This is a genomic window from Psychroflexus tropicus DSM 15496, from assembly GCF_000378765.1.
GTDB lineage: Bacteria > Bacteroidota > Bacteroidia > Flavobacteriales > Flavobacteriaceae > Psychroflexus > Psychroflexus tropicus.
This window is the reverse complement of record NZ_KB905345.1, coordinates 1-57671: the sequence shown is the minus strand read 5'-3', so window position 1 is coordinate 57671 and position 57671 is coordinate 1. Positions and strand designations below refer to the sequence as shown.

The window sequence follows — 57671 nt, the reverse complement described above, 5'->3', positions numbered from 1 at the left end:
TTAGCTTCTCCTGAAATAAGTTCTAAATCTTGCCAGTCTTCCAATTCTGCCATCAAAAACACTGACTCTGATATTTCAGGGGCTACGTAATACTGGTACGAAGTCTTTAACTCATGTTGATCGAGTTGAAACTGTTTTGGGTCACGCGAAGAGCTCAGGCTGATAGATTTCGGTAAGATAAATTCAACTGAGTTTTGCTGTTCTACGATTTCAGTCACTTCTTCCTCTGCTATTTCATTTACAGCATTGGAGCCTTTTGAAGAGCTATAAGCTACAACAACAACTTCATCTAAGCTAGCATTATCCGGTTCTAAGGTCAAATTGATATTACTGCTGTATATAGGTAATGATTGACTTTTAAAACCGATGTAGCTAAATCTAATATTTCTACCACCATTAACTTTTAGAGCATAATTTCCATCAAAATCCGTTTGAGTACCACTATTTCCAATACTTACATTTACACCAGGTAATGGTAATCCCTCATTATCTAATATTTTCCCTCTTACCTCTCTTACATTAGGATTATATTTAAAATTTGATGATCTTAATTTTGAAATGGGTTTAAGAGTTCTGTCAAAATCCAAATAATAAGGTTCTAATTCGGGTTTGGTCTTGTTGGATACAGGATTTGCTGTGGAAAGTTTAAGAGTAATATTTTCCCAATCTTGGCCGCTGGTTTGATACACTTTAGCTTTATAGCTTAAGGACATGTCCTGATCTATTCCCTTCGATTTGAGATCATAAGAAGCGTACCAACCAGCATCATAGATAAAATAACTGAGGCTTAAATTGGTGGAAACTGATTTAGTGACCTCTAATTCTAAGCTGATTTTCCCTCTATTGACGCGGTTTTCACTTTCCAGTTTATTGATTTCCTGAACCAATTTTTTTCGGGATTTTTCCAATTCTTCTATGGCTATACCAAGACTATAGATAGAGTTATTTAGCGATTCTATCTCACTGGCATAATACTCTTTATATGCTTTGATTTTCGCCACATTAAGTTCACTCTCCTTGCTTTTCAACTCTTGATTTTTTTCCAACAGAAGAATCGATTTTTCTAAGGACAGTTTTTTGTTCCCCGCAAAGGCCTTTTCTTTTTCTATTTCCTTTAGACTTGACTTTAGTTCTTCCAGAGCTTTGGAGGTTTTCATTTCATTTAAATAGTCGGTTTCATAAGTTATAGAACTAAGACTGATGCCTTCGAGACCATTCACTATAATGCTTGATTCATCAATATTTGGCGTCAAATCTTCAAAGATCAACGTAAGAGTCCCTTTACTAAGCTGAATTTTTTTTTGTGAAGTGACCTGAGCTCCTGAGTTGTAAACTACAGCAGAAACCACCTTTGAAGTTACGGATTGGGTTTTGTGCTGAGCTTGAACTTGGTTTATTGTGAATATGAATAGAATAAGACTAGCAAATAGAGTTTTCATTGGATTGATTTTATGCTGAAAAATACTTAAAATAGTTTTGAACTCGTCTAATCTTTTATACATTTCAAATAAAAAAAATTGAAGCACATCGATATCAATTGTGATCTAGGGGAAGGAGGGGAGTTTGATAAAGACCTGATGCCTCTAATTTCTTCTTGTAATATTGCCTGTGGTGGTCACTATGGTGATAAGGCCTCAGTACATAAAGCTGTGAGCTTAGCTAAAAAGCATAACGTGCATATTGGAGCACATCCTTCTTATCCAGATCCAACTAATTTTGGAAGAACTTCGGTATCACTCCCGAGAGAAGACTTAAAAACTTCACTTCATCAACAAATTGATCTGGTAGAAATGGCTTGTCAAGAATTTGAAGTCGACTTACATCATATTAAACCTCACGGGGCTTTGTATAACGATATGCGAAAGGATAAAGCAATAGCTGATCTAGTGTTGGAAGTCATTACAGAACGAAATCAAGATATTATTCTCTTTGTTCCACCTAAGCTTGAGTTTAGCTCTGAAATACCCATTTCAATTAGGTTATGGACAGAAGGTTTTGCAGATCGAGGCTACAATTCAGATTTAAGCTTAGTGTCTAGGGGTGAAAAAGACTCTGTTTTGAGTGATCCCATCCAGATTTCAAATCGAGTTTTAAAAATGGTTGAGGATCTAAAGGTAAGCACGATTTCAGGAGAAAGTATTCCTCAGAAATTCGATACCATTTGCGTGCACAGTGATACACAAAATTCAGTTCAAATTTTAATGTCTTTAAAAAATCATCTTGACCAACATGGGATCAAAATCAAATAAAACAATGTCAATTCAACCTCATGTTTTTCAGATGAACGAACGGTCTATTTTGATTCAGTTGGAGTCTAATATCGATCCTCAAACTTTAAATATATTGCTAAGTTTAAAGACGCAAGTACAACAGAAATATAGTGATCTAATACTTGAAGTAATCAATACATACAACTCATTACTAATTACTTATAAATCAACTATAAATAATTTCTATGATGTGAAAGAACAGCTTTTAGAGGATTGTCATGCTATTGATGAAGCTTTTAAACCGCAAACTAAGCTAATAAAAATTCCGGTATGTTACGATGAAGAATTCGCTTTAGATGCTGAACAATTATCTGATGCAACTGGATTAGATTTTGATGAAATTATTAACCGACATACCAAGCCTGAGTACCGTGTTTATTTTATAGGATTTTTGCCTGGTTTTCCTTACTTAGGAGGTCTGGATTCGTCTCTATATTGTCGAAGAAAACAACACCCAAGATCAAGAATTGAAATGGGGTCGGTAGGCATTGCTGGAAATCAAACCGGAATCTATCCTTCTGCCTCTCCTGGAGGCTGGCAGATCATCGGCAAAACTCCTTTAAAGCTATTTGATAAAGAGAATTCCACTTCACCTAGTTTATTGTCTCCTGGAGATCGATTGACTTTCGAATCGATTTCTAAAGATGAATTTGACTACCTCAACTCTAATCCCAAGGATCTCAAAATGTAATACTATGAGCTTAAAAATACTTCAGCCAGGTTTGTTTTCTTCTCTACAGGATGATGGGAGATACACTGGAATGTCTCATGGAGTTCCAGTTTCTGGAGCCATGGATTTAAATGTATACCATTTTGTAAATCGTATTTTGGATAACCTTCCTAATGCCTCCTGTATAGAGTTCTTTCATCAAGGCTTAGAAATTCAGTTTCTCAAACCTACGTTTATTTGTGTAGGAGGGCTTGAAATTAATTTACAACTCAATGGTGAACCCATAAGTACATTTCAAATAATTAATATCAAGCCCGATGATATTTTGAAAATTAGAGAAATGAAAAAAGGGAACTGGGGCTATATAGCTATTAAAAATGGTTTTGATTCTTCTGAGTTTTTTAAAAGCCAAAGTTTCTATGAAGCCTTTACAAAAAAACGGTTCCAGAGCGGAGATGAATATAATTATGAGGAGTATGATGGAACAAGTGGAGGTAACGTACCTGACTTTGATTTTAATTATTACAAATCAGATTTACAGGTCTTTAAAGGTCCGGAATTTTCAAAATTGAGTCTAACCCTGCAATATCAATTAATCAATGCTGATTTTTCATTATCTGCGAATCTAAATCGAATGGCTTATCAGATTCAAGAGACTTTAGAAAATGAGCTAAAAGAGATCATCACTGGCCCAGTTTTACCAGGTACCATTCAGTATACTCCAGCGGGCAAGATGATTGTTTTAATGAGAGATGCTCAGGTTACTGGTGGCTACCCACGTATCTTACAATTATCTGAAAAAGCTATAAATCAGCTGTCCCAGTTCAGAGCAAAATCAAAGGTGCATTTTAAGCTTAGCGAAATAAATTCAGAAAAGATTTAAAAGAACTCACCTTGGTGTATGGTGGGTATTTTATGGGGATATCCAACCAGTTTTTACGATGGACTAGGGGTTTTTGCCTGGTAAAGGTGTAAAAGGAAGCCTTACCGTGGTAATTACCCACGCCGCTAGCACCAACTCCGCCAAAAGGAAGCTTGTCGTTTACAAAGTGAACAATAGTGTCGTTTATAACTCCGCCGCCAAAATCAAAGTTTTGATTCACTTTTTTAATAAATTGATCTTGTTCACTAAACACATAAAGTGAAAGGGGTTTATCGAAAGCCTTAATTGTTGACTTTAATTCATCGAAAGTTGAATAGCCATAAATAGGTAGAATGGGTCCAAAAATTTCTTCTTTCATCAAATCGGAAGAAAACTCCGGAGAATCTACCAGTGTTGGTGCTAGAAAATTAGTTTTAGCGTTATGCTCGCCTCCATAAATTACAGCCTGATCGTCTAAAAAGCCGACTAGCTTTTCGAAATGATCGGCATGAATCATCCTTGCATAATCGCCGTAAGCTTCATCCTTGTAAAACTCTTTAAGAGTGGAGATCAGTTTTTCGACAAATTTGGTTTTTATATTTTCATCGATCATTAAATAATCTGGGGCGATACAGGTTTGTCCTGCGTTTAAAAACTTTCCCCAGCAAATACGCTTGGCAGCAATATCTAGGTTTGCAGAGGAATCAATAATACATGGGTTTTTACCACCCAACTCGAGGGTGTGGGGTGTCATATGCTTGGCGATTTGTTGAGAGACAATTCTGCCAACAGGAACGCTGCCTGTAAAAAACACATAATCCCACTTTTGATTTAGTAAATTTTTAGCGGTGTCAACCGCTCCCTGAATTACTTTTGCTTGCTTCTGTTCAAAAACATCGCTTATTATTTTCTCTAAGATATCAGCCGTGTGGGGAGCATGCTCGGAGGGTTTCAAAACTACTGTATTTCCACAGGCAATGGCGCCAATCAAAGGAGTAATCGCCAATTGAAACGGATAATTCCAGGGAGCAATGACAAGAACTTTGCCCCAGGGGACGTAATAGATTTTATCGCTAGAAGGAAAATTGAGCCAGGCCGAAGACACGGATTTTGGTTTTGACCATTTTTTTAAATTTTTTATAAAAATATTCAGCTCTTTATAAACAACAAACAGTTCGGTGGTGAGAACTTCAAATTCTGGTTTTTGAAAATCTTTATATATAGCATCTACAATCTCCTGTTCATGAGATTTGATCGTAGATTTAAGTGTCTTTAATATTGAAATACGTTTTTCAATTGTATGTTCAGTAGAGTGTTCGAGAAAGTTATCCTGTGATTTAATTAAATCTTTGATATCTCTTTCCTTCATAATATACTTTTTTAAATTTGATTCATCATGAAATAAATATCATGACCAATCAGTTATTAATGTTCTAAAGATACCGTTATTTGTAGTGATTAATTTGAAATTTAAAATGAAATTATACTTAAATCTTTTTTCTTCGATCTTCATAGGATTATTGTTTGTTGACTCAGCTTATAGTCAGAGGGACACGATAAGTACCGATAAATTAATCATCGTAAAACAGTACTCCCCAACGGTAAACGATGCATTTAAAATAAAGCAAAAGCCAAGTGAAAAGGATACGATTAAGCAACAACGGAAAACCATAAATTATTCGTTTATCGATGTTCCTGTTGCCTCTACCTTTACTCCTGCCAAAGGGACTGCTTCTGGAGTAAGAATACCCGCTCCAGATAAATTATTTGAAAATTATGCTCGTTTTGGTGCAGGTAATTTTTCGACTATTCTAGCTGATTTTTATAGTAATTTCGATTTAAACAGAGATAGAAGTTTAGATATCAAGTTTTCTCACTTGTCTTCACAAGGTGGTATTGACGATGTAGTTCTTGATGATGATTATTCCAATACAGCTTTGGGATTAAATCTTACATCTCAAGATCGGTACTTCGATTGGAATAGTGGAGTAGAGCTTCAGCATAGAGAAATAAATTACTACGGTTTATCTCCTGAATTAAAAACTGTATTATCTCAAGATCAAATTAATTTTATTGATCCAAAACAAACGTACACCACTTTAGAAGCTTTTGGAGGGATCCAATTTGATAATGGTATTTTGAGAGAGGCTCAAATAAAACTTCAAAATTTTTCAGATGACTACAGCAATTCAGAACAATTACTTAGCGTTGAACCATCTGTAGTGATTCCTCTTAGGACTCAAGATTTACAAATCGATGCTGATTTTAAATTCTTAAATGGAGGCTTTGAAACTACCACTTTTAGAGAGTTTGAATCGAATTATCAACAACTTCAGGCTGGACTAAATCCATTCATAAATTTGAATTATGATAATGTAAAAGTTAAGCTCGGTGCAAAAGCAGTTTTTTTAAGTGATTTTGAACAAAGCTCTAGTGATGTATTCTTTTATCCAGATCTCAGGGCAGAGTTTTTACTCAATCAACAAACCATTGAATTTAATGTTGGAGTAAATGGAGACCTGCAACAAAACACTTATGAGAATTTTAGTTTGCAAAATCCTTTTATTGCGCCTTTTCAATTTATATTTCCTACTGATCTGCAATACAATGCTTTTGCAGGATTTTCTACCAAATTGTTAACCAATCTTGTCCTTTCTGCAAAGGTTAATTATTCCAGTGCTTCCAACTATGCTTTTTTTGTGGCTAATCCAAGTAATACTTTTGTATCCAGAACACCAGCCCGCAGGGATTTTGACTATCAAAACTCATTTAGGGTAATTTATGACGATTTAGATCAACTTTCTATTTCTGCTGACTTGGCTTATCAAATTGAAACCGATTTCAATATTGGATTTTTTGGCAAGTTTTCAGACTTTTCAACGTCTCAACTCCAAGAAGCCTATAACATGCCAGAATTAGAATTGAAAGCCTATGCAGATTATAATTTTACCAAAAATTGGAATTTCTCTGCTTCCTTATTTTATATTGGAGATCGTAAAGATTTTAGTGAAGATTTTACCACTTTCCCTGCTGGTAACATAAATATTAATCGAAGCGAAATCAGAACGATAGACGGTTACTTAGATTTAAATGCATCCATAGAATATAAAATTAATTCCAGACTTTCTGCGTTTGCCAACGCCAATAATCTTTTAAATGCAGATTATAATCGCTGGCAGAATTTTGATGTTCAGGGTTTTCAAATTCTTGGAGGTTTAATTTATCAATTTGATTGGTAAGGTTTCCTTAATTTTCTTAACGAAAAGGAAACATTAGAACGCTTAATTTAAGTAGATTTGCGAAAAAAGATTTTAGAATTGAACAAATCTAATGGCAAATAAATTTAAGCGCAACGACCGAGATCGTCCCTACTTAAATCTAGTTGATTTTTTCTCCGAAGAGAAGACATTTCTTATTATAGTTGTAGTTGGACTCATATTAGCTGCAACGGCTACTACCAACGCCAATCTCGCCATGTGGATTGGCTTCTTTTTTGCCGCCTATGCGGCAGTTGCCAACGACAGCATACAGTCTTTGGGAACTTTTATTGAAAGTAATAAAGCCAATAAATGGTGGATTTTATGGCTGTTTATTGGGGGAATATTTTTGGCAACCGTCACTTTTAGTTTTATTTATTTTGATGGCGATGTCACCTACCAGAGATTAACGAATCCCGATGGTTCAACAGATTATCCACACCCAGATAAATTTACATTCTTCCAGGTTATTGCTCCACTGGTGCTTTTAATCCTGACCAGATTAAGAATGCCGGTGTCTACCACTTTCTTACTATTAAGTGTATTTAGTGCCAATACATCAGGGATTACCTCCGTAGTATTAAAAAGCTGGTCTGGTTACATCCTGGCTTTCATCATTTCTTTTCTAGTTTGGTATTTATCTTACAATACGATTAGAAAGTACTTTAAAAGCCGAAAGTTTAGCAATTACTGGATAGTTGTTCAATGGCTTGTAAGTGGTTCCCTTTGGGCTACCTGGGTAATGCAGGATGGAGCTAATATTGCGGTTTATTTACCCAGAGAACAAAGTATGAGTCAGTTTCTGGTATTTGCGCTTACCATTTTCTTCGGGCTTGGTTTACTTTTTTACTTGAGAGGTGATAAAATACAAGGCGTCGTTAGTGAAAAAACAAGAGTGTCTGACATACGTGCAGCTACACTTATTGATTTATCCTACGTAATTCTACTTATCTACAAACTTTTTATATCGACTGTACCAATGAGTACAACATGGGTGTTTCTTGGTATCATTGGAGGTAGGGAAATTGCTATAAGTTTATCCAGAAAGAAAAAAGGTAATAAACATAAAAAAAAGGCTGCCAAAATGATTGGGAAAGACTTTTTATATGCCATGATCGGTCTATTAGTTTCAGTTATCCTTGCTGCAAGTGGAAATGCTTCCATAAGAGAAGAAATTTATAATTCAATATTAAACCTGTTTTAATGAAAAAGAACTTTATTTTATTGTTGGTTTTTGCAGCTATTTTAGTATCCTGCAACGAAAAGACAAAGGTTGACCTATTAGTCACTAACGCCAATATCTATACGGTTGACGAAGCTTTTTCCACAGTTGAAGCTTTTGCAGTAACTGACGGTAAAATCGTAGAAACAGGATCTACCTCAGATCTTAACTCAAAATTTACTGCAGCAGAAGTTATAGATGCTGAAGGAAAAACCATATTGCCAGGCCTTATCGATGCTCACGCGCATTTGTATAACCTAGGATTGAAATTAAGTCGAGTGGACTTAGATGGGACAACTAGTTACGCTGATGTCATTTCTAGATTACAAGAGTTTCAAACTAAGAATCCAGAGGCGGACTACATCATAGGTAGAGGATGGGATCAAAACGATTGGGCGGAAAAAGAATTTCCTACTAAAGACACTTTAGATATCCTTTTTCCAGATACGCCTGTTGCGCTTACCAGAATAGATGGTCATGCCATGCTAGTGAATCAAAAAGCTCTAGATAAGGCTGGTATTGATGAAACTACCGAAATCTTTGGCGGAGAAATACAAAAGAAAAATGGAGAGCTCACAGGAATTTTGATAGATAATCCTATGGAAACTGTTGAAGCTACCTTTCCTGTTGTAGATCGAGAGGCACAAATAAAAGCTTTAAAATCTGCAGAAGAAATTGCTATCTCACTTGGACTAACGAGTTTGGTTGATGCTGGCTTAAACTCCGATGTGATTCACCTCATTGATGATTTACATAAACAAGGAGAATTGAAATTGAGAATATACGCAATGCTCAGTAACAATGAAGCAAATATTAGCGAGTTCCTAGAGTCTGGAATCCTCAAAACAGATCGACTAAATGTACGATCTGTTAAAGTATATGCTGATGGAGCCTTAGGTTCCAGAGGAGCAGCTTTGAAAGCACCTTACTCAGATCAGGAGCATCACTTTGGGAGTATGATTATCGATTTGGACGATTTTCAAACTCTAGCTAAGCGTCTAAAAGATACTGAATTTCAAATGAATACACACGCTATCGGAGATTCTGCTAATTATGTAGTTTTAAAAACATACAACGAATTGCTTAAAGATGAATCTGATAAACGTTGGAGAGTTGAACATGCTCAAGTGATGGATAATGATGATTTCAATTATTTTGATGGAGAAAACATCATACCTTCGGTACAGCCCACACATGCTACAAGTGACATGTACTGGGCAGAAGATAGATTAGGAGAAGAAAGAGTGCAGCATGCTTACGCTTACAAAACTATTTTAGAAAATGCTGATCTGGTTGCCCTGGGAACCGATTTTCCTATTGAAAATGTCAATCCCTTTTTAACTTTTTATGCGGCAGTCGCTAGAAAAGATCTACAAAATTATCCTGATAAGGGATTTATACCAGAGCAAAAGCTTTCCAGAGAAGAAACTTTAAGAGGCATGACGATTTGGGCAGCTTATTCCAATTTTGAAGACCAAGAAAAAGGAAGTATTGAGGCTGGAAAATTTGCTGATTTCATCATCGTAGATCAAGATCCTATGACTGTTGAGGAAGGCGCTATTCCAGACACTAAAGTACTATCGACCTACATCAATGGAGAACAGGTTTTTGAACTTAAGTAAAGTTCAATTTTGCTAAATATCCGTAATGTTCATCTTCGAAAATGAGTGAACACTCTAGGCTGGCCTTTTCTGCCTCTTTTTTAAGGGTGTTAAAATCCAGGTACAGCCAAGGAAATGGATCTGATAGTTGATTTTTATAACTCGTTCTGTATATCATTTCACCATAATAAGATGATTTGTCGTTTTCAATAACTTCATCTTCGAACAAAAATATAAGATCAGAAGAATCAATTAGTACTTGACTATTTTTGTGCATCAAGCTTTTCAGTTGATCAAAAAACGCCTCTAATTCATTTAAAGTTCGAGCAATACCTGTACCATTCATCAGTAAAAGTAGTGTATCGAACGACTGAGATTTTAAATCGAAAAAGTTTAATCGTTTTGCCTCTTCCAGTCCTCTTTTTTTGCAGGTTTCAATACATTTTTTTGAGAGATCTATAGGTAACACCTGGTGTCCTTTCGATTTCAGTATTAAACTATGACTACCAGCACAGCAGCCAATATCGAGTACGCTACCCTGACACAGATCTAACGCTTTCTGTTCTAGCTTAGGCATATCATCGTAGCTTCTAAAAAGATATTCTACAGGAATTTCATCATCAAAAAAATCTTCATGATGCACTAGGATGGGAGTTTGGTCTTTTGTTAAATAATAATTTTCAACAGCCAGGCCAAAGATATCCTTTGAGGGAGAGTGTAGATTCAAGTTGTAGATTTTATATTTGTATTATGGAAGAGTTTCTTAAGGAATTACCTCAGCTAGCCAAAGATAAACATAAATCGCATAAAGATTATTTTAAGCGACTAAAAAAGAAGCCACCTAAGCATCTAGATCAGGCTATGCAAAGCTTACATGATGAAACTTTTGAAGAGGTAGATTGTCTAACTTGTGCTAATTGCTGTAAAACCACCGGACCCCTCTTTACCAATAAAGATATAGAGCGAATATCTAAACACTTTAGAATGAAACCTTCTGTGTTTATTGACACCTATCTAAAAATTGATGAAGACAAGGATTATGTTTTACAAAGCGCCCCCTGCCCATTTCTAGGGGATGACAATTATTGCCTCATTTACAAGGTGAGACCTAAAGCATGTGCGGAGTTTCCACATACAGATCGTAAGAAGTTTCAACAGATTAGCCATTTAACTCTCAAAAATGTCGAGATTTGTCCGGCTGCTTTCAAAATAGTTGAAAAAATGATGCTTTCAATTAAATAGTAATTAGCTCTTCTTTAGCCTCTTCAACATAAGTTTCAAGTACCTGGAAGAAATTCAAGATATCTGTCTCTTGATTGTTACTATTGATAGTTACTAGTCTTACAAATGTTGTCCCTCTAAACTCTCCATACCCAACCATGAGTTTGCCTTCTTCATAAAGTGAATTGCATAGATCTTTTGGATCTATATTCTTGTAATTAAAACAAACTGAAATTGAGTCTTCATATGAATAAAGCTCATAATCTGGATGATTCCTAACATAATTTCTAGCGACTTCAGAAAGGTGAAACTGCTGGTCAACCATTTGATTTAGCCCTTTGGTTCCAACCGACTTCCATAAGGTCCAAAATTTAAGTGCATCATTTCTTCTTCCGCATTGTAAAGATGTCTTTCCTAAATTATAATCATCACTGTCTGTTTGATAAAGATAATCTGCTTCACATGCAAAACTATGTCTAAGGTTGTGTCTTTCCTTGGTGATTAAGATGGAGCAGCTAAGTGGTACATTCAGCATTTTATGTGCGTTAAAGCTGAAAGAATCTGCTTTTTCAACTCCACTCACCAGGTGCTTGTACTTTTCACTAAAAATGACAGAGCCACAATAAGCACCATCTACATGCAACCAAAGTTTATCATAAAGTTTAGTAACTTCATGTATTTCATGGATATCATCAAAGGCTCCCATAACTGTAGTTCCTGCTGTAGCATTCACAAAGAAAGGTTTTAAACCTTCTTTGAGATCTTCTTCAATTTGCTCTTGCAAAGCCTTAGGGATCATTTTTCCGTATTTATCACTTTCTATAAATCGGATTTGCTGTATACCAATTCCACCGAACATGGCATTTTTAGTAATTGAATAATGAGAAGTGGAAGACGTATAAATTATCATTTTTTCTGAAACTCCTTCAAACTTGATATCACGATTGTAGGCATCTCGAGCCATGAGCATAGCCATAAAATTACTCATTGAGCCACCAGGTGGAAAGGTACCATCTGCGTTTTCGCCAAAATTCAACATATCACAGACTTTGGCTATGATCATTTTTTCAATTCCTACCTGTGGTCCTCCAACCTTATAAGTATACATGCTATTATTAAGCATGACTGCCAGTAATTCTCCCAGAGTCCCTTTTGAATTTCGTCCTCCAAAAAGTTGATTGAAAAAAAGCTTTGTAGAGGTTCTCGGAGTACTTAATACAATATCCTCCAGTAGTGCTTCAAATCTTTCTTCGTCAAGCCCCTGATCTTCTAAATTTAGATCCATGACCTTCAAAAGGTTCTCCGCTTTTATGGGTTTTACGACTCCATTTTGCTTTTCGTGGTGTACTAGTTTATATGAAAGTTTTTGAAATAGTTCAAGGTCTGCTTGCATAAGCCTGAATTGAAATTTATATTTACTCCATATCGATTTACTCGAATTTCATAAAAATAATTAAAAAGCATGTACTCAGGAGAAAACATCGAATCTTTAAACAAACTTTTAGAAGTTTTACCTCAATGTGAGGGAGAGGACTACTATAAATTGGCAAAGCATCTTTCTATCCCTGTCGAAGACTTAAAACCTTATGCGTTCTGGTCTGATGAAACTTATACCCGAAACTGTGTTGTACGAACAGATAAATATGAGCTTTTGCTTCTATGTTGGCAAGAAGGGCAGGAGACTCCAATCCATTGTCATAATGGTGAAGAATGTTGGGTGTATTTAGCAAAAGGTCAACTTCGCGAAAAACGATATGTTGAGAAGCAAGGAGATTTAAAATTAACTGCTGATGTGAAAATGACCCAAGATCGATTATCTTATATGAACGATGAGTTAGGTTACCATTCTTTACATAATCTAAACAAAGGCACCTCATTAAGCCTGCATCTTTATGTGGGACCAATTGATGAGTGTTCTGTTTACAAAGAGGAAAAAGACAAATTTGTATTTAAGGATTTAGACTACTACTCAAAAAATAAAAAAATAGTATCCAATTAAATTTAAAAACCATGAACTGGAAAACAGTTAAAGAATACACCGATATTACCTATAAAAAATGTGATGGCGTCGCCAGAATAGCTTTCAACAGGCCAGAAGTGAGAAATGCTTTTCGTCCAAAAACTGTTAGTGAACTTTTTGAGGCGTTTCTAGATGCTAGAGAAGACCCCAAAATTGGGGTCGTTCTTTTCTCTGGAGAAGGCCCATCACCAAAGGATGGTAAATATGCCTTTTGTAGTGGAGGAGACCAGAACGCCAGAGGGCATCAGGGTTATGTAGATGATGATGGTACTCCAAGACTAAATATTTTGGAAGTTCAACGTTTAATTCGTTTTATGCCTAAGGTAGTCATCGCTGTAGTTCCTGGTTGGGCTGTTGGTGGCGGTCATTCTCTGCATGTGGTTTGCGACCTTACCCTAGCCAGTAAAGAACATGCTATTTTTAAACAAACCGATGCTGATGTTACCAGCTTTGACGGAGGTTATGGTTCTGCCTATTTGGCTAAAATGGTCGGTCAAAAAAAGGCGAGAGAAATTTTCTTCTTAGGCAGAAATTACTCTGCACAAGAGGCTTTTGAAATGGGAATGGTTAATGCTGTTATTCCTCATGATGAACTCGAAGCCACAGCTTATGAATGGGCTCAGGAAATCTTAGAAAAATCACCAACTTCTATCAAAATGTTGAAATTTGCTTTTAATGCTACCGATGATGGAATGGTAGGACAGCAGGTATTTGCAGGTGAAGCAACACGTTTGGCGTACATGACAGAAGAGGCTAAGGAAGGAAGAAACGCCTTTTTGGAAAAAAGAAAACCAAACTTTAAAAATATCAAATGGATTTCCTAAATTAGTTGTTAATAACTGAAAATCAATAACTCATAAGCTATGCCAATCCTAACTGAACAAGAACTTCAAGACATTGTCAATAAAGAGACAGAAGCTAAAGCCAAAATCGAAGAAAAGAACCAGCAAATCGATGAATTATACGAAGAAAAAAAAGCTATTCGAAATCAGCGAAGAGGCTTTTTAACCTCCACTGTGATATTGGCAATTTTATTTTTAGCTCTGTTATTTACTGTTTTATTTCAGCCTAATTTACTTGAGTTGAACAAGGGCGTTCAAATTGCAGAAGATGAAGAAGTTGTAAAAAAATCCAGATTAGAGAATTATCAAAAGCGAGTTATGGAATTAGAAAATCAAACTTCTCCCTATACCAATCCTCTGGAGTTAAATGAATTTTATGCGGTTCAACTAGGGGCATTTAAAAAATTCAACACTAAGTTATCTTCAGATAGCTATAGTGTAGTCCATAATGCGAGTTATAAAGATTTTAATTTATTTACTCTAGGTGTTTTTGAAACTGAAGAAGAAGCAGAAAAATTGAGAAAGGTAATAAGACAACTAAATTTCCGTGATGCTTTTGTAGGGTTTTATAAGGACGGTGAACGCGTAAAATCAAATTATTAATAGTTATGAGTTTTCAGAATCTAGCTTTAGATCTTAAAGATTTACCAGATTTTAAGACTGTGAAGTTAGAAGCAGTTCAAAAGCGGTACAAAAAATTGCTTTGGCTTAATGTCATTGCCTTATTTGTACCTTTATTTACTTTACCCATTTTTGGTTTTCTTTTCGATGAGATTCCTTCTTGGATTTCAGTATTATTTCTGTGTTTACTGAGCGTAATATTTATACTTAGAGTAATAGAGGTCGAAAAAGGATTTCCTATTCGTAAATTCGGAATTCGTCAGTACGATATGATTTATCAATCTGGTTTTTTTCATTATACTGAAACTGTGGTTCCCTATAATCGTATTCAGCATGTAGAAATCAAACAAGGACCACTTTCGAGATTATTTACTTTATACTCATTACGACTATATACTGCAGGAGCTTCCTCAGGAGATTTAATCATAGATGGGCTCGATAAGTCCACTGCTCAAAAATTGAAGGCCAAAGTGCTTGACAAAACCACAGAGGTAAATGTCACAGATTGATTTTTCAGTACCAAGGCTTCAGTCCTTTAACGGTATCTTTTTAATTTTCTTCACCGATCTAGCCAAGCGAATACGTCAAAATATATATATTCTAGCCGTTCCATTTTTTAAAAATAATGTGTTCAGGGATTATGGAACTTATATTTATATAGGACTAGGCTTACTTGTTATTCTTCAATTTGTTTTTTCTTATTTATCCTACAAGAAATTTAAGTTTTCTATTCAGGAAGATGCTTTTCATCTAGATCATGGCGTAATCAAACTCAGTCATGTTGAAATCCCTTTCGAAAGAATTCAAAATATTAATCTACAACAAAATATTTTACAGCAAGTTTTGAATGTGGTAGGTTTTGAAATTGAAACTGCTGGGGAAGGAACAGCTGAAATAAAAATAAAAGCTTTAGATAAAGAGTTTGCTACTGCCCTTAAAAGCAAATTAATAGAGGAAAAGAAAAAACTTGAGGTAAGTGAAGATTCACAAACAAAAACACACGAATTAGATGAAGCCAAAAATGAAGTAGGGACCCCTGCTGAAGAAGAATCACTTTTATTTAAGTTGGACTTCAAGACATTGATCAAGGTTGGAATAAGTTCTAATTTGTTTAGAGGGGTAGGTTTGCTTATGGCTTTTTTCGCTTATCTCTATAATTTTTTGAGAGACTTTGTGACGCAATTTTATGATTTTAATCTTGAGGAAGATGTAAAAGATCGTATTCCTGAGACCATAACATTTATAAGTTTTTTAATTCTTGGCGTTTTAGTGATTGGGTTTTTAATCACCATCATGACTACAGTTTTAAAGTATTTTGATCTTAGAATACTTAAAAATCAGCAAAACTATGAAGTAGAGTATGGCTTGTTTAAGCGAGTGAATAAAGTGATCAAAAAGACAAAAACACAAATCTTCGAAATTCGTACTAACCCCGTAAAAAACGTATTCAAAATTAGAAGTGTATATGTGAGTCAGGCGTCATCTCATCAACTCACTGAAAAACAAAAAATCGGATTGGTAGGTTTGTCTTTAAAAAATGTAAACCTCCTTTTTAGTTCTTTATTCCAAATCGACTTTGAAGATTTGAAATACGATTATTTTAAATCTCAGAACCGTCTTTTCTTCAGATACTTTTATCGCAGTTTGTTTTTGATGCTTGGACTTTTTGTAGCGGCCTATTTTCTTTTTTTCAATTGGATTAGCATAAGTGTTTTAATCTTAATTTTCTTATTACTGATCTACGTTTCAGTTTTAAAAGTTAGGAAAAGTAATATTGGATTTAATGATGATCTGGTTTCTATCAGAAAGGGGTCTATCGATACAAAATTTAAGATGATAGAAATCTACAAACTCCAATCGGTAAGATTAAGTAGGAATATTTTTCAACAATTTAACGACCATGCCGATGTTGTCTTAGAAACTGCATCCGGAAGTGTTACTGTAGAATACCTCAAGCTAAATGAAGCTCGAGATTTGTTGAATTATTTAATCTATAAAATAGAATCTGTAGATAAAGACTGGATTTAATTTAATTCAGTTGAGACTCATTTTCTAAAGCCAGGTAATGTTCTACTTTCTTATTTTTGTTATGAATCGGGTAGATTTTAATGTCGCACATGTATTCACTTCCATCCTTTCTGTAGTTGACCATTGAAGTTTCACAGATGGATTCTTTAGATAACTCTTCTTTCAATTTTTTTAAAGCTTCCTTAGAAGTTTTTTCCCCCTGCAATATTTTTGGATTCTTGTTTTTAACGTAAGATAAACTATAACCAGTCATGTCTTTAAAACCATCATTAACCCAAATTATATTTTGATTTTTATCAGTTACAACAATGGCTTTATATTCATTTTTGAATAGTGTTTCTTCTATTTGAAAATCCCAATTGAACTTATGCTGAAATTTATTTAAACGTTCAGCCTCTTTCTTCTTTTTCAAAGATTTTAAGAAATTAAATATATATTCAGAATAAACATCCCACGACATTAAAGGTCCTCTTTTCATAACTATCTCAAAATTAAGTAAATATAAAAATCCAAATTTAAGTTTTTTATTTATTCAATGTGTTGTATAATCGTTATTTAAAACATAAAAAACCTTAATACGTTTTGTATTAAGGTTTTTATACTAATAAATTTTAATTGATTTACATCAATTTTGGATACGCTTCCGGTTTAAACTCGTGTAGAATAGAATATACTTTTTCGAACACATCCTCAGATGAAGGTTTAGAAAAATAATCACCATCAGTACCATAAGCTGGTCTGTGCGCTTTAGCGGTAAGCGTTTGGGGTTTACTATCTAAATACCTGTATCCATCCTGAACATCTAAAATTTGTTGTAAAATAAATGCAGAAGCACCTCCTGGTACATCCTCATCGACTATAAGCAATCGATTCGTTTTTTCTAGACTTTTAACGATATCATGATCTAAATCAAATGGCAATAGAGATTGACAATCTATTATTTCTACATCAATACCTACCTCTAAAAGCTCTTGGGCTGCTTTTTCAATAATTCTTAAGGTAGAGCCATAGGACACAATGGTAAGATCAGACCCTTCTCTAATGGTCTCAACTTGACCTACGGGAGTTTTAAACTCTCCAAGATTACTAGGTTTCTTTTCTTTTAATCGGTATCCATTAAGACATTCTACGATTAAAGCTGGCTCGTCACTTTCAAGCATCGTATTATAAAATCCTGCGGCTTTTGTCATATTTCGTGGAACTAGAACATTAACGCCACGTATGAGATTTAATATCCCACCCATAGGTGACCCCGAATGCCAAATACCTTCCAATCGATGGCCTCGCGTTCTAACGATTAATGGTGATTTCTGTTTGCCTTTAGTTCTGTATGCTGTTGTAGCTAAATCATCACTCATAATTTGTAAGGCATAAAGCACATAATCTAGATATTGTATCTCAGCTATAGGTCTTAGTCCTCTCAATGACATACCTATACCTTGTCCTAATATGGTAGCCTCTCTAATTCCTGTATCAGCGACTCTTAGTTTGCCATATTTTTCTTGAAGTCCTTCGAGTCCTTGGTTAACGTCACCAATTTCACCAGCATCTTCACCAAAAATTAAAGTCTCAGGATGCGTTTCAAAAATCTTATCGAAGTTATCTCTTAAGATAATTCTGGCATCGACTTCTTCGGCTTCATTATCATAAGTGGGTTCAACAGGAGAAATATTGCTAGCCTTACCTTCGTATTCGCTCCATAAATGACTGCTGTAGTCTGGCTGTGTTCTGGCGCTAAAGTCTTTAATCCATTGCAACAAGTTTGCTTTAGCCTCAGACTGCTCACCTCTTACATAACGCATGGCTTTTCTTGCAGTAGCTAATATCACCGACTTTAAAGGTTCATCATTTTCTTTCAGTTCGTTGACTAAGTTGTTGATAAAGTTTTTGTTTTCAGATGAATTGGCTAATTCTGTCAGCAACTTAATGACAACTTTATTTTCGTTTTTGGCAGTTTTTCCAAAAGCAGTCCAGGCTGCTTTCTTACCATCACGAACTTGTTTTTTGATCGACTTTTCAAGTTCGCTTAATTCTTCGTCAGTAGAAAATCCATTAGAAATCATCCACTCTCGCATCTTAGCATTGCAATCATGCTCTTTTTCCCATTGCAACCTATCTTCACTTTTGTAGCGCTCATGAGAGCCAGATGTTGAGTGGCCTTGTGGTTGAGTTACTTCTACAACGTGAATTAAAACAGGAATATGCTGTTCCCTAGCAATTTTCTCGGCCTTTTCGTATGCCTCGATTAGTGCAGGATAATCCCAAGCTTTTACCACTATAATTTCGTAACCGTTGGTATCATTCTCTTTTTGAAACCCTTTTAAAATTTCAGAAATATTTTCTTTTGTTGTTTGGTGTCTTGCGTGCACAGAAATGCCGTAGTCATCATCCCACACGTTGATGACCATAGGAACTTGCATCACACCAGCAGCATTAAAAGTCTCCCAGAAATGACCTTCACTAGTACTAGCATTACCAATAGTACCCCAGGCAATTTCATTTCCATTTTTAGAAAAATTAGTAGCATCAATCCCTTCGACATTTCTATAGATCTTAGAAGCCTGTGCAAGACCAAGCAATCTCGGCATTTGTCCAGCAGTAGGAGAGATGTCAGCACTTGAATTTTTCTGCTCAGTTAAATTTTTCCAGCTTCCATCTTCATTCAAACTATGAGTCATAAAGTGGCCTCCCATTTGGCGTCCACCAGACATAGGTTCATCATCTAGATTGGTGTTGGCATAAAGTCCAGCAAAAAATTGTTCAATACTGAGTTCTCCAATAGCCATCATAAAGGTTTGATCTCTGTAGTAACCTGAACGAAAATCACCATTCTTAAATGACTTGGCCCAGGCCAGTTGAGGAACTTCTTTACCATCTCCAAAGATGCCAAACTTTGCTTTTCCTGTTAATACCTCACGTCTGCCCAACAAGCTACATTCTCTACTGGTAACGGCTATCTTGTAATCTTCTATTACTTGTGTTTTGAACTCATCAAAAGAAAGATCTTCTTTTTTTTGAACGTTATCTTGCATTTTCTCAATTTTTAGACTCTCGCGAATATACTAAATTTCATCGAGTTTTTTCTCTTGATGATGCGATATGAATTGAACTTTTATCAATAAAAATCAATATTTAGTCAAAAAATTGAGAATTTAATAATGTCATCGGTTTTATGCTGCATATTCTTTAGCATTTCTGTAGTTGATGCCTATATATCTTAGCTAACGTATAGCGTTAAATTTTAGCCAACAACTTGCAAGCTGCTGTAGCCCTGGGCATTTCTATCCAAAACGATTTGAGTAGAAATTCGTTCCTTGAGAGCTCCAACGTGGCTTATGATCCCAATGGTTTTGTTGCTCTCTGCCTGCAAACGCTCGAGTGTATCTAAAGTTAAATCCAGGGTTTCCGGATCTAGCGTTCCAAAACCCTCGTCAATAAACAGACTATTAATCTCAACGTTTTTAGAGGCTAAATCTGATAGACCTAAGGCTAAAGCAAGACTCATTAAGAAAGTTTCCCCACCCGATAAAGTCTTTACAGATCGACGCATGCCCCCCATATGGTGATCTATGACATAGAGTTGGTCTTTGTCCTCGTTTGGTAAATACCTGTCCAGCTCATAACGTTCATTTAAATGTTTTAAGCGCTTGTTTCCCAGAAAGATGAGGCGTTGTAAACTCAAATCTTGCGCAAATTTGTTAAACTCAGTTCCTGTAGCATCACCAATAAGCTTATTCAAGATTTCCCACTTCCGGTTCGCTTTTTGTTCTTCAGCTATACTTTCTCCGATCTTTTGGAGTTCAAGGATTAAATCCTTGTTGTTTTTCAACTGCCTATTGACTTCTTCCAGCTCAAGTTTTTTGTTTTCTAAGCTTTCAGACAGTTCCCTGATAGCCAGCTCTGCCTCGTGAATGTTAGAGAAAAATTTATAGTTCAACTCTTCAATTTGCAATTGAATGCCTTTCACTTTTTCCTTCTGAATTTGAATCCGTTCTCTTAATTCATTGAGCTGTTGGCTTAATACCTGGAAGTCTGCCGCTTTCATGCGGGATGAATTGGCTTCAGAAATGCTTGAAAATGCACTGGCTTTTATTTTCGGTTCTAAGTTCGCCTGAAGTGATTCTAGCCTTAAATTTATACTTTTCAATTGCTCTTTTTCACTGCCTAAAGCTTTCTCAGTAGAGGATAAGTTGGAGTGTAAAGCAATCCAGTTTTTCTTCAATCTAGAAATTAAAGCATTCAAATCTTCTCCAGTGTACAAGGCTTGCATTTCAGTTTTTAATCGACTTCCTTGTATTTTGATTTGATCAAGCTCATCTAAAACATCCATAGCATTTTCCAAAGCTTGTATTTCATCCTGAAGCTGTTGTGTGGTTTCGAGGTTTTCAATCTCCTGTGCTGTAGAACGTTCCAAATCTAAAAGGCTTTTTTCTTTGAGCTCTAAAAGTATCTGCTCATAGGTTTGAGCGAAAGCAGCCTTCTTTTGGTTAAACTTTTGCTTCAAGGATTCAAGATCTGTGTCTTGTTCTTTAACTCGTTCTGCTTTAGACTTTTGTTGAGCTTTTAAGGCTTCAATCGCTTTAGATACGATCTGTAGCTCATCTTTCTTAGTTTTTAGCTTTTTGTCCAATTCAGAATCCAGGGCGGGTTCATGTGCTGAGTAGGGATGATTTTTGGAGCCACAAACCGGGCAAGGCTCATGTTCCTGTAGCTTCCTTCTAAGATCTTTGACTTCTAACTTTAGGTTTTGGTTTTCTTTTTCGGTCTCCAGGTAGATAGCCTCTTTTTCAAGACTTTTTTCTGCTTTTTCTTTTTCTGAAATCAAACGAGGAAACCTGGAGAGTTCTTCTTTACTCGACTTGATTTGTTGGCTTAGCTTTACCAATTGCTCATCTAATTCGTTTAAAGAATTTTCCTCGTGTTTTGCTTCCTTAATTTGATTTAGTAATTGATATTTGGCCTTTATGGTTTCACCTAAAGAGGAATCGCTTTCAAGTTGAATAGCCAAGCCTTTAATTTTCTGCTTGGACTTCCTTAGTCTTTCCTGTAACTCATTTTTGAAATCTGATATGGGCTGATTTTTAAATTTCAGATTTAAACCTTCCAATGCTTTATTCAGAAGTTCAACTTTAGATTTATAATCGTTGAGCTTTATTTGTCTTCTATTTTCAAGCTTTTGATAGGCTTCAAGCAGAACATCAAGCTTATGGTCTAGTTCAGAGGTCTCTACTTCAGTCTTAAGAAGTTCCTGAGCCTCAGTTTTTAGCTCAGAAATATGATTTTGAAGCTGAGTTCGCTCATAATCTAAGCCTTTAATTTTTTCTACCAGATTTTGGTTTTTTTCTGCCAGGATATTATAGTCCAGCAATTCCTCCTCAAAGGCTAGGGTTTTAGAGTGTTTGCTTAATCTTTCAGCGTTTTCAGCCTGAAAAGTTTCTAATTTGTCCTGGTATTGCTCAAGCTTTTTAGACTCAATCTTAAATTCTTGATCTCGCTTTTCTTTAGTTTGGAGTTGATTAAGATCCTTTTCATAGCTAGACTTTTTCAACTCTTGATCTTTCACAAGTTTTTCTAGTTGATTTTTTTTATCCTGCTTTGTGCTCAGATCATCCTCACTTAACAGCTTAAGCCTTAGATCGTCCATCAATGTTTTTTGACTGGAGATTTTAGACTTGAGTGCATTATATTTTTCGTAGACTTTACGTCCTATCTGTCTGTAAATGCTCGTATTGGTGATTTTCTCTAAAAGCTCACTTCGCTCTTTTTCATTGGACTTTAATAAGGTTGCAAACTCTCCTTGAGAAAGTAATACAGACTTAACAAATTGATCATAAGATAAGCTGATAAGGCGCTGAATTTCAGACAAAACTTCTGTCTTCTTTTCGCTAAAAGACTCTTCAGTCTCTAGATTCCAGAGGTCCATCTCGTATTCCCTCAAGTTATCGTTCCTGTTGGTAGAAATAGACCATGTAGAGACAAACTGTCCTCCCTTACAGGAAAACTGAACTTTGGCGTAAGCTTCTTTCTGATACTTAGTCAAGATGCTACCGTCCTGTTCAATTTTACTTTTAGTAACGCTCGAGATTCGTGGAGTTCTAGCATATAAGGCCAAGCAAATGGCGTCCAAAAGCGTGCTTTTTCCACTACCAGTTGGGCCAATAATGGCAAACAATCCACCAGAATTGATTGGGGATTCTTCAAAATTGACCTCATGCTCACCCTTTAGGGAGTTGATATTTTTAAAATGTAGACGTTCTATTTTCATTCTTCAGACCTATTCAGTTCGTCCAGAATTTCTTCAAATGCAGACATGAGCTCTAGCTTGGTATCCTCTGTCTCATCAATTCCTTCTAGTTTCTTTTGAAAGACTTCTTTTGGTGTGAAATCTGAAATCTGACTTTCCACAGAAGAAATGCCCCGTTCAATTTCAGACTTGTTTTTAAAAATGACCTTATGCTTTACAATCTCGCAATTAGGTTGATTGAAGCTTTCAATGAGTTGTTCCAACTCATAGGTTTTGGAAGCTGAAAATTCTGCTTCGTGCAATTCAATTTCAATCAAAGTCTTCAACGGATGATTATTTTCTATACTTACCAATTTCGTTTTGATCTCTTCTAACGTCCCTTTGATAAGTACCAAATCTCTGAATTTAGGAATAGAAATGCCCTTGGGTTCATAAGATTTTTCCGTATCTAAAATCAAAATGCGTTTCTCATTTCTGCGTTCACTAAAGGAGAGTGGAATAGGGGAACCACTGTAAAAAATTGGAGTTTCGGCCTGTAATCGCTGGGGTTTGTGAATATGCCCCAAAGCGATGTAACTGTAATCCTCTCCAAAATGACTGGCCTCAAGTCCTGCTAAATTCCCAATTTGAATATCGCGTTCACTTTCAGAAACACTAGCGCCTGTCGCGAATAAATGTCCCATCGCAACAAGTGGAAGGTGAGGATAATTCTTTTTGGCCAGTTTGGCCGCTTCCTGAAAGTGATAAGCAATACTTTCTTTAACGGCGGCCTGTTTATTCTCATGACATTCAGCAGAAAATTGTCGCTGTAGATTTTTACTTCTTAGATAAGGAATTGCGGCTATTACCAACTCCGTGTTTTGGGCCGATGGTACTGGGATCAAACAGTCTTCAAAGGCTTCAGGCATCTGCCCAATGACATGAATATCCAGCTGATTCAAAATTTCTTTAGGAGCCTCCAACACACTAGGAGAATCATGATTGCCTCCTGTAATTATGATTTTTAGCTGGAATGTTTTCAGCTTTATAAGTGACCTGTAATATTGGTTTCTAGACTCGCTAGATGGATTTGAAAAATCAAAAACATCACCAGATAGCAGGAGAATGTCTACAGGATTTTTTTTCAAATACTCACGGAGCCAGTCTATAAACAGGTCAAAATCTTGAGATAAATCTACCTTATGCAAGCGTTTACCTATGTGCCAATCTGCGGTATGAAGTATTTTCATATCTTAGATTTAAAGCGATTTGTAATACCCAAATTTGAACCATAAGCGGTGTCTAAATCGGTCTTTAACTAAATAATCATCAGTCCGATAATCTAGCCCTATTTCAATTTTATTTTTATCATCAATGTAGAACCCGTAGGCAGCTGTTAGTCGGTTTTCAAGATCGTCTTCACTGCTTTGAATCATGTAGATCAATTCGTTGGAAATGGCTAGATAGTTTTCACCTGGATCCAATTCTCGTCCCTGTAAAGGAATTTGACCTTTAATTCTGTAACGAGCCCTGTGGAGTGTAGATTCTTCTTGAAAATAAGTTTGATCGATTCGTACTCGATGTCCGATTCTATAAAACGAACCTCTTTGCAAAATCGACACCTGTTGTATGGTTCTGTGGGTGTTTTCACCTTCTTCAACTCTATATTGATAACCGATATCAGCCTTAAGAAAAGGGGTAAGGCGTCTCCCTATAAAACTTTGCAAATCGGTCAAGCTATGCTCATACTGAAGCTCATCATTTAGTCGGTTAGAATCGAAAAGACCGTGTTGGGATTCGACTTTATGAGTGATAGAATATTTTTCTGAAATATTATATTTTAAAGACGCTTCAGGGAAAAAACCAAAAATAAAACGATCATTTTGTGCTTTTAAGTTGAGGCATAAAAATAATATGGCAATGAGGTAAATATACTTCATATTAGTAATCTAGATTATCGGTATTCTTAATTTTCACGATACGTTTATTTAATAAACGGCCAGAGTGATCAAATAAGCCCTCCCATAATTCATCTTTAGTTTCGGTTTTGCCATAGTATTCGATTTCGTAGCTGATTTTTAAATTCTCTAATTCATTTTCGTCTATTAAATCTTCAAGATCGTCGGGTTGACCTGTATATTGAATTTGAATTTTCGATAACGAATACTTAGTGTAGGTTTCTTTAAGATAGGATAAGATCACTTCATAGACATCTTCATCGATTTCTTTTTCTTTGATGAGCACTTCAATATTTTGAACGACTCCTCTCATATTAAACTCTATACTGTGTAAATGTCTTTTATGCTTAAGTTTAGCTTCAAAAACTTCTTCCTCACCATCGGTTTGAAAATACCATTTTGTTCTACGCTTTTTTTCATAAGCATCTTTCAACCATTCTAAGGCAGTTTCGGGAACTTCATTCTTCTTGACTCGTTTTTCTACCTCGTTTTTCTCTTGGGAAAAACCAAAGTTTATAAGTAATAAAAATGTAATAATTAATCCGCGTCTGATCATAATTCTCATAGTATTAGTCTAAAAAACTTCTGATGGCTAACTCATAGCTTCTCAAGCCGAAACCAGTAATGATTCCAAAAGCATTGGGAGATACAAATGAAGTTTTTCTAAAATCTTCTCTGGCATGAGTGTTCGAAATATGCACCTCTATAACGGGAGTGCCAATAGCTTTAATGGCATCTCCAATGGCAACAGAGGTATGGGTGTAAGCAGCTGCGTTAAGTATTATACCATCTACATTATCATCAGCTTCTTGCAGCTCAGAAATGAGTTCGCCTTCAATGTTGGATTGAAAATAAGACAGTTCCAACTCCTTAAATTCAAATTGAAGTTCTGTGAAGTAGTCTTTAAAGGTGGACTTTCCGTAAATTTCAGGCTCTCTTTTGCCAAGAATATTAAGGTTGGGACCATTAATGATATGTATTTTCATAGAGAATGAATTAGAAATCAAATTTATTAAAATAATTTAAGCGAAATATTTTAATTGATTAGGATTTTTTCCTTAGCTTCATGGAATAATTCCTAATCTAATCATTTTAACTATGAAAGCGGATTTACCCTTAGAAATTAAACGATTCAAACAAATTCGAGAAGAGCATAATTTTACTCAATCTGAATTCGCAGAGGTACTTCACATCAAAAACTCAACATCCGATATAGAACGAGGTAAGACAAAGCTCTCAGGGCAAGTAGTAATGATGCTTCTTAAAATATTTGAAGTTAATCCGCTATGGCTTTATGGAGAAAGTTTTCAAAAGAAGCTCGATGTACATCACATCAATTCGATGCCTAAGGTCATCTCAGTAGACGAAACCAATTCCAGAGAGAATATGCTATTGGTTAATCAGAAAGCGGCGGCAGGTTATCCTCAAAACATTGGTGATGCAGAATGGTATCATCAGCTTCCAGCCTTTGAGATGCCAATTCCACAGTTTCGGAATGCTTCCTACAGGGGTTTTCAGGTAGAAGGAGATAGTATGGAACCTAACTTTCATTCTGAAGACTGGGTTTTAGGTAAGTCTGTGGAGAGTCTCCAGCAGGCTGTCAATCATAAAGTTTACGTGTTTGTTTTGCAGGATTCTGTCATGGTGAAAAAGCTCCACAAACATCCTAACTCTCATAAGATTTCACTGATTTCGACCAACACCTATTATCCTCCGTATGAAGTTGAAGCTTCAGAAATCCAGGAGATTTGGGAAGTGACCAGTAAATTAACTTTTTCGATTAATGAGAATTCTGAGAATAGTATGCTCAAAAAACTAGAGCAATCTATGGAAGAGCTCAAAACACAACTTAATTCTATAAAATCTAATTAATGGACTTTAAACGTTTATTTGACTTTTTGGAAGCCCTTCAAAAGAACAATAGTAAAGACTGGATGGATGATAATCGTGATTGGTATGAAACCGTTAAAGCTGATTATGTAAAATGGCTTGAGGAACTCGATCATAAACTTTCTAAACTCGATGAATATTATTATTCATCCTCTGGTAAAAAGGCTGTAAATCGAATTAATAATAACTTGCTTTATCATCCTAACAAACCTACTTACAAAGACCATTTTGGAGCGGGGATGGATAAGCGTCCTAAAACCGGTGATTTTTATATTCATTTAGGGGTAGAAGAAATTTTTGTTGCAGGTGGCTTTTATAAGCCTAAATCTGAGCTGTTGAAAAGTATTCGAGAAGCTATAGATTATAATGGCGAGGAGTTTAAGGATATCATCAACTCAAATGAATTTCAAAAGCATTTTGGTGGATTGATGGAAGATGATGATAAATTGAAAACCTCACCTAAGGGGTTTACTCAAGAGCATAGGCATATAGAGTTGCTAAGACTCAAAAGCTTTGCAGCTATGAAACCCTTTTCACGAAAAGACGTTTTCGCAGATGATTTTATGGATAAGGTTATTGAAGCTTACAAGGTCATGCTGCCTTTTAGAAGATACCTTAATAAAGCAGTGACTGTTTAAAAAAAATTGATGTTGCCTTCACTTCAAAAGAAAAATAGAATTCTACTGGCATGTCTTTTGGTTTTAGGCTTATTGAGCATCATGTTTCTGTTTTTTCCAAATCAATCTTTTCATTCTATCACTTTAGCTTCAAATTGGATTAGATCCCTATTTGGTGGATTTTATCTAGTGCTGGGACTCGTCATTCTTGTTTATTTGTTAGTTATAGCATTTTCTAAGTTTGGAAAGTTGAAGTTAGGTAATGACCCAGCAGAATACTCTACTTTATCCTGGCTGGCAATGATGTATTCTACTGGGATGGGTGCAGGAATAATTTTAAGAGCCGTGCAGGAGCCTGTTTTTATGATGCAAAATCCTGGAATAGAGCTGGAGGGGTCTAAGCTTATTCATGGTTTGGAGATGACTTTTTATCATTGGGGCTTTACGGCCTGGGCTTTTTATGGACTCTTTGCGGTCTTCATCGCTTATTTACTTTTTGTTCAAAAAAAGAATATTCAATTAAGTCACGTTATTACCCATAAGCAAGTTGATAGTATTGCTTTGCCTATTGACCTTTTGGTTATTTTGACAACTGTATTTGGTATCGTGAGTGCTGTGGCTCTTGGCATCAGACAATTAAAAGGTGGGCTTGACTTTATCTCTGATGTGGAATTAAATTTCAGCTCTACTATCATACTTTGCTTTTTAATTTTCGGGTTAGCCATAACATCTTCAATACGAGGCCTTAAAAGAGGAATACAGCTGCTTTCAAATCTCAATATTGGACTTACGCTACTTCTTCTTGCCTTTGCGAGTCTTCAAACTGATTTTTCTCACCTTGTATCCAATTTTTTCAACACTTCTATTGCGCTTATAATAGACTTTTTTCCGCTTAGCTTGGCTATAGGAGATTTTAATTTTAGTGAAGTATTTTTATCAGATTGGACCTATTACTATTGGGCGTTTTGGTTGGCCTGGGCTCCCTTTACTGGGATATTTATTGCCAGAATATCTAAAGGGAGGAGCCTTCGTGAGATGATCTTGGGAGTTTTGATTGTCCCAAGCTTAGGTACTTTTATTTGGTTTACCAGTTTTGGAACTTCTGCAATAGAACTTATTGAAAGCGGACTGGTTTCAGAATCAGCATTTGAAAATGTTTTCACTGCAACATTTGTTCTTTTAAATCAATATCCATTAGGGAGTTATGCAGTTGTTTTAGCAGTGATCTTATTATTTGGATTTTTAATCACTTCAGTAGATTCTGCAATATTCGTGTTGAGTATGTTTTCAGACCTAGAAAGGATTAATCCTTCAACACTTCACAAATGGCTTTGGGGATCTCTGCTATTTATCTTTACTCTGGGCTTTCTGGTTTTAGGAAATTTTAGCGCTGCAACCAACGTACTGGAAGCCGTTCAAAAACTTCTTATTGTAAGCTCTCTTGCATTGGCATTACTCTGCGTGGTATTTATGGTTTTCTTCGTGATAAGATTAAATAAAAAACCAAGGGCTTAATAGTTTCTAGTTCCCTAATGAAGAAGTTGCAATGATATTTTCTGGTTATAACTGCTTTGTAATTTTCTCCAAAATAACTGGAGTAGCGCCAGCTTCACTATTGACGAAATGCCCGCAAATCTGTCCGCTTTTTTCTCTAAAGGTTTTATCATTTATCATTTTTTCTAGAATAGAGTTAAACTCCTCCTTAGAATCAATATTAAACAATCCTCCTAAACGTCTTAGCATTTTGGCTTCCGGGAACTTACCGTAATTTTTTCCAATAATCACTGGTATTCCAAAAGCTGCGGGTTCCAAAATGTTGTGAAGTCCACTTAGGCCCATACCTCCGCCTACATATGCCACATTGGCATAGCTGTATACTTTGGTGAGTAAGCCAATGGTATCTAGAATCAATACCTGATAATTATTCAAATCTTGGCTTGTTAACTGAGTATAACAAAGCGTTTTCTTTGTCAACTTCTTTTTTATATGCTGAATTTGGTTAGAATTGATCTGATGAGGGGCGATAACAACCTTAATCTTTTTTGGTAAGTTATTGATGGCGTCTATACATACCGATAGGTCTTCCGGCCAGGTACTTCCAAATACAATCGTGAGTTCTCCTGAAGCAGTAAAAGACTCCATAAAATCCAATTGATTATCCATGCCCAATTGAGCTATAACTCTATCGTAGCGAGTATCACCAGAAATGCTTGAATGATTGAAGCCGTGTTGTTGAAGAAGCTTTAAAGACTCTTCATTTTGAACAAAAATATGATCAAACTTACCTAAAGCCTGAGCCATGAATTTACCTAAAGGTTTAAAATACAATTGCTCTTGCCGAAATAATCCAGAGATAAGGTAACTATTAATTTTACGCTCGTAGAGCACATCCATCATGTTGGGCCAGACTTCATATTTGATAATTAGAGCAAGTTTAGGCTTTAAAATATCAAGAAATAACTTTGCATTTTTTTTAGTATCCAAGGGGAGATATGTTACTACATCCAATTTAGAATCTTTCTTTTTTACTTCATAGCCAGAAGGAGAGAAAAAACTCACCGCAATTTTATAATACGGATGTGAAGTCTTAAGGGAGTTAATGATAGGTACAGCCTGCTCATATTCGCCTAAAGAAGCGGCGTGAAACCATATAACCTTATCATTATCAGAGACCTGATGTCTTAAGTTATCTGCCCAGCCTTGACGACCTTCAACAAACGATTTTAATTTACCACCAGATATTTTTAGAACTGGTAGAATAAATTGAACAAAATGGATGATGCATTGATACAAAAATTTCAAATCAGGATTTTTTCCAAAAATAAGCTTTTAGAAGAATTGTCCATTTGAATACTTAATATTCTTATTTTTGTAGGAGATACAATGCAAATGAGAAAATTACAAATGGTTGACCTGAAGGGTCAATACGATCAAATAAAAGAAGAAGTGGATCAATCCATTTTTGAAGTTTTAAATTCAACGTCTTATATCAATGGCCCTGCGGTCAAAAAATTTCAGGAACACCTGGAAACTTATTTAGGCGTAAAGCATGTGATTCCTTGTGCTAATGGAACAGATGCCTTGCAAATATCTATGATGGGTCTCGGCCTAAAACCCGGAGACGAAGTCATTACTGTGGATTTCACCTTTGCCGCTACAGTAGAAGTGATCGCCCTATTGAATTTAACGCCTGTTCTTATCGACGTTGATAAGGATAGTTTCAATATGGATCTTAAAAAATTGGAAGAAGCCATTACTCCAAAAACAAAGGCTATAGTTCCAGTTCATCTCTTTGGTCACGTAGCGCAGATGGAAGAAATCATGGAGATTGCAAAGGCTCACGATCTTTACGTGATAGAGGATAATGCTCAAGCTATTGGTGCCAATTATACATTCAAAGATGGATCTCAGCAAAAAGCTGGAACTATTGGTGACGTAGGGGCAACGTCTTTTTTCCCCTCTAAAAACTTAGGAGCTTACGGTGACGGAGGCGCAATTTTCACTAACGATGACGACTTAGCACACATCATAAGAGGGGTTGTAAACCACGGGATGTACGAACGTTACCATCACGATGTAGTAGGGGTGAATTCACGTTTAGATAGCATACAAGCAGCTATTTTAGACATCAAACTTGGGCACTTGGACGAGTATAGCTCAAGACGTCAAAATGCGGCCAGACATTATACGGAAGCCTTAAGTAAGTCTGAACATATTGAAACTCCACAAACTAAAACTCACAAAAGATGCGATAATTCACAAGGCATTTGTGATACCTGCGATTGTCATGTCTTTCATCAGTACACCATTAAAATCAAAAATGGAAAGCGAGATGAATTAGCGGAGCATTTTAAGAAAAATAATATTCCTCACGGTATCTACTATCCGATACCCCTACATTCTCAAAAGGCTTACAAAGATGAGCGTTATGATGAAAAGGAATTTGGTGTGACTAATCAATTGGTGGATGAAGTGATTGCTTTACCCATGCATACCGAATTGGATAAAGAACAAATAGACTATATCACTTCAGAAATTATTAAAGTGGTAGGGTAGAAGTAATCACTGAAATAAAAAAGCCTCGATTATCGAGGCTTTTTTTATACTATTTCTGCGCTAATTCCAGCTCGTAAAATCTCTGTACAGCGGGGCTTTAAATCGTCATATTCTCCCGATTTAACAGCACATTTACCTTTATAATGAATGAGTAGCGTACACTGCTCGGCTTGGAGAGCATCATGATCGCAAGTTTTAATCAAGGTTTCAATCACGTGGTCAAAGGTGTTCACCTCGTCATTATAGACCACGATCTCATGAGAATCTGTAAGTTTCTCCTTGACATCAACATCTTCTAAAACTTCTTCTCTAGTACTCATCATCTAATTTTTAGCAAATATATAGAGTTTTCTAAATCTGTTTTTTAATTTTTTGTGAATTTGGCTGCTACCCACTCATCTTTTATTCGATAGTTAACAATTGTCAATGCCTGATTTTCAGCTTCAGATTGAATTAATGGAAGGTCTTCTTTATAAAAGCCACTAAAAAAAATTATACCTCCTGAGACCAAGTGACTGGCATACACAGACATATCTTCCACTAAAATGTTTCGGTTGATGTTAGCCAGAATCATATCATAATCAGCATTAATTTTCTCAGCTCCTCCGAGCATCACCTTGCCTTTGCAGGAATTACGCTCAAGGTTTTCAATGGTATTTTCCACACACCATGAATCAATATCGATATAATCTACTTTATTTGCTCCTCTGATTTCTGATAAAATGCCTAGCACGCCTGTTCCACAGCCCATATCTAGTACTCGTTTTCCTTGACAGTCTTCTTCAAGAAGCATTTCAGAAATTTGATAGGTGGTGGCATGATGTCCTGTACCAAATGACATTTTTGGTTCAATTATAATATCAATGTCCGCCTGGGTTTTAGGATGAAACGGGGCACGAATAGTACAGCGGTCATCAATGTGAATAGGGTGGAAGTTTTTCTCCCATTCTTCATTCCAGTTGATCTGTTTTATGGTAGTTTTAGTGTAATTAATATGGAATTCCTTGGAAGACAAAATGCGTATTTGAGCCAGTAGATTTTCTTTATCCTGCGTCTGATCAATGTAAGCTAAAAGACCATCTTGATGATCTTCAAAACTTTCGAATGGCAAATCTCCCAATTCTGCTAGAAGGATGTCTCTTCCTGGCTGCAATGGTTCAACTACAAATTTATATTCTATGTAGATCATACTAAAAGGACATCACAATATCTGCAAAACTATCCGCATCTAATGAAGCGCCACCAATAAGTCCGCCATCGACGTCCTCTTTTGCAAAAATTTCTTTGGCATTATTGGGTTTTACACTTCCTCCATAAAGTATAGACGTTTGTTCTCCAATTTTAATTGTGTAGTGATCAGCTATAACCTTTCTTATGTACTGGTGCATCTCTTGTGCCTGTTCTGGAGAAGCGGTTTCGCCTGTACCAATAGCCCAGACGGGTTCATAGGCAATCACGACATTCTTCATCTCTGTGGCACTAAGGTGAAAAAGCCCTTTCTCTAATTGTTCTTTGACAATTTCGAAATGCCTTCCCTCTTTTCTTTGTTCTAGTACTTCTCCTATACAAAACATGATTTTCAGGTTATGTTTTGCGGCAGTAGTTGCTTTTTTGGCCAGAAGATGATCTGTTTCCTTATAAATAACTCTACGTTCGCTATGACCTATAATAACATATTCTACCCCAACACTCTTAAGCATAGCTGGAGAAATTTCACCGGTATAGGCCCCTTTTTCATTTTCATTTAGGTTTTGTGATGAAAGCTTAATAGGTGAATCTTTTAAAGATTGATGAGCAGCATATAGATTGGTATAGGGAGGTGCAACAATAACTTCAACATCAGTTGTAGTAAAATTCTTTTGATTTAAAGCGTTGAGCAGGTGTTGAGATTCATCTAAATTACAATTCATTTTCCAGTTTCCTGCTACTATTTGAGTTCTCATATTTTTATTTTAAGTTATATTCTAGGATCTAATAATTTATATATAATATCCACTAAGATATTAATAATGATAAAAAGGATAGCAATAGTTAACACTGCACCCATAATAATTGGTAAATCCAAGGTATTAAGCGCATCTACAATTTCTTTTCCTAATCCATTCCAGCCAAAAATATACTCAACAAAAACAGCACCAGCAAGCATGGAAGCAAACCATCCTGATATTGCTGTAACCACTGGATTTAATGCATTTTTAATACCATGTCTGGCTACAATTGAGTAAGTGTTGAGTCCTTTGGCTTTAGCTGTCCTGATATAATCTTGTTGAAATACTTCCAGTAAGGAACTTCTCATCAATTGAATAACAACAGCTAACGGTCGAATGCCTAATACTAAGGCAGGTAAAATTAAATTTTTTAGATGTAATTCTCTTTTTTCTCCAAAATCATCCAGTTCATAGAGGTTTCCAGTCATATTAAGACCAGTATATTCTTTTAGGACAAAACCAAACAGCCAGGCCGCCAAAATGGCACTAAAAAAGGAGGGTAAGCTCATTCCAAGTGTACTTAGTACTTGTATACTTTTATCTAAAAAAGAATCTTTTCTAAGGGCAGAGATGATGCCTAAAAAAATTCCTATTACAAGAGCGATAGCAATTGATGATACAGCAAGAATAGCAGTATTTGGAAGAGTTTGCTTAATGATATCTAATACCTTCTGGTCCTGACGCTGGAAAGACGTTCTCAGGTAAGGTATTTTTAAATAGAGATCGCCATTCCAGAAGAAAGGCAATAGTTTTACCCCGCTGTATTTTTTATCACTATAAAAACTAAATTCTGTAGAATTTGAACTATGCCAAGAAATTGGCGAAAGATCATTAAGATAATAGAGATACTGCTGACCTATGCTTTTATCAAATCCATATTTAGCCTTTTGTTGTTGAAGTTGCTCTTCGGTTTCATTTTGACCTAACATCATTTGAGCCGGATCTCCTGGTAAAACACTAAAAAGAAAAAAAATAACGGTCACTACACCTATAAGGGTCACAAATGCATAGCCAGTTTTTTGAAGAATGTGTTTTAGCAACAGAAATCTATTTTAAAGTTCATCTGCATCATTCCAATGCAATTTATTGGTGATAATACCCTTTTGTATTTCTACAATACCCGGATTTGCTCTTACAATAGTCTTTATTGCTGTTTCATCTGCAAAGTAAAAGTCAAAATTCAATTCGAATTGATCTTTAAAATTATCAATAGCTTTATCTCCAGAAGCCGTAAGTCCAATGACTTTGTAACCTGATTTTTCAGCTTGATTAATAGCTGATTTAATAGTATTCCAGCCTTCATTTTCTGTTTCCGATAAATTATAAGCTACTATAACAAGCAATTTTTCTTCATCCATAAGCTCATCCAAATGATCTTCATCATTTTTAATCAAAGAAAAATCATGAATCGGAGGTGTATAACCTTCGCTTACAAGCTCAGTTTCTACACCCATAAATTCGCCTGCAGCCTCAGGATAATTTCCACTGGTAACTATAATCTGCTCTTCTCCATCAGCCTGGAAAGTCCATCTATATTCATAAACTGCTTCCTTGGCATCTTCTGGAAAAGACATAGCATCTGGAATATGAGTTCCTATTTTATAGGGTCTAAAATCTATAGCTGGTAAATGCATTAGTACATGATAGGCAAAGTATAAACATCCAATACTGGCAGCAAATACAATCCACTTCAAAGAGGCTTTAGCAAAAATTGGTTTTATAAATCTTTCATTGAAAAAGAGAATCAGAATCAAGATCAAAAGGATAATGTCTTTGTAAAATGACTGCCAAGGAGTGAGAGGAATCGCATCTCCAAAACAACCACAGTCGGTTACCTTGTTAAAATACGCTGAGTAAAAAGTCAGAAATGTGAAAAATACAATCATGAGCAGTAAGCTCCACTTCGTGAATTTCGGCGCATAACCAATCAATAACGTAATTCCAAGAAGCAGCTCATAAATGACGATAAAAATAGCTAGGACTAGAGCGTAAGGAATTAAAAACTCTAAGTTGAGAACGGCCTCACCAAAATATTCCTCTAGCTTGTAAGAAAAACCAATAGGGTCGTTGAGTTTAACAAAACCACTAAATATAAATAATAACCCTACAAAAACTCTTGCAAATCCTACAATGAATTTCATTTTGAAGAGGTATTTAAATGAATTAAAGCAAATACAGAATAATTAATGATGTCAAGATATCCTGCTTCGATGCCCTCACTTACCAGGGTTTTACCACTATTATCTTCAATTTGTTTGATGCGTAGTAACTTTTGTAGGATCAAATCTGTAAGTGAACTCACCCTCATTTTTCTCCAAACTTCTCCATAATCATGGTTCTTATCAATCATTAGTTTTTTAGCTTTTTCCACTTGCAAATTATAATGGGTTACAGCTTCTTTGGCATTAAGATCTGCTTTTTCAGAAACACCTAAATCGATCTGTATCAAAGCCATTATTGAATAATTAATAATGCCAATAAATTCAGCATCTTCATTTTCTTCTACCTTCTGTGCCTTGTTCTCCTGAAGGCTCCTTATTCTGCTTGCTTTTATAAAAATTTGATCGGTAAGTGACGTAAGTCTCAAGATTCTCCAGGCTGTCCCGTAGTCTTTCGTTTTTTTTATAAACAGCTCTCTCGTTTCTTCAACGATGCTATCAAATTGTTGATTTGTATCCATAGTTATAATAAATGGTAAATTTCGACTAAATCTTACAGAAAACAAAAGTAAAACTTACAATAGTAATAAATTAGCGTGGCATGGGAATTGAACCTTATGTAAAGGAATCTTGATTGGAGTTGAAAATCAAGGTTTTTTAGTTGAGATAACATAAAACGAGAAGATGAGTCAGTGTTTACTGACATTTTGACAAAAAAAATATTATGGCAAAATCCGGACTATTTAATTTAGATAATATATCTACAGAACATATTGATGAAGATGCGGAGTTGATTCCTTTGATGACTTCAGAAGATGAAGAGGAGATCAATCGTGAGGTCTTACCAGAAGACCTACCTATCCTTCCTCTGAAAAATACAGTGCTTTTTCCTGGTGTTGTTATTCCTATTACTGCCGGTAGAGATAAGTCTATCAAATTAATTAACGATGCTAACAATGGCAACAAAACCATAGGTGTAGTAGCTCAAACCAATGATGATGAGGAGCACCCCTCATATAAAGACATTCACAAAGTAGGTGTGGTAGCCAGAATCTTGAGAGTACTAAAAATGCCAGATGGGAATACTACAGTGATCATTCAGGGTAAAAAGCGGTTCAAAATAACAGAGCCTGTTAGTGATGATCCTTATTTGAGATGTAGAATACAAGAATTTGAAGAGCTGAAACCTGTATCAGAAGATGAAGAGTTCAAAACAATCATTGATTCAATAAAAGATCTCTCATTAAGGATTATAAAGAATAGTCCTAATATACCATCAGAGGCTTCTTTTGCTATCAAGAATATTGAAAGTTCTTCCTTTTTAATCAATTTTGTTTCGTCTAACATGAGTGTTGATGTCGAAGACAAACAAAAACTATTGGAAACTAGTGACCTAAAAGAAAGGGCTCTATCTACGCTTAAATATATGAATGTTGAGTTTCAGAAACTTGAACTCAAAAATGATATTCAGTCTAAGGTTCAAAGTGACATGAGCCAACAACAACGCGAGTATTTTCTTCATCAGCAAATGAAAACAATCCAAGAAGAGTTGGGAGGAGTTTCTTCCGAAGGTGAGCTTGAAGAAATGAGAGAAAGAGCCAAGGCCAAACACTGGAATGAAAAGGTAGAGAACCATTTCAATAAAGAATTGGCTAAATTACAGAAAATGAATCCACAGGTGGCAGAATATTCTATTCAAAGAAACTACCTGGATTTATTCTTAGATCTCCCGTGGGACGAAACAAGTGAAGATATATTTGATCTTAAACGTGCTCAAAAAGTTCTCGATAGAGATCATTACGGATTGGAGGATGTGAAGAGGCGTATCATAGAATACCTCGCAGTACTAAAGCTTAGAAAAGATATGAAGTCTCCAATACTTTGCTTATATGGACCTCCCGGTGTCGGTAAGACTTCACTAGGTAAATCTATAGCTGAAGCCTTAGGTAGAAAGTATGCACGTGTTTCTTTAGGTGGTTTGCGCGATGAAGCTGAAATTCGAGGTCATAGGAAAACTTATATTGGAGCGATGCCAGGTCGGATTATTCAAAGTTTAAAGAAAGCTGGGACCAACAATCCTGTCTTTGTCTTAGATGAAATTGATAAATTAGGTAACAGTCACCAGGGCGATCCTTCTTCTGCCTTGCTTGAAGTCTTAGACCCTGAGCAAAATGATGATTTTCATGATAATTTCCTTGAAGTAGGTTACGACTTATCTAAAGTTATGTTTGTGGCCACTTCCAATAATTTAGCTTCAATACATCCTGCTTTAAGAGACCGTATGGAAATCATTCATGTAAATGGGTATACTGTGGAAGAAAAAGTAGAGATAGCAAAACGACACTTACTTCCAAAACAAATTAAAGAGCATGGTATTAAAAAAGAAGATATCAAGCTTGGTAAGCAGCAATTGGAAAAAATAATCGATGGGTATACTCGAGAATCTGGTGTTCGTAATCTAGAAAAACAAATAGCAAAAGTGGTGAGAAACATCGCTAAAAATATTGCTATGGAGGAGGAGTATGAGGTAAAAGTTTCTAACGAACAGCTAGAGAAAATCTTAGGTCCTGCCAGACCAAGGAATTCTTACGAAAATAATGAAGTAGCTGGTGTTGTGACAGGTCTAGCCTGGACTAGTGTAGGTGGAGAGATATTATATATCGAGTCTATCTTATCTAAAGGTAAAGGAAACCTAAGCATTACTGGTAATCTGGGCAAAGTGATGAAAGAATCTGCGACCATAGCCCTTGAGTATATCAAGTCTAACGCCGATAAATTTAACCTTGATTCTGAAATCTTTTCAAATTATAATGTTCATATTCACGTACCAGAAGGCGCCACTCCAAAAGATGGACCTAGCGCTGGTATAACCATGCTAACTTCATTGGTATCGCTCTTCACTCAGCGTAAAGTCAAAAAGAATTTGGCGATGACTGGAGAAATCACCTTAAGAGGGAAAGTGTTACCAGTAGGAGGTATTAAAGAAAAAATACTTGCAGCCAAACGTGCAAAAATAAAGGAAATCATTTTGTGCGAAGAGAACCGAAAGGATATAGAAGAAATTAAGGAAGACTACCTTAAAGGACTAAAAATTAACTTCGTGAATGAAATGCATGAGGTTTTAGATTTAGCCCTGACGAAACAGAAAGTTAAGGATGCCAAGACTCTTTAAGCACTTTTCTACGTCATAAATTAAAACCAGATGAATTATTCATCTGGTTTTTTATTGATAAGATAATTCAAAATAAATTACATTGCACAGCGTTTCCATACAAGGTATTCAAGACTTTACATGAACAAAAAAATCGCTTATTTAGTTTTATCTTTAGGGATATCTTGTCATGCATTTGCCCAAATTGGCGGACGTAATACCTATCAATTTTTGAATTTACCGGTTTCACCTAAAATTTCAGCTTTAGGTGGTAAGAATGTGACTTCTTATTCTTTCGATCCTGCTAACGCAATGGCCAATCCAGCTTTAATCAACTTTGAAATGCATAACCAGATGTCTGCAAATTACATGAATTACTTCGCAGATGTTAACTATGGGACTGCTTCTTATGCTTATGATGTCGGACGAAGAACTCAAATTATACAAGCTGGTGTTACGTATGTAGACTACGGTAGCTTCGACGGTTTTGATGAGTCTGGAAATTCTACTTCAGAATTCGGGGGACAGGAGGCGGCCTTATCCTTTGGCTATGCCAGACGGATAGGCCGAACCGATTTTTATGCTGGCGCTAATCTTAAACTGGTTTCTTCTAAGCTGGAGCAATATTCTTCTTTTGCCGGAGCTATAGATTTGGGTGTAGCTTATATCTACCCAGAATGGGACTTGATTGTGACTGGCCTCGTTAGAAATGCAGGGACTCAATTCAGAGCCTTTAATGATGTAAGAGAAAGCATGCCTTTTGAGGTGATTTTTGGCATTTCGCAGAAGCTTAAGAAAGCTCCTATTCGCTGGCATATTACTTTGGAAAATATGCAACAGTGGAACATTGCATTCAGGAATACTGCTAGAGATGAAGAGGATTTAAGCGGAAATATTACTCCAGATGACCCTGGTTTTATAAATAACGCCTTGAGACATACGGTTTTGGGTGCAGAGCTTTTTCCTGATGGCGGATTCAGTGTTCAATTAGGATACAACTTTAGGCGAGGGGAGGAGTTAAGAATTCAAGATCAAAGGGCTTTTTCAGGTCTGACTGGTGGTGTGAGTATTCGATTTAACAAAGTTAGATTCAGTTATTCCTACGCACAATTTAACAGGGCTGCAAGTTCCAGTTTCTTTGGTTTGAATATAGACTTACAATAATTTATTCTTCTTGCCTGATAAAATCTGAAATTAAATAACTCAGTAAGTTACGGGTTCTTGTAGATTGTGATGATTCGAAGCCACAAAAATGTGCAAAATGTACTTCCTCTTTCTTTATCATCTTTATGAATGTCCTTAGATCTCTAATGCTAAAACCTGAAGAAGATTCTATGGCGTTGGTACAATTTTCAATGCTTTTTGCATCTAGTCTCACACCAAAGCTTCTATTTAAATAATCTATTGCATTTTTAAGCTTTACACACTTATCAAGAGTGGTAAGATGTAGAGTGTCTTCATAATACTGTACGTTGATCTTTTTTGAAGTAGATATCAACTCGTAATTTGTTTGACTTACATAATTCTTATGCAAACCAAAAACGTCATACTTGTGGAGTTTGAATTCGCTCAGGTTTTTTCCATTTTGGATATTTTTAGCCCTAATATTAAAATTAGGCGAAATATCCAATAGGTTTATTTGAGATACTAAAGCTAAACTCAAGAACTTTGAAATGAAAAAACTATGTTGTGCGTTACCACCGATGAAAATAGGTATTTTCTCCGCGTCAGTAATAATTGAAATAAGCTCTTCTATAATTATAAGTTCCTCTTTTTGATAAGCTCCCACAAGGTCTGATTTTATGTCAGCATCCTGCTGAAGCGACTTTAAGATTGAATTTGCCTTTATTTCACCTAAGGCTAGGATGTCTGTTCCATCATTGAACGGGCTTTGAAGAAAGTTTAAAAGTGGTGCAATGGCTTCACTAAAGGAGTTGTCTGAAATGACAGGTTTCGAATCTTCAATGGAAAAGCTTGGTAAGCCAATCAATACATAGGTAGAACCAACTGAACTCAAATCATCTAAATGATTTACTGTTGTAATGTAATTACCCATCAACTCGTTGTTGAGTTTCTGATTTACAGGAAAGGTAAGATTATCTTTTGAGCAGAGGTTAAAATGTTTCATGACTTAATTTGTTTCTGAAAATTAGAGATTTTTTCTATCATTCTAAAATTTGCCTTTAATAAACCCTTAGTTGTGTCTAATGATTTAAATTTGAGAAAAAATTGAACTGATGCAAAAAGGACTAAATACAATATGTGTACACACTGGCGAGGTTGAAGATAAACTTTACAAAGGAGCAGTCTCTCCAATGTATTTATCAACTGCTTATGCTTACGATGGTTTAGAAACTTCTATTTACCCAAGGTACTTTAATAGTCCAAATCAGCTCAATTTATCAAAAAAAATCGCTGAGTTAGAACATGCAGAGGCGGCTTTAATATTTGGGAGTGGTATGGCCGCTATCACTACCGCTATGCTCAGTATTTTAAAGTCTGGTGATCACGTAATTCTTCAAAATCAAATTTACGGAGGGACTCGAAATTTTATTATAGAAGAGTGTAGGCAGTACGGAATTTCTTTTGACTTCATTGACGTCAATAATTGGTCTGAATTAAAGTCAACGCTTCGTCCAGAAACTCAGCTTATCTATATCGAAACACCATCCAATCCTTTATTAGAAATCACGGATGTAAAGCTCGTTACTGAATTTGCTAAAGAACATGACGTGCTAACTATGGCAGATAATACGTTTGCTAGTCCTATTAACCAAACTCTTATAGATCACGGAGTAGATATTGTTATTCACAGTGCTACCAAATATCTAGGTGGGCATAGTGACATAACTGCAGGTGCGGTAGCATCCTCTCATAGTATTATGAAAAAAGTGTTTTCGAAAGCTAAAAATTTTGGAGGTAGTTTAGCAGACCAGACGGTGTGGCTACTAGAGCGAAGTATGAAAACTCTCAATCTTCGTGTGAAAGCTCAGTCTGCTAATGCTCTTGATTTAGCAGAATATCTCCAACAATCAGAATATGTTGACCATGTCTATTATCCTGGACTGGTCTCCCATCCACAACATGAACTTGCGAAATCGCAGATGAAAGGGTTTGGAGGTATGTTGTCTTTTGATTTGAATGAGAAATGTGATATTTCAAAATTCTTTAATGGCTTAAAGCTTATAAAAAATGTATTGAGCTTAGGAGGGGTAGAAAGCACAGTGCTCTCTCCAGAAAAGACTTCCCATTCCCTTCTTACGCCTGAAGAAAGAAAAGCTCAGGGAATCAATTCTAATTTGGTTAGATTCTCAGTTGGTATTGAAGATACTGGTGATTTAAAAAGAGATCTTCGAATGGCTTTTGCAGCTAGCCTATAGTTTGACGACATATCATAAGTTTAGCTTATGAGTATATAAGAAGAGACGTTAACAATTAGCTATTTTTATCTAGTATTGATTATATTTTTGTGACATATTTAATCAACTAAAAATTATAGATATGTCAATTGTAGGTAAAAAATTTCCAGATTTAAAAGTGAACGCCATGGACGAAATGGGTGATACTTTTCAAGTTAATATTTTAGATAAAGCTAAAAAAGAAAATAAAAAAGTAATCTTGTTTTGGTATCCAAAAGATTTCACATATGTATGCCCTACAGAATTACATGCGTTTCAAGAAGCTCTACCAGAATTTGAAAAAAGAAATACAATTGTAATCGGAGCATCATGTGACACTGCAGAGGTTCATTTTGCGTGGTTAAATACTTCAAAAGATAACGGAGGAATTGAAGGTGTAACCTACCCAATTCTAGCAGATTCCAACAGAAACTTAAGTAGCAGATTAGGAATTTTAGATATCACCAATGAACGTTTTGATGATGAAGAAGGTCATTTAACCGTAGATGGTGACAACGTAACGTACAGAGCTACTTATTTAATTGATGAGGAAGGAACGGTATTTCAGGAAAGTATCAACCACATGCCACTTGGTAGAAATGTAAATGAATTTATCAGAATGATAGATGCATATACTCACGTACAAAAGCATGGTGAAGTTTGTCCTGCCAACTGGGAAGAGGGTAAAGAAAGTATGAAAGCCGACAGAGAAGGTGTAGCATCATACTTATCAAATAATTAATATTCAGTTTAACTGAATTAGTCATAAAATTAAAATTATGTTTAAAGAATTAGAGCAAGATAATTTAGCAGAATCAGTTGAAAATAACGACACCGTTGTAGTACAATTTTCTGCAACTTGGTGCGGGAATTGTAGATTGATGAAACCTAAATTTAAAAAGCTTGCAGGTGAAAATGAAGATATTCCATTTATAATGGTAGATGCAGAAAAATTTCCTGAATCTAGAAAATTAGCCAATGTGGATAACTTACCAACATTTGCAACTTTTAAAAATGGAGAATTTAAGAATCAAGTTCAAACGAATAAGTTTGAATCTTTAAAAGAGTTAGTCAATGAAGTTACCAGTAATTAAACATTTTCAAAAGAATAATGATGTTCAAAAACTTGAACATACTATCGAAGTTTTAGAATCTTTTACTGAACATCGTTCTGTAAAAGAAGAAGAAATGGACATCGTTGGTGAAATTATAACTAATATCGCTGGAGCTATAGAAATGGATAAAATGGTAAAAGAAGGTATGTCAGAAAAAGATGCTGCCAACGCTTTTGCACAACGTGTCTTAGGTTCTATCGATAGAAATTAAGTTGAATAGTAATCAAACTTTAAAGGGAAATCATAAACATGATTTCCCTTTTTTTGTGACTTTATTTAATTGTAATTTAGTTTTTAATGTTTAAAATTAAGACCATAACAGAAAGATTGAAGTCTCTTCTTTATGCATGGAAAGGATTAAGGTATTTAATTCTTAATGAAGATAGTTTCAAGTTTCAGCTTTTATTTTCTGGTTTATTTATCATTGCTGGGTTATATTTTAATATTACTAGTCTAGAATGGTGTATACAGTTAATCATGACGACTCTAGTTTTAGGTCTGGAAGGTTTGAATTCTTCGATTGAGTTACTTTCAGATTACGTGCAACCAGAACATAATAAAGTGATAGGTAAAGTAAAAGATATTGCAGCAGGCTCAGTCTTGATTTCAGGTATTTTTGCAATTGTCATAGCTTTAATTATTTATATTCCATATTTCCTCACCTTAATTTGATTAGTTTAAGCGGTTAATATTTGTATTTTTGCTTAGTAGTTGAAAATCTATATGGCTAAACAAACAAGGCGTAAAGCAGCAAAAACCAAGCAACCCAAAAAAAGCTTAAACCTGAAGGCTTCAAAACGTACCAAAATTATTTTTGGTAGTTTCCTCATTCTATTTTCTATAGGTCTTATTATTTCTTTCATTTCTTATTTTTTCAATTGGCAAGCAGATCAATCCTTAATGGGAGATGTATTAGATCGCAGTCGTTCTGCCAATAATTGGCTGAGCAAGTTTGGTGCTTATATAAGTCACAGTTTGATCTATAAGGGTTTTGGTATCTCTGTAATAAGTTTGCCAGTAATGATTTTCGTAACCGGAGTTTATCTGTTCCTAAACCTAAAGCTTTTTAAATTGAGGTCTCTCTGGTTTTGGGGCGCTTATCTCATCTTAGGATTTTCATTGTTATTTGGTTTTTTTGCAGAATCAAATCCGATTTTGGGTGGTGCAGTAGGCTACGAATTGAATGATTATTTACAAGATTACATAGGAAAATTAGGTGTGGCTCTCATCCTGATTTTCATGTTGATAATTTATTTGGTTTCTCGATTAAATTTAACACCAGATGCTTTATCAAAGTCATTTTCAAGCCACGGAAAAAACATCAAAGATGAGGTTTCTGAAATTAAATTCAAGTCAAAACAAACCACAGAAACAAATTCAACTAAAACTTCAGATTTTGACCAGGAACTTGAAATAGCAAGCTCCTCCTATCAGGATTCCACAAATGAAGCTAATCAAGCAAAAGACGTCGAAATTGAGAATTCTTTTAGTGAAAAATCAAATCTTGAACCAATAGAAAAAGAAAAAATTGTAATAAAATCTGAAGATAAAGATGATGTGGCCATGGAGGTTGAAACTGCTGAAGACGAAGAAGAATCCGATCAGCTCAGCAAGAAACTGGTAGAAGATTTTGGTGAATTTGATCCAACCTTGGAATTAGCTAACTATCAATTTCCAAGTATAGAACTGCTTAAAGACTACAATTCTGGTCGAGGAATCACAATAGATCAAAAAGAACTGGAACAGAATAAGAATAAGATTGTAGATACGCTTAAGAACTATAAAATAGAAATTGCTCAAATAAAAGCGACAGTAGGACCCACTGTGACCTTATATGAAATCGTTCCCGAAGCTGGGATACGTATATCAAAAATCAAAAACCTTGAGGATGACATTGCTTTATCTTTATCTGCTTTAGGAATTAGAATTATAGCACCGATTCCTGGAAAAGGGACCATTGGTATAGAAGTTCCCAATCAAAATCCTTCTGTGGTTCCGATGCGTTCTGTGATTGCTTCTAATAAGTTTCAAAATGCTGAAATGGAATTGCCTATAGCTATGGGAAAGACCATATCTAACGAAACTTATACTGTAGATCTAGCTAAGATGCCTCACTTGCTCATGGCAGGGGCTACAGGTCAAGGTAAATCGGTTGGCTTAAATGTAATTCTTACCTCTTTACTATATCAAAAACATCCAGCTGAGGTTAAATTTGTTCTGGTAGACCCTAAGAAAGTGGAGCTGACACTTTTCAACAAAATTGAGAGGCATTACTTGGCTAAACTTCCAGATACAGACGAAGCTATAATTACAGACAACACCAAGGTAATCAACACCTTGAACTCGTTGTGTATCGAAATGGACAATCGCTATGACCTCTTGAAGGATGCCATGGTAAGAAACATTAAAGAATACAATGTCAAATTCAAGGCAAGAAAATTGAATCCAGAAAATGGTCACAAATTCCTTCCTTATATTGTTTTGGTAGTCGATGAATTTGCAGATCTGATTATGACTGCTGGTAAAGAAGTGGAAACTCCTATAGCCCGTTTAGCCCAGTTGGCACGTGCTATTGGAATTCATCTTATCATAGCCACTCAACGACCATCTGTAAATGTGATTACCGGTATGATTAAGGCTAACTTCCCTGCTAGAATGGCATTTAGAGTGACATCTAAAATAGATTCCAGAACTATTCTTGATGCTGGAGGGGCCGACCAGCTTATTGGTCGTGGAGATATGTTATTTACCCAGGGTAATGATTTAATTAGACTGCAGTGTGCCTTTGTGGATACGCCTGAGGTAGAAAAAATCACCGACTTTATTGGTTCACAAAAAGCCTATGCAGATGCTCATCTCTTGCCAGAGTATTCTGGTGAAGAATCTGGCATAAGTGTTGATAATGATATCGAAGAAAGAGATAAGCTTTTCCGAGAAGCAGCAGAGGTAATAATTACTGCACAGCAAGGGTCTGCTTCATTGTTACAACGAAAGTTAAAGCTGGGCTATAATAGAGCTGGCAGAATTATAGATCAGCTTGAAGCTGCGGGTATAGTTGGTCCATTTGAGGGAAGCAAAGCTAGACAAGTGCTGGTAGCGGACTTTATAGCCTTAGAAGAATTATTAAAAAACGAACAAAATACTTAATATTAGACTCATGAATATTATCAAAACTATAATTGCAATTTTTCTTTTATCAATATCGACTTCTGGAGTTATGGCTCAGAGTAATAATGAAGCGAAGGCCCTAGTTAAAGAGGTTTTAGACAAAGTAGAATCTTATAATAATTTTGTGATTGATTTCACCTATACTCTAGAAAATACTGAGCAAAATATAAAGCAAGAAACCAGGGGAGAGGTGAGTATTAAAGGTGAAAAGTACGTCTTAAATCTCATGGGAACGACTCAAATTTTTGATGGTTCTAAAATTTATACCATTGTCCCGGAAGATGATGAAGTGACCATTTCAAAATATGACAAGACCGACACAGAACAGATTACTCCTTCAAAAATGTTAACTTTCTATCAAGAAGGATACCGCTTTAAGATGGATATTCTTCAAAATGTTCAGGGCAGAAAGATCCAATATGTAGAATTAATTCCAATAGATTCTAATAACGAAATGAAACAAATACTATTGGGAATAGATAAACAAACCAAACATATTTTCAATTTGATTCAAGTTCAGCCAGATGATACTAAAATTGAATTTAGAGTCACTAAATTTAAAACCAATGAGCCCTTATCTGCTACTCATTTTGAATTTCAAAGGTCTAAGTATGCAGATTACTACATCAACGAATTAGATTAATTTCCAGGTATTGAAAATTCTCGATCGTTATATTTTATCTTCTTTCATAAAGACATTTCTTTCTGTTTTTACTATCCTGATGTTCATTTTTATTCTCCAATCAGTTTGGAGGTTTATTGATGAATTTGCGGGTAAGGATATTGACTTAGAAATTATTTCTAAATTTCTTTTGTTCTTACTTCCTAATTTAATTCCAATGGTTCTTCCGTTAACCATTCTGTTGTCATCGATTATGACATTTGGAAGTTTTGCTGAGCAGTACGAATTTGCTGCTATGAAGTCTGCTGGGATTTCTCTTCAGCGAGCCATGAAGAGTCTTATCATTTTTATTCTTATTCTCGGAGCCGTTACTTTTTATTTTGCAAATACCGTAATTCCATATGCAGAAGGAAAGGTCTTAAACATGCGTAAAAATATCGCTCAGGTGAAACCTGCTATGGCTATTGTAGAGGGAGCTTTTAATGATTTGGGAAGTATCAATATTAAAGTTAGCAAAAAGAGTGGCCCAAATGGTAGGGATCTGGAAGATGTTATTATACATAAAAAGTCTGAAAACAGAGTAGGGAATTATACTGTTATTAAGGCAGATCGTGGAGTCATTGAGTCTGGAGAAAACTCCAATGTATTATCACTTACTCTATTTGACGGGAATTATTATGATGAAGTTCCCACTAAAACTTATCAGGAAAAACTGAAAGCTCCTTTTGTAAAATCGGCATTTCAAAAATATGTTCTTAATATGGATCTTTCTTCTTTTAATAACGTAGACTTAGAAGATGAAAGTTTAAAACACCCTTATAAGATGTTGAATACAAGCGAACTCAGAATTCAATTAGATTCGTTTTCAAATAATTATAACAAAGGAGTGGATAGTTACGATAGACTAATAAAGCAGAGAAGTGGCCTTCAGAGATCTTTAAATTTAAATAAATCTAAGGTACAGAAGGATAGTCCCCGTCAACTTAAAAAAAGTATTACTCAGCGATTGAGTGAGGAGGATACCATTTCTAAAACCGATGAGAACGAGCCCTACGATTTGTACGCCACACAATCGATAGACAGCTTGTTTTGGGAGTATCCTTTTAGACAACGAACACAACTTTTCAATGTAGCTACTAATTCGGTGAATAGCATAATGCCGCAAATCAGCTCGAAGAAAAATCAATTCAAGCAAAAAAGAATCCTACTAAATAAAATTGAAATGTCGATGCATAGTAAATATGCATTGCCTTTTGCATGTATAATTCTATTTTTTGTTGGAGCCCCATTAGGAGCTATTATCAGAAAGGGAGGTTTAGGATTACCAATGGTTATAGCTATTTTAATTTTCTTAACTTATCACTTTATAGGATTATTTGCTTCTAATACAGCAGAAGGGGGTGGTTTATCCCCATTTTTGGGCTCCTGGTTATCAACCATCATACTTTTCCCATTAAGTATATATCTAACTTATAGGGCAACCACAGATCAGGGCTTTGTTAATTTAGATTTCATAGCTGTGCCCATAGATAAACTCATAAAAAACATTAAAGCGAACGTTTTTAATATCAGAAATAAAAAGTAATGACAGAAGGAAAGATTAAATTGGATTCGATTCAGGAAGCAATTGACGATGTAAGGGCTGGAAAAGTAATTATCGTTGTTGACGATGAAGATAGAGAAAACGAAGGTGATTTTCTTGCTGCTGCAGAGAAAGTCACGCCAGAGATGATAAATTTCATGGCAAAACATGGAAGGGGCTTAATTTGCTCTCCTCTTACAGAAGGCAGATGTAAAGAGTTAAACCTGACTTCCATGGTAGGTAATAATACAGATCCTATGGAAACCGCCTTTACAGTTTCTATCGATTTAAGAGGAAAAGGGGTAACTACAGGAATTTCTGCTGCAGACAGAGCTAAAACAATTCAAGCACTCTGTGATGAGAATACAAAACCACATGATCTGAATAGACCTGGACATATTTTCCCACTAATCGCTAAGGAAGGAGGTGTCCTAAGACGTACAGGTCATACCGAAGCTTCTATTGATTTTGCAAGATTGGCAGGTTTGAAACCTGCTGGCGTCATTTGTGAAATCATGAATGAAGATGGAACCATGGCTAGACTTCCAGAATTGGTCAAAGTTGCAAAAGAGCATGATCTTAAATTGGTTTCAATAGAAGATTTAGTGGCTTATAGAATGCAGCATGATTCCCTAATCGAAAAGTCAGAAGATTTTGAACTGCAAACCAAATTTGGTCAATATAGATTAAGAGCCTACCATCAAACCACTAACGATCGTGTTCATCTGGCGCTGACTAAAGGCTCCTGGAAAACAGATGAACCTGTTTTAGTAAGAATGAATTCAACTTTAGTCAATAATGATATTTTGGGAACGCTTACCTCGAATGCTGATCAGAAGCTGGATAATATGTTCAAACAATTAAACTCTGAAGGAAAAGGAGCTATAGTATTTATCAATCAGGATGTGCAAGGGCTTAACCTTATCTCCAGACTTAAGGAGCTGAAACAAAATCAGAAAGACAATGATATTGCTAAAGCTCCACGCGTAGTTATGGATGAAAAGGATTTTGGTATAGGTGCACAAATTTTGCACGACATAGGCGTCCATAAAATTAAGTTGATGTCCAACACACAACAAAAGAAACGAGTGGGTATGATAGGTTATGGCTTAGAAATAGTTGATTACGTCAATTATTAGTAAGATTTAATAAAAAGTAGCCGTCCTAAACTTATATAGTTTTCATTTCGAGCGGAGTTGAGAAATCAAGATCTTAAACGTTCAAAATATTTCGACTGCACTCAATTTGATATGTTTGAATGTTTCATATTTTAAGGAAATTTCATTTAAAGCGTTTCCAGCGTTCTTGAATATATTCGCCTTTAGAGCTTTTCCCATTATGATTCCAAATGCCTTCTGAAATTTGTTTTTTAAAAGAAAGTGTATCTCCAACCATCTCAGGATTTTTAGAGAAAAATTGAATGATTTCATTGTGTTTATCATCATCTTGAGTCCATTTTCCACCACTTGATCCAAAAAACTCTCCTGTTTGGCTATTTAATGCTAAAATCTGATAGTAATTGTCTGTCAGCATTTTTAGAGTTTTTCTTGGTTTATCTTCGATAGTAAGCCATTTTGAATCTCGAAACGCTTGGTGAATCTTCCAGCAGGTTACATTCTCTTTGTCAGCTGTATCGATTTTAACCCATACTTCTTCATTTCGAGAATTTTTATCTGATAAGTATAACGTGTCATTCTGAACTTCATAATGAAAATTCAAGTAGGTCCCTGTAACCGCTCTCGACTCAGAGTTGATTTCATAATTTTCAATATAATCTGAACTAGATAGCGAATACACTCCTCCTGATGCAGAAACGAATTCTCCAGTTGATCCTAAGTAAGTTGAGCTCGTAAAATAAGCATCACTATAGAGTTTAATCGTTCTTTGATCATTAGAATGATTTTTAACCTTTTCCCATGCTCCATTGAGAGTCTGAGAATGCATTAGGCTAGAATTGATTAGCATTACAATAATTAAATAAAATAGTTTCATAAAATTGATTTTTAGGTATAAAAAAACCCACCGTAGGGTGGGTTAAATTTAGAAAATTAAGAGATATTAAAAAGCATATTTATTGTCTTCTACAATTTTGTCTGCAATAGTATTTCTCAATTCAACGATGTTAGGATAGTTTTCATACTTGGTGTAACGCTTCAATCCCATCAACATCATTTTTTGCTCATCGCCTTCGGCAAAAGAAATAATACCTTCTTTGGCTTTTTCATTGATTTTATCAACGGCCTTGTACAATCTCAATTTAGCCATGGCAATTTGAACGGTTTGAGAATCTTCACCATATCGCTTAGCATTTTTCTCTGCTCTTAAAATAGCAGATTCTGCCATGTAAGTCTCAATTAAAATGTCTGCGGAAGCCAGGAGCAATTGCTGGTGTTCTTCTAACTCTGCACCATATTTCTGAGCTGCACTACCAGCGACCATTAAGAACACTTTTTTCAGTTTTCTTAGCATTGCTTTTTCTTCAGCTAATAATTCAGAATAATCTGGGGTGTCAAAAGAAGGAATACCAGTTAATTCATCAGCAACTTCTTTAGCCGGACCTAAGAGATCTACGTGACCTTTCATTGCTTTCTTCACGAGCATACCTACAGAAAGCATTCTGTTTATCTCGTTGGTACCTTCGTATATTCTAGATATACGAGCATCTCTCCAAGCAGATTCCATAGGTGCATCAGCAGAGAAGCCCATTCCTCCATAAATTTGGATACCTTCATCAGTACATTTCTGAATATCTTCAGAAACTGCCACTTTAAGGATAGAACATTCAATAGCAAATTCTTCTACACCTTTCAATTCAGCTTCCTGATGAGAACTACCATTTTCTCTTCTTAAGTTAATTCTGTCTTCGATATTTTTCGAAGCTCTATAACAAGCTGCTTCATCTGTATAGATAGACGTTGCCATTTCAGCTAATTTGGAACGAACAGCACCGAATTTTGAAATTGGAGTTTTAAACTGAACTCTATCATTGGCATAACTCACCGCAGATCCTAAAACTCTTCGCTGTGCATCTAAGCAGGCTGCTGCTAGTTTAATCCTACCAACGTTTAAGGCATTCATAGCGATTTTGAATCCGCCATTTCTTTCTCCTAATAAATTTTCTGCCGGTACTTTGGTTTCGTTAAAGAATACCTGACGAGTAGAAGAGGAGTGAATTCCAAGTTTTTTCTCTTCATCACCCATGGAAATTCCGTTCTCTAAATCTTTCTCTACAATAAATCCAGTAATGTTTTTATCATCTTCAATTCTTGCGAAGACTATAAAAAGGTCGCAAAATCCAGCATTGGAAATCCACATTTTTTGACCGGTGATTGTATAATGTGAACCATCTTCAGACAAAACCGCTTTGGTTTTCCCTGAATTAGCATCTGATCCAGCGCCTGGTTCTGTCAAACAGTAAGCTCCAAACCACTCTCCAGTCGCTAATTTAGGGATGTATTTTTTCTTTTGTTCTTCTGTTCCATAAAGAGTAATTGGTAACGTACCGATACCAGTGTGAGCACCGAATGCAGTGGCAATAGAACCAGTAGCTCCGGAAATATAATCACATACCAGCATTGTGGATACGAAATCCATTCCTAAGCCATCATATTCTTCTGGTACAGCAACACCTAAGAAGCCAAGCTCTCCCGCTTTACGCATGACTTCTTCAGTCAAATCATAATTCTTTTTTTCGAACTCTTCTTTCTTAGGCCAGATTTCTCTGTCGACAAACTCCTTTACAGAGTCCCTCATCATTTTTTGTTCATCAGAAAAATCCTCTGGTGTGAAGACCTCTTCTGCTTTAGTCTCTTTCACGATGAATTGACCTCCTCGGATCATTTCAGCAATTTTTTCTTTAGTTTCCATGTTTTTCCTTTTTTAGTTAATATACTTCATAAATTCCAGCAGCTCCTTGTCCTGTACCAACGCACATAGTAACCATGGAATATTTATTTTTTAATTGTCTTTTTTTCATTTCATCAAATACTTGAACCGATAGTTTAGCTCCAGTACAACCTAGTGGGTGACCAAGTGCTATGGCACCACCGTTCACGTTTAAAATTTCCTGATTAATATCCAATTCTCTAGCCACAGCTAAAGATTGAGAAGCGAAGGCTTCATTGAGTTCTATAAGTTCAATATCTTTTAGTTTAAGATTGGCCTGGTCTAAAGCCTTAGGAATTGCTTTTACAGGACCAATACCCATAATTCTAGGTTCTACACCTACTGTAGCGTAGGATACCAATCGAGCTACTGGCTCTAAGTTTAATTCCTTGACCATTTCTTCACTCATTAACATGACAAACGCAGCTCCGTCACTCATCTGAGAGGAGTTACCTGCAGTAACACTTCCACCATCAGCAAATACGGGTCTTAGTTTATTCAAGACTTCTTCAGAGGTGTCAGCTCGTGGTCCCTGATCTTGATCTACTGTATAAGTCTTAGACTGTTTTTTTCCTTTTGAATCCACAAAAATATCCTCAACTTCAATGGGTACAATCTGATCTTTAAACCGGTTTTCTTTTTGTGCTTTGATGGCTTTCTGATGAGACTTGTAGGCAAATTCATTCTGATCTTTAGCATTGATTTTATATTTCTCTGCTACAGCTTCTGCAGTTAAGCCCATTCCCCAATAGTAACTCTCGTTACCTGCTTTGGCAGTTTCATAATTTGGGACTGGTTTATAACCTCCCATTGGTATATAACTCATGCTTTCCGCTCCTCCGGCGATGATGCAGTCTGCCATCCCACTTTGGATTTTAGCAGAGGCCATAGCGATTGTTTCAATACCTGAGGCACAATATCTATTGACGGTTACACCAGGAACTTCTTCAGATTTTAATCCCATGAGAGAGACTAATCTTCCCATGTTTAAACCTTGTTCAGCTTCTGGCATGGCATTCCCAACAATGACATCATCAATCCTGGATTTATCAAAATCCGGTAATTGTTTCATCATGTACTCAATAGTTTCAGCGGCCAGATCATCTGGTCTTTTAAAGCGGAATACGCCTTTTGGGGCTTTTCCTACTGCGGTTCTATAACCTTTAACTATATATGCTGTTTTCATAGTGGACTTTTAGATTTTAGAACTTAGATTTAAGATTGATTTTTCTTAGTTTCTAAGCCTGTATTAAATTTATAAATCATTTTTTGTATTTCATTAATTATTATCTCTAGCTCATTTAGTTGTTCATTTTCAATAAAATTTAAACGATAACCTATGATGAGCTGAGTATTTAGTTCATTTAAAGATCCTCTAGAAATAGATAAAAATCTGCTAAAATCTTTATTACTAGTTCTTCCAGCACCTTCAGCAATATTAGAGGGAACTGATATTGAACTTCTTTTAATTCGATCTATTAAACCATACTTTTCAGAATTAGGAAAACTCGCTGTAAGTTGAAATACGTTTTCAACTAAGTCCATTGACTTTTTCCATATTTTTAATTCTTTATAATTATGCATGATTCTAGGTCGATTTTAGTCTAATATCTAATTTCTAATATCTTAATTCTATATATTAGTTTCTTAACGGCTTTCCCTTTTTAATCATGTGTTGCAAACGTTCTAAAGTTTTTCTTTCTCCACAAAGAGATAAGAAAGCTTCGCGTTCTAAGTCTAATAGGTATTGTTCTGAGACGTGATTGGCTTCGGATAAATCGCCCCCAGACATGACATAAGCAAGTTTATTGGCTATTTTTTGATCGTGTTCGCTGATGTATTTACCAGCTTTCATCTGATCTGTACCTACTAAGAAAGCGCCTAAGGCCTGACGGCCTAATACTTTAATGTCATTTGTTTTTACTGGCTGTGTGTATCCGTTTTGAGCCATCAACCTCGCTTGTTCTTTAGCCACAGCAAGCTGTCTATCACGACTTACGACAACCATATCTTTTCCTCTTTCGAAAATATTCAAATCAAAAGCTTCATGAGCTGATTTTGCGACTTTTGCCATACCTATAGTTAAGAAATTTTCTCTCAACCTGTTAAGTTCAACATCGTCTTTTTGAAATGTCATCGCTGCTCGTCTGGTCATTTCTTTAGAACCACCACCACCTGGGATGACGCCTACACCAAATTCTACTAACCCGATATAAGTTTCAGCGTGAGCTACTACTTTATCGGCATGCATGGATAATTCACATCCACCTCCAAGTGCCATTTGATGTGGGGCCGCTACTGTTGGAATGGAGGAGTAGCGCATTCTCATCATAGTATCTTGGAAATATTTTATAGCTCCGTTCAATTCTTCATATTCCTGTTCTACAGCAAACATAAAAATCATTCCAATATTGGCTCCCACAGAGAAATTATCACCAGTATTTGAAATGACAACACCATCATAATCTTTCTCTGCAATGTCCATAGCGGTATTGATACCATTAAGTACATCTCCACCGATGGAATTCATCTTACTTCTAAATTCGATATTCAAAATACCATCTCCTAAGTCTTCGGCAACAAGATCTTTATTACTAAAAACTTCGTGACTTTCTCTAATATTGTCTAGAATGATAAAGGCATCCTGTCCAGGTATTTTAGCGTGCTCTTTTTTATCGATATCATAGAAATACGTTTTACCAGATTTGATATGGTAAAATGATTTCTCATTAGACTCTGAAAGGGCTTTGACCCAATCTGCTATTTCATAACCTTCATCTTTCATCAATTGAATACCTTTTTCGAGTCCAATAGCATCCCAAATTTGAAATGGGCCATGTTGCCAGCCAAAACCAGCCTTCATAGCATCATCGATTTTATATAAGGCATCCGTAATTTCAGGAATTCTATGTTGCACATAGGCAAATAGTGCAGCGAAATTTTTTCTATAAAATTCTCCAGCTTTGTCCTTACCATCCACAAGAATTGGGAATCGATCGGCTACAATATCAACAGACTTAGTTTTCTCTAGAGTATCAAATTTGGCTGATTTTTTATCTCTATAGTCTAAAGAGTCGAGATCTAAGGATTTAATCTCAGAAGAACCATCATCATGCTTAACTTTTTTATAGAAACCCTGACCGGTTTTACTTCCCAACCACTTTTCCTTCATCATATGCTCTATAAAGTCTGGCAGCTTAAATAAATCATGTCTTTCGTCGTTAGGGACATTGTCATAAAGTCCATTAGCGACGTGCACTAAGGTATCAAGCCCTACAACATCTACAGTTCTAAAGGTTGCAGATTTAGGTCTTCCAATAACAGGACCTGTAAGTTTATCGACTTCTTCAATGGTCATATCCATGTCCTTAACCATATGAAAAAGGCTCATAATGCTAAAAATACCAATTCTGTTTCCTATAAAAGCAGGCGTATCTTTAGCAACGACTGTAGTTTTACCTAAGAATTTTTCTCCATAAGTATTTAAGAAATCTAAAACTTCACTTGAAGTATCAGGTCCAGGAATAATTTCCAATAATTTTAAGTAGCGTGGTGGATTAAAGAAATGTGTACCACAAAAGTGTTTTTTGAAGTCATCAGACCTTCCCTCAGTCATAAATTTAATAGGAATACCAGATGTGTTAGAAGAGATTAAAGTTCCTGGTGTTCTGTGTTTCTCTAAATTTTCAAACACTTGTTTTTTAATATCGAGTCTCTCTACAACAACTTCTATAATCCAATCAGCATCTTTTATTTTAGAAATATCATCTTCTAAATTTCCAGTTTCAATTCTCTTGGCAAAGTCTTTATGATAAATAGGAGAAGGGTTAGATTTTAAGGAAGATGTTAGCGCGTCATTTACTATTCTATTACGTACTGAAACATCTTCTAGTTTTTTTCCCTGTTTTTGTTCTTTATCAGTAAGTTCTTTTGGCACAATATCAAGGAGTAAAACTTCTACACCTATGTTGGCAAAATGACAAGCAATACCACTTCCCATAATTCCAGAGCCTACAACGGCAACTTTTTTGATTCTTCTTTTCATATAATTATTGAATTTTAGGTTGTTCTTCTTTTACAAAGACTTTCTTCTCTGATATAATTTTATTGATTTGATCGGTTACTTTCATAAATACATCTAGATCCTCTTTTGAGATATTTTCTTTAACGGCATTATCGAATGATAACACGACGTATTTTGAGAATTTTCTCATTTCTATTCCAAAATCAGTTAAATGGATTAAAACACTTCTGCCATCATTTGGATTCTTCTCTCTAGTGATTAGGCCTTTTTCTTCCATAGTCTTCAAAGTCCTGGACAAACTCGTAGATTCTACTCCCATTTTAGGACCTAATGCCGTAGAAGGAGTACCATTCTCAGGATCAATACTTAACAAAGCAAATCCAGTAGCCATGCTACTTCCCTTCTTATTCGCCTCTTCGTTATATAATTTAGCAACTGCTATCCAAGTAGACCTTAAGACGTAGTCGATTGTTTTTTCTTTCATATTCTAGTATTAAGACAAATATAAATAAATTTACTATGCATGCATAATAAATATGAATTATTTTTCAGCTGAATTACAGTATAATTAATTTTAATAATTATGCATTCACTTAATTCTGAGAGAGATGAATATTGAACAAAAAAAACCTTCAAATTCTTTTGGTTGGTAAGTGGAATTAGTTGTAGTTTTGCACCCCGCTAATTGAGGTATTGAAGTAAGGTTAACAAAGAGATAAGATAGGGATAATCTTTATCTTATTTTGCTTAAAAAGGGTTGTGAGATTCTTGGAAAGGTGTTAGTTTTGCGGTCCTGTTTTAGAGAGACAGACGTTCTTAAAAAAAGTTTTTATTTTTCTCTTAATTACTACTTGTTATATCAAAAATAAGTTTTAGTTTTGCATCCGCTTAGCGAGAGCGGTACGAGTTTAAGGGTCTTTGGTTAGATTTTAAACGACAAGAATAAAAGTTCATTGACATATTGAATTGACAATTATAAGTAGGAATACTTATAGAATTAGAAACATTAAAAAGATTAGACTAATTGTAAAAGATTAGAGTTAATTCCTGAGAAGACAATTTTAGAATTGAATTCATTTAGACGTTAAGATATATAAGATTTAACGATGAAGAGTTTGATCCTGGCTCAGGATGAACGCTAGCGGCAGGCCTAACACATGCAAGTCGAGGGGTAACGAGAGTGCTTGCACTTGTCGACGACCGGCGCACGGGTGCGTAACG

Annotated in this window: 52 protein-coding genes and 1 rRNA gene (1 of these 53 running past the window's edge); 28 read left to right on the top strand and 25 right to left on the bottom strand. The window is 35.6% G+C overall.

Annotation, left to right across the window (positions count from 1 at the left end; genetic code table 11):
- Nucleotides 1-1439: the 5' portion of a mucoidy inhibitor MuiA family protein gene (locus F598_RS0111445; protein ID WP_033408670.1), read on the bottom strand. Its footprint begins 415 nt before the window's first position; 1439 of the gene's 1854 nt are visible here — the first part of the coding sequence; its start codon is at nt 1437-1439; its stop codon lies off the left edge, out of view.
- A gap of 78 nt (nt 1440-1517) precedes the next feature.
- Here F598_RS0111445 and pxpA point away from each other — a divergent pair, with 78 nt between their 5' ends.
- From pxpA to F598_RS0111430, 3 genes are read left to right on the top strand one after another with little or no spacing between them, the layout of a single operon-like run.
- Nucleotides 1518-2249, top strand: a complete 732-nt coding sequence (pxpA, locus tag F598_RS0111440; protein WP_019039196.1) for a 5-oxoprolinase subunit PxpA — start codon at nt 1518-1520, stop codon at nt 2247-2249.
- Between the two features lie 4 nt (nt 2250-2253).
- On the top strand, nt 2254-2961 hold the full coding sequence (gene pxpB / locus F598_RS0111435; protein WP_026302679.1) for a 5-oxoprolinase subunit PxpB: 708 nt from the start codon (nt 2254-2256) through the stop codon (nt 2959-2961).
- A gap of 4 nt (nt 2962-2965) precedes the next feature.
- Nucleotides 2966-3823, top strand: coding sequence for a 5-oxoprolinase subunit C family protein (locus tag F598_RS0111430; RefSeq protein WP_026302678.1), 858 nt, complete (start codon nt 2966-2968; stop codon nt 3821-3823).
- Here F598_RS0111430 and F598_RS0111425 read toward each other — a convergent pair.
- Complete coding sequence (locus F598_RS0111425; protein WP_019039193.1) at nt 3795-5171, bottom strand: aldehyde dehydrogenase; 1377 nt, start codon at nt 5169-5171, stop codon at nt 3795-3797. The two genes, F598_RS0111430 and F598_RS0111425, sit on opposite strands and share 29 nt — an antisense overlap.
- A 106-nt stretch (nt 5172-5277) precedes the next feature.
- Here F598_RS0111425 and F598_RS0111420 point away from each other — a divergent pair, with 106 nt between their 5' ends.
- The 3 genes from F598_RS0111420 (at nt 5278) to F598_RS0111410 (ending at nt 9903) form a co-directional block, all read left to right on the top strand.
- A complete protein-coding gene (locus F598_RS0111420) occupies nt 5278-7041 on the top strand; it encodes a TonB-dependent receptor (RefSeq protein WP_019039192.1) in 1764 nt (587 codons plus the stop codon).
- Nucleotides 7042-7132: 91 nt separating this feature from the next.
- Nucleotides 7133-8263: a hypothetical protein gene (locus F598_RS0111415; RefSeq protein ID WP_019039191.1), complete on the top strand. Its 1131-nt coding sequence runs from the start codon at nt 7133-7135 to the stop codon at nt 8261-8263.
- Nucleotides 8263-9903, top strand: a complete 1641-nt coding sequence (locus F598_RS0111410; protein WP_019039190.1) for an amidohydrolase — start codon at nt 8263-8265, stop codon at nt 9901-9903. The genes F598_RS0111415 and F598_RS0111410 overlap by 1 nt, the downstream gene beginning before the upstream one ends.
- On the opposite strand, the gene F598_RS0111405 is transcribed toward F598_RS0111410, so the two are convergent.
- On the bottom strand, nt 9896-10609 hold the full coding sequence (locus F598_RS0111405; RefSeq protein WP_019039189.1) for a class I SAM-dependent methyltransferase: 714 nt from the start codon (nt 10607-10609) through the stop codon (nt 9896-9898). The two genes, F598_RS0111410 and F598_RS0111405, sit on opposite strands and share 8 nt — an antisense overlap.
- Before the next feature lie 23 nt (nt 10610-10632).
- Here F598_RS0111405 and F598_RS0111400 point away from each other — a divergent pair, with 23 nt between their 5' ends.
- Nucleotides 10633-11124: a YkgJ family cysteine cluster protein gene (locus tag F598_RS0111400; protein ID WP_019039188.1), complete on the top strand. Its 492-nt coding sequence runs from the start codon at nt 10633-10635 to the stop codon at nt 11122-11124.
- Here the strand turns inward: F598_RS0111400 and F598_RS0111395 are convergent.
- Nucleotides 11117-12496 carry a pyridoxal phosphate-dependent decarboxylase family protein gene (locus tag F598_RS0111395; protein ID WP_019039187.1) on the bottom strand — a complete coding sequence of 460 codons (1380 nt, stop codon included), beginning with the start codon at nt 12494-12496 and terminating at the stop codon, nt 11117-11119. The genes F598_RS0111400 and F598_RS0111395 overlap by 8 nt on opposite strands.
- 69 nt (nt 12497-12565) lie before the next feature.
- Between F598_RS0111395 and F598_RS0111390 the strand changes: the two genes are divergently transcribed.
- From F598_RS0111390 to F598_RS0111370, 5 genes are read left to right on the top strand one after another with little or no spacing between them, the layout of a single operon-like run.
- On the top strand, nt 12566-13102 hold the full coding sequence (locus tag F598_RS0111390; RefSeq protein ID WP_019039186.1) for a cysteine dioxygenase: 537 nt from the start codon (nt 12566-12568) through the stop codon (nt 13100-13102).
- A gap of 11 nt (nt 13103-13113) precedes the next feature.
- Complete coding sequence (locus F598_RS0111385; RefSeq protein ID WP_019039185.1) at nt 13114-13947, top strand: 1,4-dihydroxy-2-naphthoyl-CoA synthase; 834 nt, start codon at nt 13114-13116, stop codon at nt 13945-13947.
- A gap of 39 nt (nt 13948-13986) precedes the next feature.
- The gene (locus tag F598_RS0111380) at nt 13987-14568 is read left to right on the top strand and encodes an SPOR domain-containing protein (RefSeq protein WP_019039184.1); all 582 of its coding nucleotides are present in this window, start codon (nt 13987-13989) and stop codon (nt 14566-14568) included.
- A 5-nt stretch (nt 14569-14573) separates the two neighbouring features.
- Complete coding sequence (locus F598_RS0111375) at nt 14574-15095, top strand: PH domain-containing protein (protein WP_019039183.1); 522 nt, start codon at nt 14574-14576, stop codon at nt 15093-15095.
- Nucleotides 15082-16614: a PH domain-containing protein gene (locus tag F598_RS0111370; RefSeq protein ID WP_019039182.1), complete on the top strand. Its 1533-nt coding sequence runs from the start codon at nt 15082-15084 to the stop codon at nt 16612-16614. The genes F598_RS0111375 and F598_RS0111370 overlap by 14 nt, the downstream gene beginning before the upstream one ends.
- Before the next feature lies 1 nt (nt 16615).
- Here the strand turns inward: F598_RS0111370 and F598_RS0111365 are convergent, their stop codons facing one another.
- From F598_RS0111365 to aroQ, 7 genes are all read right to left on the bottom strand, one after another.
- Nucleotides 16616-17026 (bottom strand): PAS domain-containing protein, encoded by a 411-nt coding sequence (locus tag F598_RS0111365; protein ID WP_245539787.1) that lies wholly within the window; start codon nt 17024-17026, stop codon nt 16616-16618.
- A 208-nt stretch (nt 17027-17234) separates the two neighbouring features.
- On the bottom strand, nt 17235-19646 hold the full coding sequence (locus tag F598_RS0111360) for an alpha-ketoacid dehydrogenase subunit alpha/beta (protein WP_019039180.1): 2412 nt from the start codon (nt 19644-19646) through the stop codon (nt 17235-17237).
- Between the two features lie 209 nt (nt 19647-19855).
- A complete protein-coding gene (locus F598_RS0111355) occupies nt 19856-22879 on the bottom strand; it encodes an SbcC/MukB-like Walker B domain-containing protein (RefSeq protein WP_019039179.1) in 3024 nt (1007 codons plus the stop codon).
- The gene (sbcD, locus tag F598_RS0111350) at nt 22876-24087 is read right to left on the bottom strand and encodes an exonuclease subunit SbcD (protein ID WP_019039178.1); all 1212 of its coding nucleotides are present in this window, start codon (nt 24085-24087) and stop codon (nt 22876-22878) included. The genes F598_RS0111355 and sbcD overlap by 4 nt, the downstream gene beginning before the upstream one ends.
- A 9-nt stretch (nt 24088-24096) precedes the next feature.
- Complete coding sequence (locus F598_RS0111345; protein WP_019039177.1) at nt 24097-24777, bottom strand: DUF2490 domain-containing protein; 681 nt, start codon at nt 24775-24777, stop codon at nt 24097-24099.
- A gap of 1 nt (nt 24778) precedes the next feature.
- Entirely contained in the window at nt 24779-25360 is a 582-nt protein-coding gene (locus F598_RS0111340) for a hypothetical protein (protein WP_026302677.1), read from the bottom strand.
- Nucleotides 25361-25364: 4 nt separating this feature from the next.
- A complete protein-coding gene (aroQ, locus tag F598_RS0111335; RefSeq protein ID WP_019039175.1) occupies nt 25365-25781 on the bottom strand; it encodes a type II 3-dehydroquinate dehydratase in 417 nt (138 codons plus the stop codon).
- A 112-nt stretch (nt 25782-25893) separates the two neighbouring features.
- Here aroQ and F598_RS0111330 point away from each other — a divergent pair, with 112 nt between their 5' ends.
- From F598_RS0111330 to F598_RS0111320, 3 genes are read left to right on the top strand one after another with little or no spacing between them, the layout of a single operon-like run.
- Nucleotides 25894-26667: a LexA family transcriptional regulator gene (locus tag F598_RS0111330; RefSeq protein ID WP_019039174.1), complete on the top strand. Its 774-nt coding sequence runs from the start codon at nt 25894-25896 to the stop codon at nt 26665-26667.
- Nucleotides 26667-27323 carry a DUF2461 domain-containing protein gene (locus tag F598_RS0111325; protein WP_019039173.1) on the top strand — a complete coding sequence of 219 codons (657 nt, stop codon included), beginning with the start codon at nt 26667-26669 and terminating at the stop codon, nt 27321-27323. The genes F598_RS0111330 and F598_RS0111325 overlap by 1 nt, the downstream gene beginning before the upstream one ends.
- 9 nt (nt 27324-27332) lie before the next feature.
- A complete protein-coding gene (locus F598_RS0111320; RefSeq protein ID WP_033408653.1) occupies nt 27333-28817 on the top strand; it encodes a BCCT family transporter in 1485 nt (494 codons plus the stop codon).
- Between the two features lie 45 nt (nt 28818-28862).
- Here the strand turns inward: F598_RS0111320 and F598_RS0111315 are convergent, their stop codons facing one another.
- Nucleotides 28863-30104 carry a 3-deoxy-D-manno-octulosonic acid transferase gene (locus F598_RS0111315; RefSeq protein WP_026302676.1) on the bottom strand — a complete coding sequence of 414 codons (1242 nt, stop codon included), beginning with the start codon at nt 30102-30104 and terminating at the stop codon, nt 28863-28865.
- Between the two features lie 87 nt (nt 30105-30191).
- Between F598_RS0111315 and F598_RS0111310 the strand changes: the two genes are divergently transcribed.
- Nucleotides 30192-31358 carry a DegT/DnrJ/EryC1/StrS family aminotransferase gene (locus tag F598_RS0111310; RefSeq protein ID WP_026302675.1) on the top strand — a complete coding sequence of 389 codons (1167 nt, stop codon included), beginning with the start codon at nt 30192-30194 and terminating at the stop codon, nt 31356-31358.
- 44 nt (nt 31359-31402) lie between these two features.
- Here the strand turns inward: F598_RS0111310 and F598_RS0111305 are convergent, their stop codons facing one another.
- Genes F598_RS0111305 through F598_RS0111280 form a run of 6 tightly spaced genes read right to left on the bottom strand, consistent with a single transcriptional unit; the run spans nt 31403 to nt 36026 of the window.
- A complete protein-coding gene (locus tag F598_RS0111305) occupies nt 31403-31678 on the bottom strand; it encodes an ATP-dependent Clp protease adaptor ClpS (RefSeq protein ID WP_019039169.1) in 276 nt (91 codons plus the stop codon).
- A 44-nt stretch (nt 31679-31722) separates the two neighbouring features.
- Complete coding sequence (prmA, locus tag F598_RS0111300; RefSeq protein ID WP_019039168.1) at nt 31723-32547, bottom strand: 50S ribosomal protein L11 methyltransferase; 825 nt, start codon at nt 32545-32547, stop codon at nt 31723-31725.
- Between the two features lies 1 nt (nt 32548).
- On the bottom strand, nt 32549-33301 hold the full coding sequence (gene tpiA, locus F598_RS0111295) for a triose-phosphate isomerase (RefSeq protein WP_019039167.1): 753 nt from the start codon (nt 33299-33301) through the stop codon (nt 32549-32551).
- A gap of 14 nt (nt 33302-33315) precedes the next feature.
- On the bottom strand, nt 33316-34386 hold the full coding sequence (locus tag F598_RS0111290; RefSeq protein WP_019039166.1) for an ABC transporter permease: 1071 nt from the start codon (nt 34384-34386) through the stop codon (nt 33316-33318).
- Nucleotides 34387-34398: 12 nt separating this feature from the next.
- On the bottom strand, nt 34399-35487 hold the full coding sequence (locus F598_RS0111285; RefSeq protein ID WP_019039165.1) for a BT_3928 family protein: 1089 nt from the start codon (nt 35485-35487) through the stop codon (nt 34399-34401).
- Nucleotides 35484-36026 carry a DUF1599 domain-containing protein gene (locus F598_RS0111280; protein ID WP_019039164.1) on the bottom strand — a complete coding sequence of 181 codons (543 nt, stop codon included), beginning with the start codon at nt 36024-36026 and terminating at the stop codon, nt 35484-35486. The genes F598_RS0111285 and F598_RS0111280 overlap by 4 nt, the downstream gene beginning before the upstream one ends.
- Nucleotides 36027-36229: 203 nt before the next feature.
- Here F598_RS0111280 and lon point away from each other — a divergent pair, with 203 nt between their 5' ends.
- The gene (gene lon / locus F598_RS0111275; protein ID WP_019039163.1) at nt 36230-38677 is read left to right on the top strand and encodes an endopeptidase La; all 2448 of its coding nucleotides are present in this window, start codon (nt 36230-36232) and stop codon (nt 38675-38677) included.
- A gap of 120 nt (nt 38678-38797) precedes the next feature.
- Complete coding sequence (gene porQ, locus F598_RS0111270) at nt 38798-39820, top strand: type IX secretion system protein PorQ (RefSeq protein WP_019039162.1); 1023 nt, start codon at nt 38798-38800, stop codon at nt 39818-39820.
- 1 nt (nt 39821) lies between these two features.
- On the opposite strand, the gene F598_RS0111265 is transcribed toward porQ, so the two are convergent.
- A complete protein-coding gene (locus F598_RS0111265) occupies nt 39822-40784 on the bottom strand; it encodes an arginase family protein (protein WP_019039161.1) in 963 nt (320 codons plus the stop codon).
- A gap of 109 nt (nt 40785-40893) precedes the next feature.
- On the opposite strand from F598_RS0111265, the gene F598_RS0111260 reads away from it, so the two are divergent.
- The 9 genes from F598_RS0111260 to ribB all read left to right on the top strand — a co-directional run bounded on the left by F598_RS0111260 (nt 40894) and on the right by ribB (nt 49680).
- Nucleotides 40894-42036 (top strand): trans-sulfuration enzyme family protein, encoded by a 1143-nt coding sequence (locus F598_RS0111260; protein ID WP_019039160.1) that lies wholly within the window; start codon nt 40894-40896, stop codon nt 42034-42036.
- Between the two features lie 121 nt (nt 42037-42157).
- The gene (locus F598_RS0111255; protein ID WP_019039159.1) at nt 42158-42796 is read left to right on the top strand and encodes a peroxiredoxin; all 639 of its coding nucleotides are present in this window, start codon (nt 42158-42160) and stop codon (nt 42794-42796) included.
- Between the two features lie 37 nt (nt 42797-42833).
- The gene (locus F598_RS0111250; RefSeq protein WP_019039158.1) at nt 42834-43148 is read left to right on the top strand and encodes a thioredoxin family protein; all 315 of its coding nucleotides are present in this window, start codon (nt 42834-42836) and stop codon (nt 43146-43148) included.
- Nucleotides 43129-43380, top strand: a complete 252-nt coding sequence (locus F598_RS0111245; protein ID WP_019039157.1) for a DUF6952 family protein — start codon at nt 43129-43131, stop codon at nt 43378-43380. The genes F598_RS0111250 and F598_RS0111245 overlap by 20 nt, the downstream gene beginning before the upstream one ends.
- A gap of 86 nt (nt 43381-43466) precedes the next feature.
- Nucleotides 43467-43841: a diacylglycerol kinase family protein gene (locus F598_RS0111240; RefSeq protein WP_019039156.1), complete on the top strand. Its 375-nt coding sequence runs from the start codon at nt 43467-43469 to the stop codon at nt 43839-43841.
- A 51-nt stretch (nt 43842-43892) separates the two neighbouring features.
- Entirely contained in the window at nt 43893-46316 is a 2424-nt protein-coding gene (locus F598_RS0111235; protein WP_019039155.1) for a DNA translocase FtsK, read from the top strand.
- Between the two features lie 10 nt (nt 46317-46326).
- Nucleotides 46327-46980, top strand: coding sequence for an outer membrane lipoprotein periplasmic chaperone LolA1 (gene lolA1 / locus F598_RS0111230; RefSeq protein ID WP_033408652.1), 654 nt, complete (start codon nt 46327-46329; stop codon nt 46978-46980).
- Nucleotides 46981-46990: 10 nt separating this feature from the next.
- Complete coding sequence (locus tag F598_RS0111225) at nt 46991-48544, top strand: LptF/LptG family permease (protein WP_026302673.1); 1554 nt, start codon at nt 46991-46993, stop codon at nt 48542-48544.
- Nucleotides 48544-49680 (top strand): 3,4-dihydroxy-2-butanone-4-phosphate synthase, encoded by a 1137-nt coding sequence (gene ribB, locus F598_RS0111220; RefSeq protein WP_019039152.1) that lies wholly within the window; start codon nt 48544-48546, stop codon nt 49678-49680. Before F598_RS0111225 ends, ribB begins: the two co-directional genes overlap by 1 nt.
- A 142-nt stretch (nt 49681-49822) precedes the next feature.
- On the opposite strand, the gene F598_RS0111215 is transcribed toward ribB, so the two are convergent.
- The 6 genes from F598_RS0111215 to F598_RS0111190 all read right to left on the bottom strand — a co-directional run bounded on the left by F598_RS0111215 (nt 49823) and on the right by F598_RS0111190 (nt 56934).
- On the bottom strand, nt 49823-50533 hold the full coding sequence (locus F598_RS0111215) for a hypothetical protein (protein WP_019039151.1): 711 nt from the start codon (nt 50531-50533) through the stop codon (nt 49823-49825).
- A 66-nt stretch (nt 50534-50599) separates the two neighbouring features.
- Nucleotides 50600-52408, bottom strand: coding sequence for an acyl-CoA dehydrogenase family protein (locus F598_RS0111210; protein ID WP_019039150.1), 1809 nt, complete (start codon nt 52406-52408; stop codon nt 50600-50602).
- A gap of 16 nt (nt 52409-52424) precedes the next feature.
- Nucleotides 52425-53612 (bottom strand): acetyl-CoA C-acyltransferase, encoded by a 1188-nt coding sequence (locus tag F598_RS0111205; protein ID WP_019039149.1) that lies wholly within the window; start codon nt 53610-53612, stop codon nt 52425-52427.
- Nucleotides 53613-53641: 29 nt separating this feature from the next.
- Entirely contained in the window at nt 53642-54010 is a 369-nt protein-coding gene (locus F598_RS0111200; RefSeq protein ID WP_019039148.1) for a four helix bundle protein, read from the bottom strand.
- Between the two features lie 55 nt (nt 54011-54065).
- Nucleotides 54066-56471: a 3-hydroxyacyl-CoA dehydrogenase/enoyl-CoA hydratase family protein gene (locus F598_RS0111195; protein ID WP_019039147.1), complete on the bottom strand. Its 2406-nt coding sequence runs from the start codon at nt 56469-56471 to the stop codon at nt 54066-54068.
- 4 nt (nt 56472-56475) lie between these two features.
- Entirely contained in the window at nt 56476-56934 is a 459-nt protein-coding gene (locus F598_RS0111190; protein ID WP_019039146.1) for a MarR family winged helix-turn-helix transcriptional regulator, read from the bottom strand.
- Nucleotides 56935-57553: 619 nt separating this feature from the next.
- Between F598_RS0111190 and F598_RS0111185 the strand changes: the two genes are divergently transcribed.
- Nucleotides 57554-57671 (top strand): 16S ribosomal RNA (locus F598_RS0111185); the annotation flags it as partial.

Bases quoted from the DNA above. Each gene is read 5' to 3' on its own strand.
- pxpB (WP_026302679.1), top strand. From the start codon at position 2,254: ATGTCAATTCAACCTCATGTTTTTCAGATGAACGAACGGTCTATTTTG.
- F598_RS0111430 (WP_026302678.1), top strand. From the start codon at position 2,966: ATGAGCTTAAAAATACTTCAGCCAGGTTTGTTTTCTTCTCTACAGGAT.
- F598_RS0111425 (WP_019039193.1), bottom strand. From the start codon at position 5,171: ATGAAGGAAAGAGATATCAAAGATTTAATTAAATCACAGGATAACTTT.
- F598_RS0111420 (WP_019039192.1), top strand. From the start codon at position 5,278: ATGAAATTATACTTAAATCTTTTTTCTTCGATCTTCATAGGATTATTG.
- F598_RS0111415 (WP_019039191.1), top strand. From the start codon at position 7,133: ATGGCAAATAAATTTAAGCGCAACGACCGAGATCGTCCCTACTTAAAT.
- F598_RS0111410 (WP_019039190.1), top strand. From the start codon at position 8,263: ATGAAAAAGAACTTTATTTTATTGTTGGTTTTTGCAGCTATTTTAGTA.
- F598_RS0111400 (WP_019039188.1), top strand. From the start codon at position 10,633: ATGGAAGAGTTTCTTAAGGAATTACCTCAGCTAGCCAAAGATAAACAT.
- F598_RS0111395 (WP_019039187.1), bottom strand. From the start codon at position 12,496: ATGCAAGCAGACCTTGAACTATTTCAAAAACTTTCATATAAACTAGTA.
- F598_RS0111390 (WP_019039186.1), top strand. From the start codon at position 12,566: ATGTACTCAGGAGAAAACATCGAATCTTTAAACAAACTTTTAGAAGTT.
- F598_RS0111385 (WP_019039185.1), top strand. From the start codon at position 13,114: ATGAACTGGAAAACAGTTAAAGAATACACCGATATTACCTATAAAAAA.
- F598_RS0111380 (WP_019039184.1), top strand. From the start codon at position 13,987: ATGCCAATCCTAACTGAACAAGAACTTCAAGACATTGTCAATAAAGAG.
- F598_RS0111375 (WP_019039183.1), top strand. From the start codon at position 14,574: ATGAGTTTTCAGAATCTAGCTTTAGATCTTAAAGATTTACCAGATTTT.
- F598_RS0111370 (WP_019039182.1), top strand. From the start codon at position 15,082: ATGTCACAGATTGATTTTTCAGTACCAAGGCTTCAGTCCTTTAACGGT.
- F598_RS0111360 (WP_019039180.1), bottom strand. From the start codon at position 19,646: ATGCAAGATAACGTTCAAAAAAAAGAAGATCTTTCTTTTGATGAGTTC.
- F598_RS0111355 (WP_019039179.1), bottom strand. From the start codon at position 22,879: ATGAAAATAGAACGTCTACATTTTAAAAATATCAACTCCCTAAAGGGT.
- sbcD (WP_019039178.1), bottom strand. From the start codon at position 24,087: ATGAAAATACTTCATACCGCAGATTGGCACATAGGTAAACGCTTGCAT.
- F598_RS0111345 (WP_019039177.1), bottom strand. From the start codon at position 24,777: ATGAAGTATATTTACCTCATTGCCATATTATTTTTATGCCTCAACTTA.
- F598_RS0111340 (WP_026302677.1), bottom strand. From the start codon at position 25,360: ATGAGAATTATGATCAGACGCGGATTAATTATTACATTTTTATTACTT.
- aroQ (WP_019039175.1), bottom strand. From the start codon at position 25,781: ATGAAAATACATATCATTAATGGTCCCAACCTTAATATTCTTGGCAAA.
- F598_RS0111330 (WP_019039174.1), top strand. From the start codon at position 25,894: ATGAAAGCGGATTTACCCTTAGAAATTAAACGATTCAAACAAATTCGA.
- F598_RS0111325 (WP_019039173.1), top strand. From the start codon at position 26,667: ATGGACTTTAAACGTTTATTTGACTTTTTGGAAGCCCTTCAAAAGAAC.
- F598_RS0111320 (WP_033408653.1), top strand. From the start codon at position 27,333: ATGTTGCCTTCACTTCAAAAGAAAAATAGAATTCTACTGGCATGTCTT.
- F598_RS0111310 (WP_026302675.1), top strand. From the start codon at position 30,192: ATGAGAAAATTACAAATGGTTGACCTGAAGGGTCAATACGATCAAATA.
- F598_RS0111305 (WP_019039169.1), bottom strand. From the start codon at position 31,678: ATGAGTACTAGAGAAGAAGTTTTAGAAGATGTTGATGTCAAGGAGAAA.
- prmA (WP_019039168.1), bottom strand. From the start codon at position 32,547: ATGATCTACATAGAATATAAATTTGTAGTTGAACCATTGCAGCCAGGA.
- tpiA (WP_019039167.1), bottom strand. From the start codon at position 33,301: ATGAGAACTCAAATAGTAGCAGGAAACTGGAAAATGAATTGTAATTTA.
- F598_RS0111285 (WP_019039165.1), bottom strand. From the start codon at position 35,487: ATGAAATTCATTGTAGGATTTGCAAGAGTTTTTGTAGGGTTATTATTT.
- F598_RS0111280 (WP_019039164.1), bottom strand. From the start codon at position 36,026: ATGGATACAAATCAACAATTTGATAGCATCGTTGAAGAAACGAGAGAG.
- lon (WP_019039163.1), top strand. From the start codon at position 36,230: ATGGCAAAATCCGGACTATTTAATTTAGATAATATATCTACAGAACAT.
- porQ (WP_019039162.1), top strand. From the start codon at position 38,798: ATGAACAAAAAAATCGCTTATTTAGTTTTATCTTTAGGGATATCTTGT.
- F598_RS0111265 (WP_019039161.1), bottom strand. From the start codon at position 40,784: ATGAAACATTTTAACCTCTGCTCAAAAGATAATCTTACCTTTCCTGTA.
- F598_RS0111260 (WP_019039160.1), top strand. From the start codon at position 40,894: ATGCAAAAAGGACTAAATACAATATGTGTACACACTGGCGAGGTTGAA.
- F598_RS0111255 (WP_019039159.1), top strand. From the start codon at position 42,158: ATGTCAATTGTAGGTAAAAAATTTCCAGATTTAAAAGTGAACGCCATG.
- F598_RS0111250 (WP_019039158.1), top strand. From the start codon at position 42,834: ATGTTTAAAGAATTAGAGCAAGATAATTTAGCAGAATCAGTTGAAAAT.
- F598_RS0111245 (WP_019039157.1), top strand. From the start codon at position 43,129: ATGAAGTTACCAGTAATTAAACATTTTCAAAAGAATAATGATGTTCAA.
- F598_RS0111240 (WP_019039156.1), top strand. From the start codon at position 43,467: ATGTTTAAAATTAAGACCATAACAGAAAGATTGAAGTCTCTTCTTTAT.
- F598_RS0111235 (WP_019039155.1), top strand. From the start codon at position 43,893: ATGGCTAAACAAACAAGGCGTAAAGCAGCAAAAACCAAGCAACCCAAA.
- lolA1 (WP_033408652.1), top strand. From the start codon at position 46,327: ATGAATATTATCAAAACTATAATTGCAATTTTTCTTTTATCAATATCG.
- ribB (WP_019039152.1), top strand. From the start codon at position 48,544: ATGACAGAAGGAAAGATTAAATTGGATTCGATTCAGGAAGCAATTGAC.
- F598_RS0111215 (WP_019039151.1), bottom strand. From the start codon at position 50,533: ATGAAACTATTTTATTTAATTATTGTAATGCTAATCAATTCTAGCCTA.
- F598_RS0111210 (WP_019039150.1), bottom strand. From the start codon at position 52,408: ATGGAAACTAAAGAAAAAATTGCTGAAATGATCCGAGGAGGTCAATTC.
- F598_RS0111205 (WP_019039149.1), bottom strand. From the start codon at position 53,612: ATGAAAACAGCATATATAGTTAAAGGTTATAGAACCGCAGTAGGAAAA.
- F598_RS0111200 (WP_019039148.1), bottom strand. From the start codon at position 54,010: ATGCATAATTATAAAGAATTAAAAATATGGAAAAAGTCAATGGACTTA.
- F598_RS0111195 (WP_019039147.1), bottom strand. From the start codon at position 56,471: ATGAAAAGAAGAATCAAAAAAGTTGCCGTTGTAGGCTCTGGAATTATG.
- F598_RS0111190 (WP_019039146.1), bottom strand. From the start codon at position 56,934: ATGAAAGAAAAAACAATCGACTACGTCTTAAGGTCTACTTGGATAGCA.